Origin of the sequence: Salipiger pentaromativorans (assembly GCF_024721115.1) — a bacterium.
GTDB lineage: Bacteria > Pseudomonadota > Alphaproteobacteria > Rhodobacterales > Rhodobacteraceae > Salipiger > Salipiger pentaromativorans.
This window is the reverse complement of the sequence record NZ_JAMDHK010000016.1, coordinates 1-55806: the sequence shown is the minus strand read 5'-3', so window position 1 is coordinate 55806 and position 55806 is coordinate 1. Positions and strand designations below refer to the sequence as shown.

Sequence of the window (55806 nt, the reverse complement as noted above, 5' to 3'; positions counted from 1 at the left end):
TGGCGTCCATGACCCAGGTCCACTTGCGCGACGTGCCGTCGGCCAGCGTGTCGGTGTATTTGGAGGTCTCTTCACGGCTCTCGATGGGGCCGTCGGTGATCTCCATGCGGCGGATCCACTTGACCCACATATTGCCTTCCCAGCCGGGAACGACCAGACGCGCCGGATAGCCATGCTCCTTGCGGAGTGCCTCGCCGTTGGCCTTGATCGCGACCAGACAGTCGTCGAGCGCCTTTTCCAGCGGGATCGAGCGGCCGTTCGACGACGCATCGGCGCCCTCGACGTAAAGCCACTTGCCCTCGACCTCGCCGTTCCAGCCGGCTTCGGCCAGAAGCGTGCGGACCGGGATGCCCGAGTATTCCATGTTATGGATCATCCCGTGGGTGAACTGCGCGCCGTTTAGCTGCGCGCCCGCCCATTCCATGCCGGTGTTCGCCGCGCATTCGCAGAAATAGACGTGGTTCTCGCGCGGGAAGCGCTCCAGGTCCTCGTAGGAGAAGACCATCGGCGTCTCCACTAGGCCGTTGATCATCAGCCGGTAGTCTTCCTTCTTCAGCTCGATCGCGCCCGAGTGGTGCCGCTCGAAGGCGCAGCCGGTGGGGGTGATCGTGCCGTCCAGCGCGTGGATCGGCGTGAAGTTGATCGACGAGATCGTGTCGGCGGTCAGCCATTCCACGTTCCGGCGGATCACGTCATCTTCGTATTTGATCGGCAGGCCGTAGGGCGTGGCATCGACGCCGTCGCCAAAGCTGCTGGCCCAGTCCTGCACCTCGGTGATCAGCGGATCGGGCTCTGCCGCACGGGCCACCGTCGCCGCGACGGTCCCGGCGCCGATTGCCGCCGCGCCCGTCAGGAACTGACGGCGCGAGGCGGACATGCCGTTCTTTTCAGTCGTCATGGTTTCTCTCCTCTCGATGCGCGGGGGCTCAGGCGCCCACCACCTCGACACTCGTATTGGGCGCCACGGTCACGGTGCCCAGCTTCTTGACGTGGCTCTCCACCACATCCCAGATCTGCGGGCCCTCGGTGCCCTCGTTCACAGAGGCCCAGCCGGCGACCACATAGGTCTTGGCCGGGTCGATCGCCTCGCCGGACTTGAGCAGCGTCATATTGGAAATGCGCTCGCCCTGCGGCTTGGTGATGTCGATCCGGTAGCCCATGCCGCCGATGCGGACCATGTCCCCGCCCTGCTGGTAATAGGGATCGGGGTTGAAGATGTTGTCGGCCACGTCCTCGAGGATCACCTTGATGAACTCGCCGGTCATTTCCGAGCGGTAAGCCTGACCGTAGGTCATCGAGGTCACGTTGAAGATGTCCTCGCGGGTGATCGGATCGCCGGGCAGCAGCGACGGGCCCCAGCGCACGCCGGGCGACATGGCGATGTCGGCCTCGCGCTCGGACATGAGCGCGTCGCAGATCAGATCGTCCCAGGAGCCGTTGAAATTGCCCCGGCGATAGAGCAGATCGTCGGTCGTGCCGACCACCTCCTCCAGCTCGGCCTTGAAGGGCGCGCGCTGTTCGTCGATCAGCGCTGCCACATCGGCGTCGGGTTCGATCACGTCCGAGAAGATCGGGATCAGCTTGTGGCGGAAGCCCATCATGCGGCCGTCGCGCACATCCAGATCGACGCGGGAGACGAATTTGCCGTTGGAGCCGGAGGCGATGATGATCGTCTCGCCCACCAGCACCGGCTCGGGCAGCGCGTCATGGGTGTGGCCGGACAGGATCACGTCGATGCCGGTGACCTTGGTCGCCATCTGCTTGTCCACGTCGAAGCCGTTGTGTGACAGGCAGACCACCAGCTCGGCGCCCATGCCGCGCACCTCGTCGACCATCTCCTGCATATGCTCGTCACGGATGCCGAAGCTGTATTCCGGGAACATCCAGCGCGGGTTGGCGATGGGCATATAGGGGAAAGCCTGGCCGATCACCGCCACCTTCACCCCGCCCCGCTCGAAGAACTCATAGGGTTTGAACAGCTCGGCGGGCTCGTCCCACTCGGCGTCAAAGATGTTCTGGCCGAGCGCGGCGAAAGGCAGCCCCTCGACGATCTCCTGCACCCGCTCCGAGCCCAGCGTGAACTCCCAGTGGAAGGTCATCGCGTCGGGCTTGAGCGCGTTCATGACGTTGACCATGTCCTGGCCTTCGGTCTTGTAGCAGGTCATCGAGCCGTGCCAGGTGTCGCCGCCGTCGAGCAGGATCGCATCGGGGCGGTCGGCGCGGATGGCATTGATCACGGTGGCCACGCGATCGAGACCGCCGACCTTGCCATAGCCCTTCGCCAGCGACGAGAAGTCGTTGTAGGTCAACGCATAGGCGGAGGGAGAGCCGTCGTCGATCCCATAGAGCTTGCGGAAGTCGGCGCCGGTCACATGCGGCACCGCGCCCTTGTTGCCACCCACGCCGATGTTCACTTCCGGCTCGCGGAAGTAGATCGGTTTCAACTGCGCATGAATGTCGGTCACGTGGATCAGAGACACGTTGCCGAACGTGTCGAACTGAAGAAGCTGATCCTGCGTGAGGCTTTGCTGCGCGGCAAGCCGCGCCCAGTTGCCGAACCCGCTGGCCCCCACGAGGGCCGAGGCCGCCATGGAAACCTGGAGAAAATCGCGTCTTGAGATCATGGGAGGGATCTTTCTCTGGCTATTCTCAACACACATGCGCATGTGTGAATAAGTTGGAACGTGGACACCCCGCGCGTGAAAACGCACGGGGTGAACCGGTTAGTTGCGGACCGAGGGGCCTTCGACGTCAAGCCCGTTGCCGCGCGAGGCGACATAGAGCTCAAGCGCCACGAATTCCGGCGAGCCGGGGCTGAAGGTTTCCGCGCGCGTGTCGCGGATGCAGCCCTTGAAACGGCCATGGGTGCCGTTCAGCTTGGCGTTCTTCAGACGGTATGTCGGGAAGGCGTTGACCTGCCCTTGGGACAGGTGGTCGGCACGGATGTAGTTGCCGTAGTTCTGCTCGTGGCAGTTGGCGCAGGAAAGCTCCAGCATCCCGTAGCGGGTGTAGTAGATTTCCTTGCCCTTTTCCCAGGTCTCGGCGGCGGGGCCGTCGATGGCAACGTTGACCGGCATGCCGCGCGACACGGAGGACAAAAGCGCCTCCATGTAGATCGCGTCGTTGGCGTCGTATTTCCACTCCTCGGCGCCCATGCGCTCGGTGCGGCACGCGTTCATCTGCATTTGCAGGGTGCGGACCTCGCCGGCCTCTTCGTTCCACTTGGGATAGACGGCGCGCACGCCGGCCATTTCCTCGGGCTCGCCATGGCAGGAGGCGCAGGACTTGCCCTCGGAGCCTTCGACGGTGTTCCAGGTGTCGGTCGCGACATCCACGAAGATCATGCCGGGATTGTCGAAATCGTCCATCTCCATGGCCTGGGTGTCGTCGTCGCGGAAGTGCCAGCCCGACATGACCTCGTCGAGATGCCCTTCCAGATGCGGCGCCGCGGCAGCCTTGGTGGTGATCTCCAGATCACCGTTGATGACCAGTTCGTCGTCGTCAGCACCCCCGGCCGAAAGCATCGGGGCCGTCAGGGCCAGAGCGGCGACCATGGCCGTCATCGTCTTGAATTTCATATATGTTCCCTCCCTGAGACGACCCTGCCCCGGGGAACCGGGGCAGGGCTGCAACCGTTTAGCCGATTGCGATTTCTTTGGTGTCTTCGTAGACCGACCCGTCGTCGTCATACCAGGTGAACTTGAAGGCGCCGGCTTCGGGCACGGTCGCTTCGAATTCGATATACGGGTTGGTCGAGATCGCGGGCTCGAGCGTCACGTCGATCACGCTCTGGCCGTTGAACTCGCAGGTGAAGCGGTTGATGATCGACCGCGGGATCACATTGCCGCTGCTGTCCTTGCGCTGACCCGATTCCATCGGGTGGCTGATGAGCGTCTTGATCGTGACCGCTTCGCCGGCCGACGCTTTTTTCGGGACTTTGACGCGGGGCTTAACACCGTCTGCCATGTTGTATGTCTCCTAAACCTATCTTGTTGCCGATCAGCCGCCGCAGCCGCCGATGGTCACTTTCACGGTCTTGCTGGCCTTGGCGAAAGAGCCGTCGGCGAGCTTGGCCACAGCGACCACGTCCTGCGTGCCGGCGAGGCGGATGCGGGTCGAGGCGTATTGCGAGGCGGCCAGCGGACCGAAGGTGAACTTGGCCACGCCCGGGGTCGGGTTGCCGGCGGCAAGCACCAGGATCTCGGAGGCGCCGGGGGCGCTGACTTCGATCGGAACGGTGTTGCCGTTTTCGGCGATTTCCGGCGCGGTCAGGTCAATGCCCGCATCGGCCATTTCGGCACCGCCGGTGAATTCGGCGATCCATTCGTCCGTGGTGGCGGCGTAAGCGCCTTTCGGCAGCATGGCGACCAGCGCGGCGGCCCCGCCCACGGCAAGGGTTTCACGTCGTGTGAATTCCATGTTTCCGTTTCTCCTAAACAGTTTCAGGTCGCGTGCGTCAGTCTTTCAGCGTCATGAGGAACGCGACCACGTCCTCGACATCCTGGGCCGACAGGATCGGCTGGATCGGGTCTTTCGCCGCCTTGCCGGTGTAGTTGTCGCCCGGGCGGATGAACCCGCTGGTCTTGTAGAAGGCCGGCATCACCGTGCCATCGAAGGTCTTCTTCGCGTTGACCAGGATCCCGCGCAGTTCCTCGGGGGTCCGGTATTCGCCGATCCCGTCGAGCAGCGGGCCGACCTCGCCCTGGAAGGGCACGTCGGGCAGGGCGCCGACCTGATGGCACGACACGCAGTTGCCCAGCGATTTTTCGGAAAAGATCTCGCGCCCCTTGTCGACATCGCCCGGGGCACCGGTCAGCGAGGCCTCGACCTCACCATACTCCCCGAAGGTGACATCGTCGGGCGCCACGACATTGGCGAAAGCCGCACCCGCAACAAGCACGGCGGCCACAGTCAAACCAGTAAGCCTCATATTCCCTCCCTTGGCTCCTGCGGTCCTTGAGGACCTGTTCGTCTTAGCTGCGGCATACCGTAGTCGACCGCAGCCCGTTCACGCAACAACAAATTCACAGAAGTGAATTATTATCACCGTCGCCCCGGCTCAATCGGTCTTGCCGTTCGAGCGCTCCTGGATGCGGCGCGCGTGGTAGCGTTGGAAATCCTCCCCGTTATCAAGTTCGTAGCGCTTCTCGTTCACCCAGGTGAACATATCGAGCGTGGTCCCCTTGCCGAAGGCGCCGGGCATCACCGCGACGGCGGACTCGATGGCCGTGGCGCCCTCGGCGACCTCTTCGGGAAGGAAGATGATGTTGGGGGTGAAGAGCACTCGCCACTTCGCCGCGGCGTCCTTCTCGGACAGCGATTCTCCGTCGAAATCGGTGATCTCGGTGTCGCCGTGCAGGTTCACCTGAATGACAAAGAAATTCTCCTCGATATAGGCTGCCATATCGGGCTGCGAGAAGACCTCCTCATGCATCTTGTGGCAGTAGATGCAGCCGCGTTGCTCGACGAACAGCACCATCCGCTTGCCTTCGGCATTGGCCTCGCCCAGATCCTCGCGCAGATCCTTGAAGGTGTCGCGCATCCAGGGCTCTTTATACAGCCCGTCGTCACCCAGAGGCGCCACATCCGCCCAGACGGGCAGCGCCAGGGCGGCCGCAAAGGCGGCGCCGATCCATGCTTTCATAATTCCCTCCCTCTCAGCTCAGAGACGACCAGCTCGGAAACGTCTCGATCATCCACTGAGCGATGATGTTTACGCTATCAGTCGCGATGAGAACCGCAAAGAGGATCAGCATCGCGCCCATGACTTTCTCGACATATTGCAGCTTGCTCCGGTGCCGCGCGGTCCAGCGCAGGAACGGCCCCGAGAACAGCGCCGCAAGCACGAAGGGCGCGGTCATGCCGACGCCGTAGACGAACAGCAGCAGTCCGCCGCGCGACAGATCGCCCATGCCGGAAGCGATCATCAGGATCGAGGCCAGCGCCGGGCCGACGCAGGGCGTCCAGCCGAAGCCGAAGGCCAGCCCCATGACATAGGCGCCCAGCACCGACGTGGGTTCCGCCTTCGACTCCATCCGCGCCTCGCGGTAGAGCAGCGGCACCCGGATCACGCCGAGGAAATGCAGCCCGAAGATCAGCAGCACCGCCGCCGCCACATAGGAGAGCGGCTGCTTCCAGTCGGCAAAGGCCTGCCCCACCGCGGTGGCCCCCATGCCGAGCAGCACGAAGATCGTCGTGACGCCCGCCGCGAAGAACACCGCAGACAGCACCAGCCGCTTCTGCGCGCCGGGGGCCAGCCCCGAATCGTCGCGCAGTTCGGTCATGGAAATCCCGGCCATGTAGCAGAGGTAGAACGGTACCATCGGCAGAATGCAGGGCGTGAAAAAGCTGAGCAGTCCGGCCAATGCCGCACCTGCAAAGGAAATCTCCAGCACGGTGCCTCCCTCACCTTGAATAATTCATATATTCATATTAGGTTGACTGAACGGCATTCGTCAATCGGTGTGCAATGGTATTCATGAAATCCATCGCCGGGGCCGCGCTTTCAGTGCTGCTGCTGGCAGGGTCCGCGCTGGCGGACGTGCGTCTGGTCATGGTCGAGCAGGTGGGCTGTGCCTATTGCGCGATGTGGAACGCCGAGATTGCGCCGGCCTATCCCAATACAGCCGAAGGGCGTTTCGCGCCGCTTTTGCGTGCAGATTTGCGACAGGGTCCGCCTGAAGGTGTGTCATATAACCGTAAAGTCTTGTTCACTCCCACGTTCATTCTGATAGAAGACGGTGTGGAGCTTGCCCGGCTCGAGGGGTATCCGGGCGAGGATTTCTTTTGGCCATTGCTCTCGCAAATGCTTGAGCAGCACACAGAATTCGACCCGGCAGCGGTGATGGTAACGCCGGCGAATACTCTGGAGGGTGGGTGATGAACATGGCGCTTCCCGTGATCCACGACGATCTGAGCGAGGACGAGCTCGACCGCATCGTCGACAAGGCGACCACCGCGTCGGCCTTTCTGAAAGCGATCAGCCACGAAGGGCGGCTGATGATCCTCTGTCACCTGGTGACCGGGGAAAAATCCGTGACGGAACTCGAAGAGCTGCTGTCCGCCCGTCAGGCGGCCGTCTCGCAGCAGCTCTCCCGGCTGCGTCTCGAAGGTCTCGTGGTGCCCCGGCGCGACGGCAAGGCGATCTATTACCGGCTCGCCGACCACCGGCCCAGGCGCATGCTGGAATGCGTCTACGACCTGTTCTGCCGCGACGAGGACTGAGGCAAAGCCCCTCCGCGCCCCGCTGCTTCGCGCCCGCAGCATCGGCGAGATGTGATCGTCTGACGCTGCGCTTCCCCTTGAGAAACCCGGCCTGTCGCGACATAGTGCAAGGCCACGGCGCCTGGCCGCGTGAGGGAGAGGTCGCGCATGCTCGATATGCTGAGTGAACACCATCTGGTCGCCCTGATCGGGCTGGGCAGCGGCATTCTTCTGGGGCTTGCCGCGCGGCTCGGGCGCTTCTGCACCCTCGGCGCGATCGAAGACCTGCTCTACGGCGGGTCGGATATGCGGATGCGCATGTGGGGCATCGCCATCGGCACCGCAATCATCGGCAGCTTCTCCCTGATGGCCGCCGGGCTGTTCGACGGCGGGCACAGCTATTACCTCTCGATCCGCTGGATGCCCGTGGCCTCGGTCCTCGGCGGGTTGCTCTTCGGCTACGGCATGGCGCTGGCGGGCAATTGCGGCTACGGCGCCATCGCGCGGCTGGGCGGCGGCGATCTGCGCAGCTTCGTGATCGTGCTGGTGATGGGCGTCTCCACCTATGTGGTGCTCGCCGGGCCGCTGGCACCGCTGCGCGCCATGGTCTTCCCGCAGCAGGAGGTGATCTCCGCCACGCCCCCGGGCATCGCCCACCAGCTCGGCGCGCTGACCGGCGTCTCCGCCAATGCCATCGGCATCGCCCTCGGCCTGGCGCTGCTCGCCTTTTCGCTGGCCTCGAAACCGCTCTGGGCCAAACCGAAACATATCTTCTGGGCCGCCATGGTCGGGCTCGGCGTGATCCTCGCCTGGGCGGGCACCGCCTGGGTGGCCCGCACCGGTTTCGAAGGGCTGCCCGTGGTCTCGCACAGCTTCGCCGCCCCCCTGGGCGAAACCATCCTGTGGTGGATGACCGGTTCCGTGCGCCCGCTCTCCTTCGCCGTGGGCTCGGTCGCCGGCGTCTGGACCGGCGCCTTCCTCGGCTCGCTCCTCAAGGGGCATTTCCGCTGGGAGGCCTGCGAGGATCCGCGCGAGCTGCGCCGCCAGATCGTCGGCGCGGCACTGATGGGCGCGGGCGCGGTGCTCGCCATGGGCTGCACCATCGGCCAGGGGCTCTCCGCCTTCTCGGTGCTGGCCTTCTCCGCCCCGGTCACCATGGCGGCGATCTTCGCCGGCGCCGCCTTCGGCCTGCGCCAGCTCATCGTCGGCTTCCAGCCCGCCGAGTAACCAAGGCCGGGGGCTCAGACCTGCGCCCTGCCCTTCTTCTCTTTCCAAGTACGCAAAAAAGCAGCCGCGCCGCCCGCGCGCCGCTCAGGACATCTCCGCCAGCCGCGCCACATAGCGCGCCATGGTGTCGATCTCGAGATTGACCTTGTCGCCCACGGTCACCCCGCCCCAGGTGGTTACCTCCTTGGTATGCGGGATGAAGTTGACGCCAAAGACCCGGCCCTGCACCTCGTTCACCGTCAGCGAGGTGCCGTTCAGCGCCACCGAGCCCTTGGGCGCAATGAACCTGGCCAGCTCCTCGGGCGCGCGCAACTGCACCCGCGTGCTGTCGCCCTCGTCGGAAACCGAAAGCACCTCGGCAAGCCCGTCCACATGGCCCGAGACGATGTGCCCGCCCAGCTCGTCGCCCACTTTCAGCGCTCGCTCCAGATTGACCCGCCGACCCTCGGCCCAGGTCCCGAGATTGGTCTTCGACAGCGTCTCGGCGCTGATCTGCACCTCGAACCAGTCCTCGCCCAGATCCACGACCGTCAGGCAGACCCCGTCGCAGGCGATGGAGGCGCCCAGGTCGATTTCCGAGGTCTCGTAGGCGGTGCCGATCCGCGCCGTCAGGTCGCCCGCTTGCGTCAGGCTCCGAACCTCGCCCATATCCGTCACGATGCCGGTGAACATTCGCTACCTCCTGCCACGCCACGCTGGCCTTATTTTCGTCTAAAAAGCGGGATATGCATCCGCTGTCGAGTTATCCATTACCGGGGCGTTATGACCAAGGCAACCGCTTCCCCCCGCGTCTTCCTGTTCCTGCAGGGGCCGCACGGACCCTTCTTCCACCGGCTGGGCAGCATGCTGCGCAAGGCCGGGGCCGAGGTCTGGCGGGTGGGCTTCAACGCCGGCGACCGCGCCTTCTGGTTCCATTCCGACAGCTATATCCCCTTCACCGGCACTCCCGACGACTGGCCCGCCACCTTCGAGGCGCTGCTGGCCGAAAAGCGGGTGACCGACATCGTGCTCTATGGCGACACCCGCCGGATCCATGCCCATGCGGTTGAGGCCGCCCGGGCGCGGGGACTGACCGTGCATGTCTTCGAAGAAGGCTACATGCGGCCCTATTGGGTGACCTACGAGCGCGGCGGGTCGAATGGCCATTCCCGGCTCATGCAGATGAGCATCGACGACATGCGCGGCGCGCTCGCGCAATCGGATATGGAGGCCCCGCTGCCCCCGGGCCATTGGGGCGACATGCGCCAGCACATCTTCTATGGCGCGCTTTACCACTGGTTCGTGATGTTCCGGAACGGCGGCTACCGCAATTTCCGCCCGCATCGCGCGCTCTCGGTCGGGCAAGAGTTCCAGCTCTACCTCAAACGGCTGCTGCTGATGCCGCTGCACCGCGCCGAACGCCTGCTCGAAACCCTGCGCATCCGGCGCGGCGGCTTTCCCTATCACCTTGTGCTGATGCAGCTCGAACATGATGCGAGCTTTCGCGAACACTCGCCCTTCGGCTCGATGACCGAATTCCTGGAACTGGTGCTCGACGGTTTCGCCAGGGGCGCGCCGGGCCATCACCATCTGGTCTTCAAGGCTCATCCGCTCGAAGACGGCCGCGCCCCGGTGCGCCGCACCATCCGCGAGGCCGCCCGGCGACTGGGCATCGCCGACCGGGTGCATTTCGTGCGCGGCGGCAAGCTGGCCCAGCTTCTCAACGATGCCCGCACGGCGGTCACGGTGAACTCGACCGCCGGTCAGCAGGTGCTCTGGCGCGGGATTCCGCTGAAAGTCTTCGGCGACGCGGTCTATGCCAAGCCGGAATTCGTCTCCGATCAGCCGCTGCCCGATTTCTTCGGCCAGCCCGGACGCCCCGACAACCGCGCCTATCGCGATTACCGGCGGTATCTGCTTGAAACCAGCCAGGTTCCCGGCGGCTTCTATTCCGCCCGCGGACGCCGGCAATTGCTGCGCCTCGTGGTCGATATGATGCTGTCCCGCGACGATCCCTATGACGCGCTGAGCCTCGGAACCGCGGCGCCACGGCAACAGTTGCGCCTCGTCCACTGACCGTCTCTGCCCGCCGGACTGGCTTTTGCACCCGGATTTCGATAGGTTACCGAAAAAACCTGAGGCAGAACGAGAACAGGTCGAGGAGACCGAGCAGTGAAACACTCCCCCAACCGATGGGTGAAGTCCATCGCGATTCTGGCTGCGGTGTCGATTCTGGCATCCTGCGGCCTGCCGCGCATGGGCCCCAACAAGCGCGAAATCTTCGCGGGCTCGGTGATGCGCAAGGGCGATGCATTTGTCGTCTCCGTCAACGACCGCGTGACCCGCGCCACCGCCGTGGTCCCCGCCCTCGGCTTTTCCGACAATTTCAAGAATGCCGCCGTGCTGGGCTCGGACACGATCCGCGCCGGCGACACGCTGGGGCTGACGATCTGGGAAAACGTCGATGACGGCCTTCTGGCCGCCGAGACCGCCAATGCCACCGTACTCGAAGAGGTGCAGGTGGATGGCTCGGGCTATATCTTCGTCCCCTATGCCGGCCGCATCAAGGCCTCCGGCAACTCGCCCGAGGCGGTGCGCCGCATCATCACCGACAAGCTCTCCGACCAGACCCCAGACCCGCAGGTCGAGGTGCGCCGTCTCGCCGGCGACGGTTCGACCGTGAGCCTCGTGGGCGCCGTGGGCGGCCAGGGCGTCTATGCGATCGAGCGGCCCACCCGCACGCTCTCGGCGATGCTGGCGCGGGCCGGCGGCATCACCATCCAGCCCGAGATCGCGCAGGTTTCGGTCATTCGCGGCGCCCAGACCGAGACGATCTGGTTCCAGGATCTCTACGATTATCCGAAATTCGACATCGCCCTGCGCGGCGGCGACCGGATCCTCGTGGAAGAGGACAGCCGTTCGTTCACCTCGCTCGGCGCGACCGGCACCCAGGCACGGGTGCCCTTCGAGACCCAGACGCTTTCCGCGGTCGAGGCGATTGCCCAGGTCGGCGGGCTGGTGCCCACCGCCTCCGATCCGACCGGGGTCTTCGTGTTCCGCAACGAACCGGCGGAAATCGCCAACCAGGTGCTGGGCCGCAGCGATCTCGTGGGGGCCCAGCGCATGGTCTATGTGCTCGATCTCACCCAGCCCAACGGCATGTTCATGGCCCGCGATTTCGTCATCCGCGACCAGGACACGCTTTACGTGACCGAAGCGCCCTATGCGCAGTGGAGCAAGACGATCTCGGCGCTGACCGGGTCGCTCAGCGCGGTCAGCACGCTCGCCACAACCGCCACCGCAGTCAACGGAGGCTGACCCTGAACAACGAGGGACAGGGTGGCGCCGGGGGAGACAACCCCCGGCGCCTTTACGTTTTCAGCGCCGGTTTCCTGCGCCAGCGCCGGTTGCGGCGGATCCTGTCGCTGACCGGCTACCCCGTGTCGCTGGGGCTGCCCGGCCCGGGCGACATGGTCGGGGTCTGGGGCCAGTCCCCCTATGCCCATCGCGGCAAGGCCGTCGCCGCGCGGCGCGGCGCGCGTCTCTTGCGGGTCGAGGACGCTTTCCTCCGCTCGCTGCATCCGGGGCGCAGCGGCGAACCGCCGCTGGGCCTGCTGCTGGACCGAACCGGGGTGCATTTCGACGGGCGCGCGCCGTCGGATCTGGAGACGCTGCTCGCCACCCATCCGCTCGACGATCACGCCCTGCTCGACCGCGCGCGGGGCGCCATGGCGCGGATGCGCGCAGCGCATCTGTCGAAATACGCCGCCGTCGATCCCGCGACCCCCGCGCCCGAGCCCGGCTATGTTCTGGTGATCGACCAGACTGCTGGCGACGCATCGGTGCGCGCCTCCGGCGCCGATCGCAACCGCTTTCTCGAAATGCTCTACTGGGCGCAGGAGGAACATCCCGGCAAGCGCATCCTGCTGCGCACCCATCCCGAGACCCGCGCCGGGTTCCGCCCCGGCCATTTCACCAAGGCCGACGCGCAGGGCCGGATCGCGCTCTTCAGCGATCCGGTCTCGCCGCAGGCGCTGCTCGACGGGGCGGTGGCGGTCTACACGGTGTCGTCCCAGATGGGGTTCGAGGCGATCCTCGCGGGGCACAAGCCGCGCGTCTTCGGCCACCCGTTTTATGCCGGCTGGGGGCTGACCGAGGACGAAACGCCCCTGCCCCGCCGCCAGCGCCGCCTGACCCGCGCACAGCTCTTCGCGGCGGCGATGATCCTCTACCCGGTCTGGTACGACCCCTATCGCGACCGGCTCTGCGAGATCGAGGATGTGCTCGCCACGCTCGAAGCCCTCTCCCGCGCCTGGCGCGAGGACCGTCACGGCTGGGTCGCGGAGGGGATGCGGCTCTGGAAACGCCGCCCGCTGCAACGGTTTTTCGGCAGTGAACGGCCGATGGTCTTCGCGAACACCCCCGAGGAGGCCCGGAAACGGGCCGAGGAGGGGCGCCGCCGCATGGTCTGGGCCGGAAAGGCACAGGACGATGGCGCGCTGCGGGTCGAGGACGGCTTCCTGCGCTCGCGCGGCCTCGGCGCCGAGCTGGTGCCGCCGCTCTCTCTGGTCGCCGACGATCTCGGGATCTACTACGATCCCACCCGCCCCTCGCGGCTGGAACGGCTGATCGCCGCAGGCGCCCAGCCCCGCCCCGACCAGGAAGACCGCGCCCGGCGCCTGATCGCCCGGCTGGTCGCCGGCGGGCTCACGAAATACAACCTGCCGGGCGCCCTGCCCGATCTGCCCGACGGCCACCGGATCCTCATCCCCGGTCAGGTCGAAGACGACGCCTCGATCCTGCTCGGCAGCCCGCAGATCCAGAGCAACGCCGATCTGCTGGCCCGGGTGCGGGCGAACAACCCCGGCGCCGTGCTGATCTGGAAACCCCACCCCGATGTCGAGGCCGGGCTGCGCCCCGGCGCCGTGACCGCGCCGGACCGCTGGGCCGACCTCACGCTCTCCCAGGCCGACATGGGCGCGCTGCTGCCGCAGGTCGATGAGGTCTGGACCCTGACCTCGCTCACCGGTTTCGAGGCTCTGATGCGGGGCCGGAAAGTCACCGTTCTGGGGGCCCCGTTCTATGCCGGCTGGGGGTTGACCCGCGATCTCGGCCCGGTGCCCGCGCGCCGCCTCGCCGGACCCCGCCCGACACTCGAGGCGCTGGTCCACGCCACGCTCATCGCCTATCCGCGCTACCGCGACCCGGTGACCGGCCTGCCCTGCCCCGTCGAAATCGTGGCCGAGCGGCTCGAGACCGGCGCGATCCCGCATCCCGGGCCGGTCAACCGCGGGCTTTCGAAACTCCAGGGCCTGCTGGCAAGCCAGGCGCATCTGTGGCGGCGCTGATCCCTGCCCGGAAACACCTGCCCCGCCCCGGGCCGCGCACCCACTTGTCCATCGCCCGCGCGGCTGCGATAACATCGCCTGACCTCCGGGCCGCGATCCCCGCGCGCCCTTCAGACAGGAGAGACGTGATGCTGAAAGGTTTGGGCGGGCTTGGCGACATGGCCAAGATGATGAAGGCCGCGCAGGAAATGCAGGGCAAGATGACCCAGCTTCAGGACGATCTGAAGACCATCGAGGTCGTGGGCGAATCCGGCGCCGGGCTGGTCAAGGCCACCGCTTCGGCCAAGGGCGAGCTGCGGGCGCTCGACATTGACCCGTCGATCTTCAATTCCGACGACAAGGAAGTGGTCGAGGACCTCATTCTCGCCGCCATCAAGGATGCTCAATCCAAGGCGCAGGAGCGCTCCGAGGCCGAGATGCGCAAGCTCACCGAAGCCATGGGCCTGCCCGCCGACATGAAGCTGCCGTTCTGACGCATCCGCCAGCGGCATGGCGCCCGTCCGCGGCGCCGGAGTGATCCCGTGCCCGATCGTACCGAAATCGACGCGCTGATCGAGCTGATGGCCCGGCTTCCGGGCCTCGGCCCCCGCTCCGCGCGGCGCGCGGTGCTGCATCTCATCCGCAAGCGCGCGCTGCTGCTCACGCCGCTCGCCGATGCCATGCAGGCGGTGGCGGTCTCGGCCCGCGAATGCCTCAACTGCGGCAATGTCGGCACCTCCGACATCTGCCCGATCTGCGCCGACGAGAAACGCGCCAATGGCCAGCTCTGCGTGGTCGAGGATGTGGCCGACCTTTGGGCGATGGAGCGGTCGGGCGTCTACAAGGGGCGCTACCACGTTCTGGGCGGCACGCTCTCGGCGCTCGACTCGGTGGGGCCGGAAGATCTGCGCATCCCGCAGCTCGTCACCCGGCTCGACACCGAAAGCATCACCGAGGTGATCCTCGCCCTGAATGCCACCGTCGATGGCCAGACCACGGCGCATTACATCGCCGATCAGCTCGAAACCCGCGTCGAGCTGACCTCGCTCGCCCAGGGCGTGCCCATCGGCGGCGAGCTCGACTATCTCGACGACGGCACCATCACCGCCGCGCTGAACGCCCGAAAACGGGTCTGAGCCGCGCGTCCTAGATCAGTAGAGGCGCTTGCGCTCGTCCTCGCCGTGGTCCTCCTCGACCTCCGCAAGCGTCTGGTCGCGCTCGACGGTCGCGATCACCCAATCGGCCAGCGTCGGCGCGCTTTTCCGCGCGGGCCAGCCCTCCGGGTGCCAGAGCCGCGACCGGAGGAACGCCTTCGAGCAATGCATGAAGGCTTCCTCGACCTCCACCACCAGCGCCAGCAGGGGTGCCTTGCCGTTGACCGCAAGGCGGCGGCTGACCGCCTCGTCCCGGACGATCCGCGCCTTACCCGCCACCCGCAGCGTGTCGCCATGCCCCGGAACGATGAACAACACCGCCACATTCGGATCCTGCAGGATGTTCTGAAACCCGTCGACGCGGTGATTGCCCAGCCGGTCGGGGATGATCAGCGTCTTGTCGTCATAAACCTCGACAAAGCCCGCCGGATCGCCCTTGGGCGATACGTCGATCAGCCCGTCCGCGGCTTTCGTCGCCAGAATGATGATCGGCGATTTGGCGATAAAGTCCCGCGCCACATCGTTCAGCCGGTCGGAGACCTTGAGAAACGTGTTCACGAACCCCTCGGTCGGCATCAATTCGCGCAGCCGCGCCAGGCTGGTAATCTCTTCGTCCACGGCCATCATCCGCCTGTCCTCTCCTGCTTTGCTGCAACGCAGGGTACCTCAAATTGGCACCCGTTTGAATCGCGTGCCTCGGGCGCCAGGGCTCCGGCAAACTCCAGGTGCCGCTCCGGACCTGCCCGCCCCAGCCGCCACCGCGCGTTCCGGGCTTCTTCAGGGCATGAAAAAAGGCGCCCCGCTTTCACGGGCCGCCTTTTTGTCAAATCGCAAAGCGCCTCAGCGGCGGGGATCGTCGCTGTCGTCGTCCTCGTCGTCATCGCTACCCGCCGGCAGGTTGAAGAAGCTGTCCGCGTCCGAGAAATCGCTCGGCCCCTTGTCCTCCTCGTCATCGTCCCCGCGCGGATCGGAGAGCGAGAAGGTCTCCAGCCCCTCGATCGCCGAGGGCAGCCGCGGCTCGGTGTCCATGCCGAGGCTCTGCTCGGTCGACACCAGCTTGCGGCGCTCGTCATCGGTCATCACCTCGTCCATCTTCTTTGCGGCCTTGGCGACGGCGGCGTCCAGCTCGGACTGGCGGCAGAGCCCCAGCGCCACCGGGTCGATGGGCTGCATGTTCTGGATGTTCCAATGGGTGCGCTCGCGGATCGACTGGATGGTCGGCTTGGTGGTGCCCACCAGCTTCGAGATCTGCCCGTCGCTGAGCTCGGGGTGGAATTTCACCAGCCAGAGAATCGCGTTCGGGCGATCCTGACGCTTCGACAGCGGCGTGTAGCGCGGGCCCCGGCGCTTGTCCTCGTCCACGGCGGCGGCGTTGTATTTCAGCTTGAGCTTGAGCAGCGGGTTCTTTTCCGCCTTGTCGATCTCGGACTGCTCGAGCTGGTTGTTGCCCACGGGGTCGAACCCCTTCACCCCGGCGGCCACATCGCCATCGGCAATGCCCTGCACTTCCAGCTCGTGCATCCCGGTGAAATCGGCGATCTGCTTGAAGGTCAGCGTGGTGTTATCGACCAGCCAGACGGCGGTCGCCTTGGGGTGCAGCAGTTTGGCCATCGTTCCATCTCCTTGCAATGCTTCTTCCCCGCCCCCAGACCATTTTCTGGCCGGGAGGTCCCGGATCTGATCCGGGACGGGTTACCGTTGTCGGGGAACTTCGGGTCTATATAGTGGCGCGAGACCCAAGAGGAAAGAGAAAATGCGCTGGCTTCTGCTGCTGCTCGTCTCCGCCACGCTGGCCCGCGCCGATGGCGAGACCGCAGGCGAATTCGATTACTACGTGCTGTCGCTGAGCTGGTCGCCAACCTGGTGCGCGCTCGAAGGCGACGCCCGCCGCTCGCCGCAATGCGACACGGATCACGGCTGGATCCTGCACGGGCTCTGGCCGCAATACCATCGCGGCTACCCGTCTTATTGCCACAGCCCCCAGCGCGCACCGACCCGGGCGATGACCGCCGAAATGGCGGATATCATGGGCACGTCCGGGCTGGCCTGGCATCAGTGGAAAAAGCACGGCGCCTGTACCGGGCTCTCGGCAGAAGCCTATTACAGCCTCGCCCGCCGCGCCTATGAGGCGGTGCGCCGTCCCGCTGTCTTCCGCAAGCTGAAAGACCCGGTGACCTTGCCCGCAACCCTGGTGGAAGAGGCCTTCCTCAAGGAGAATCCAGGGCTCGAGCCGGACATGCTGACGATCACCTGCAAGTCGGGCCGCATCCAGGAGGCGCGGCTCTGTCTCTCCAAGGCCCTGGATCCGGTGCCCTGCGGCCAGGACGTGATCCGGGACTGCACCATGACAAACGCGCTGCTCGACCCGGTACGCTGACCCGCCACGCCCCTGCCCCAGACCTCGAAACCGTTTGTTAAGGTGAATGCCCGACACTGTCCCCACGGTACAGGCGGGGACGCCGATGACCGTGCCGATGGAAGCCCCGCGCTTCTCTCAGCCCGTCTCTTTGCGAGGCGGGCTGTTTCCCTTCGCGCCTGTGTTTCCATTGGCCCCAAATATCCCCGCCGGAGGCAGACCGCCCCTGCCGACCGCGCGCCGTTCCGGCGCGGCGCGCGCGCTAGCCGAAGGCATATCCGAACCGCGCGATGTCCTCGGCGCAAAACGCCGCCACCCGCGCCGCGCTCTCGTCGTCGTAATAGAGCCGGAAATCCGCGTCCCGCGCCGAGGCGTTCTTGCGACCGACCTCCAAGCGGAATCCCAGATGCGCCTCGACCGGCGCCAGATCCTCTTCCAGATGTTCCAGCCGCAGATAATACGAGGCCCGCTCCCGCCCCGTCACATCCCGCATATAGCTGGAAAACGGCGCGGCCCCAACACTCGCCACCGTCTGCGGATGGGCAAGAAACCCGGCAAAATCCAGGCGTTGCGCCAGCCCCACCGCCGGATGGGCAAAGCTCTGCGCCCGCAGCCAGTGGTAGTAGCTCACCATCCGGTCCCACGGGTTGCGCACCAGCGTGAAGGTCACCATTCGGCCGATCTCCTCGGGGCTCAGCACCCCGTCGATGTCGGCCAGCGTCGAGTGTTTCCACAACCGTCCCCGTGCGCTCAGCCGGCCGACCCGCCCCCGCCGCCTGCGCGCCTTCGGTGTGTCGCCGATCAGGATGTCGTCGCGATGCGCCCGCGCCTCCAGCGCGACGGCCAGCGAGGTGCCGCCGGTCTTGGGGATATGCACGAAGATATAGCCACGGCCCGGCGAGATGATCATGCCTGTCAGAATAACCCTGCGTTTCGAAGGTGAAAATCCCCGATTCGGGGCTTTTCCCTCCCCGCGCGACTGCGCATAGTCCCGCCAGGACATGCTGAGGGAGGAGATGCCATGGGCTGGCTCGCCAATGAAACCGGACTGGGGAAATGCGCCGCGAATTTCGTGCCGCTGACACCGCTGTCCTTCCTGATCCGCGCCAAACAGGTCTATCCCGATCACATGGCCGTGGTCTACGGACCCCACCGCAAGACCTATGCCGAGTATTACGAGCGCGTCACCCGGCTCGCCTCGGCGCTGACCAAAATCGGCGTGGCGCCCGGCGATGTGGTCGCCACCCTCCTGCCCAACATTCCCGCCCAGGCGGAGGCGCATTTCGGCGTGCCCGCCTGCGGCGCCGTGCTGAACACGATCAACACGCGGCTCGATATCGACACCATCGCCTATATCCTCGATCACGGCGAGGCCAAGGTGGTGCTCTGCGACCCGCAGTTCATCCCGCATCTGGCCGAAGCCATCGAACTGATGGAGACCGACGCCCCCACGGTGATCGAGGTCGCCGACCACCACGGCGGCGCGCCGCATCTGGGCGAATACATGGAATACGAGGAGTTCCTCACAACCGGCGATCCCGATTTCGCCTGGATCATGCCCGAGGACGAATGGGAAAGCCTCGCGCTCAACTACACCTCCGGCACCACCGGGCGGCCCAAGGGCGTGGTCTATCACCATCGCGGCGCCTATCTGAACGCCATGGGCCAGGTGCTGAGCTGGCGCATCGTGCTGCACCCGGTCTATCTGACCATCGTGCCGCTGTTTCACTGCAACGGCTGGTGCCACACCTGGATGATGCCCGCCGTGGGCGGCACCGTGGTCTGCTGCCGCGACATCACTCCAAAAGCGCTCTACAACGCCTTTGCCGACGAGGGCGTGACCCATTTCGGCGGCGCGCCCATCGTGCTCAATATGCTGGTGAACGCCAAGGACGAGGACAAGCGCGACTTCCCGCAAATCGTCGAGGTCTTTACCGCCGGCGCCCCGCCCGCCCCCGCCACGCTCGCCAAGATCGAGACCATGGGCTTCAACGTCACCCAGGTTTACGGGCTGACCGAGACCTACGGGCCGGATGTGGAATGCGCCTGGCAATCCGCCTGGGACGGCATCGAAGGCCCCGAGCGCGCGGCGCTCAAGGCGCGTCAGGGTGTGGCCATGCCCTTCATGGAACACATCACCGTCATGGACGAGAAAATGCAGGTGATCGCCGCCGATGGCGAGACCAAGGGCGAGATCATGCATCGCGGCAACGGCGTGATGAAGGGCTATCTCAAGGCCCCCAAGGCGACGCGCGAGGCGTTCGAGGGCGGCTATTTCCACTCCGGCGACATCGCCGTTCTGCATCCGGACAGCTATCTCCAGATCGCCGACCGCGCCAAGGACATCATTATTTCGGGCGGCGAGAACATCTCCTCGGTCGAGGTCGAGAACACGCTGATGGCGCATGAAGCGGTGCTGCTCTGCGCGGTGGTCGCCAAGCCCGACGAGAAATGGGGCGAGGTGCCCTGTGCCTTCGTCGAGCTGAAGCCGGGCCACGAGGCCAGCGAAGCCGAGCTGATCGCCTTTTCGCGCGAGCGGCTGGCCGGCTTCAAGACACCCAAGAAGGTGGTGTTCGAGGAACTGCCCAAGACCTCGACCGGCAAGATCCAGAAATTCCAGTTGCGGGCCCGCGCCAAGGCGCTGTGACGGCGGTCCGCGCCGTCACGCTCAGATCAGAACCGACCCGACGGGCCGGCGCGGCGAGAATGGCAGCGTCGGCCCATAGCCGAACCGCATGACAAGATCCGGGCGCTTCCCCGTCACACCGGCAATCGCGGCCAGCTCGGGACGCAGGGCAGCGACCTCGACAGGCTGGTTGACATAGGAACAGCGCAGCCCGCGCGCCGTAACCGCAAGGGCAAAGCGCAGCGATGCCTGTCCCACGGCGATCCAGTGCGCCTTGTCCTCCCGCTCTCCGGTGAAAACCGCAACGCCCGATGCGGTCTGCATCTGGCGCGCATAGCTCTCGCGCTCGGTCTCGGCCTTGAAGAACAGCTCATAGGCCACCCCTCCCAGGGCGGAGGGCAGCACCGGATTGCCGCTGGAGGCCGAAAACAGCCCGTCTCCGCGCGCCATAGCCTCGGCGGGGTTGAAGCGCAGCCAGTGCTTCAGTTCGGCCATGAATGCCGGATCGGCCATCTGCGTATCGTTCCCGGCAAGCACCAGATCGCGGACCCGGGCGATCTGCGATCGCTCGGTGAGCAGCGTCACACCGACTCCCGGAACCTGTGCCGCCGTTTCGAGCCCCCTCAGATCCGGCAGCGGGATCTCCCGCCCGTCGAATGGCGCCCGCGTCGACTGCCGCTGCGGGATGGCCTCGAACAAGACGTCCGGCCGAGCGGCCCCCGCCGCATAGACATAGCGCGGCGCCCCGGTCTCCGCGCCCTCCACCGTCCCCGGCCATCCGGTGGCCGCCGCCGCGATGCCAAGCGTTTCGACCGCCGATCCGAGACTGACATAGAGATGATGATCGTCGGGATCGACCGCCGGTGTGGCCCGGGACAGATCCGGTTCGATCCCGATCACGTTCTCGCCAAGCCTGAACCGCCAGGGCTGCGTGTTGTGGCCGTTCGGTGCGAGGGTCGCATAGCGCACAAGCTCTCGCGCCTCCGGTGACGGGCCCAGTTTCGCGCGCAGCGCCGCGCCATAGCTCTCGTAATCCCGCATGGAACCTGTCGCACGGCGCCATCCCCACGCGCCGGCGGCGCCCACCGCCGCAAGCCCCGCGGCCCCCTGAAGAAACCCTCGCCGCTTCATAATCGCCTCCCTTCGCTCAACTCCCCGTCAGGCTAGGCCGATGCAGGCGACATCGTCATGACGCATATCAAGCCGCGCCTGCGGCAAAGCCTCTCGGGGCGCAGCGTCACGATGTCGGGGGCGCATTGCCCCCCGCCGCTCAGCCATGCTACGTTGCATCGAAACGAGGCAGAGCAGCCCGAAATGACGGCACTCAAAGAGTATGAACGGCTGGAAGCCTCGGGCCTGTGGCGGCCCGAGCCCGACGCGCAGCGCCGCGAGGTGATCGTGTCGCTGGGCGATGCCACGCTGACCATCTCGGAGTTCTCCGGACGCGCGCTGGCGCATTGGTCCCTGGCCGCCGTGCGGCGCGCCAACAAGGGGCAGCTTCCCGCCATCTACCACCCCGATGGCGACCCCGGCGAGACGCTGGAACTCGCCGCCGACGAAACCGCCATGATCGACGCCATCGAGCGCCTCCTGCGTGTGATCGACCGGCGCCGGCCGCGCCCCGGCAAGCTGCGTCTGATCCTGATCGCCGCCTTCGCGCTGATCGTGCTGGGCGGCGCGGTGTTCTGGCTGCCGGGCGCGCTGCTGAGCCACACCCAGCGCGTGGTGCCCGTGGTCAAGCGGCAGGAGATCGGCGAGGCCTTACTGGCGCGGATCACCCGTGTCGCGGGTCAGCCCTGCATGACTGACGAGGCCCGCCAGCCGCTCCGCCATCTGGCGCTGCGGGTGCTGGGCGAGACCCGGCAGGACGATCTGGTCGTGCTGCCCGGTGGTGTGCGCGACACCGCGCATCTGCCCGGCGGGCTGATCGTGATGAACCGCGCATTGATCGAGGATCACGAAGACCCCGACATCGCGGCGGGCTATATCGTTGTCGAGGCACTGCGCGCGCGCCGCGCCGATCCGCTGGGCGACCTGCTGAACCATGCCGGGCTCTGGTCCGCGCTGCGCCTTCTGACCACCGGCAGCCTGCCCGAGCGCGCGCTCGATTCCTATACCGAAACCCTGCTGACCCGCGAGCCGCCCAGACTGCCCGAGGAAGCGCTTCTAAAGGCCTTCTCGGCGGCCCAGTTGCGCAGCACGCCCTACGCGTTCGCCGTGGATGTCACCGGCGAAAGCACCATCGGCCTGATCGAAGCCGACCCCCGGGCGGCAGAGGGCAGCCGTCTGGTGCTGTCCGATGCCGATTGGGTGCGCCTGCAAGGGATCTGCGGCGGCTGAGACCGCCGCATTGCCGTTTTCCCCTTCCCCGGAAACGAAAGACCCCGCCTTGAAAGGCGGGGCCGGATCTTTGATCGTCTGGTATGGGCGAGTGCCGCTCAGCGCAGATAGGCCTGCACATAGCCGGTGGCGCGCACCTGGCGCAGCGCACCGTTCAGCGCCTGCGGGCTGGCATAGGGCCCCACCATCACACGACGCATCTGCCCGGACATGCTGTAGCGCACCGGAAGGCCAGCGCCGCGCAGCCGCGCCGCTGCGGCATCCGCCTTGGCCTCGGTGGTGAAGAGGCCGATCTCCACATAGCGGGCCCCCGTCGTCGCGACCCGTTTCACCGGCGCCGAGCGGGTCGAGATCACCGGTGTCCGCTGCGCCACCGCCTGTGCCTGTGCCGCACTGCGGCCGCTGGTCGAGATCACCGGCGTGACGACGGGCGCCTCGGCACGGTACAGGATCACCGGGTTGCGGGCCGGGATGCGGCGCGCATAGGGCAGGTTCTGGCGCGGGACGGTGTTGGTCCAGCGCTTTTGCGTGGCGTAAAAGCCATCCACCGTCTGCCACGCGCGATAGGGGTTCAGACGATCGTCTTCCCAGGCCGGGCGGTAGCCCGCCGGCACCACCGGCGGCACTTCCGAACGGCTTTCCCAGACATGCTTGGGCACGATCCGGGTGCTGCCCTGGGTGCTGAGGCGGCTGTCCTCCCAGCTCCCGCGACCGTTGCCCTGGTTGTAATAGACGTTCTTGTTCTTGCTCGGCGCCTCGCCCCGGCGCACCTCCGTCACGAAGGGGCTCGACTGCGGCCCGCAGCGCACCTTCATGCCATTGCGCTCAATGGTGCCGGAAAAGCCCGCGGGGCAGGTCTGCCCCGGAGCAACCTTCACGACACGCTTGGCCTGCGGCGCGGGCGCGACCGGCTTGGGCACCGAGGTCACAACCGTCCTGGGCGGCGGGGCGGAGGGCGGCTTCGAAGCCGGCGCCTTGACCACCTTGCGCGGCGCCGGCGCCGAAGCGGCCGGTTTCGACGCAACCGTGGTCATCGGCTTGCGGGTGGTCGAGGTCACCCGCGTCGGCGCAGGTGCCGGGCTCGGCTTTGCCGCCTGCACGGGCGCCCGTTTCGGTGCCGGCGCCGGCTCGGGGGCCGCGGCGGTGCGGGTCTTGCCGAAGGTCGGCTGATAGCCACAGACCTGATCGCGGTCGCGGGTCACCCGGGGCACCCAGATCACCGCGCCGTCAAAGCCCGCGCGCACGAAGACGCAGCCCCGGCTGTCCACGAATTGTCGGCCCGAATAGCTCGCCGGCGGCAGCTCGGCGGGCGTGTCGATGGTGCTGATCCCCTGAGCCTGGGACGGTGCCGCCCCGAACCCGGCATAAACCGCCGAAACGGCAAGGATCGCCAATCTTTTCAATCGCATGACTGCCCCCACAGATAATAGGGCTCAGCATGCAACATCCCCTTGACGCTGTAAAGCGTTAGGACGGCTTATTTTGTGCCGAACATCCGGTCACCCGCATCCCCTAGTCCCGGAACGATATATCCCTTTTCGTTCAAGTGGCTATCGAGCGAAGCTGTCACGATCGGCACATCGGGGTGCGCCTCCTGCATCCGCGCCACCCCTTCGGGCGCCGCCAGAAGGCAGAGAAACCGAATATCCTTGGCCCCCGCCTCTTTCATCAGGTCGATGGCGGCAGCCGAGGAATTGCCCGTAGCCAACATCGGATCGACGACGATGACCGTGCGGTCTTCGAGATTCTTGGGGACCTTGAAATAATACTGCACGGGCTTCAGCGTCTCCTCGTCGCGGTAGAGCCCGACAAACCCCACCCGCGCGGCGGGCACCAGCTCGAGAATCCCGTCCAGAAGACCGTTCCCGGCCCGCAGGATCGAGACCAGCACCAGCTTCTTGCCCTCGATCACCGGCGCGTCCATGCCGCAGAGCGGCGTTTCGATATGCTTGGTGGTCACCGGCAGCTCGTGGGTGACCTCATAAGCCAGCAGCAGGCTGATCTCGCGCAGGAGCTGGCGGAAGGACGCGGTCGAGGTATCCTTTTCGCGCATCAGGGTCAGCTTGTGCTGCACCAGCGGATGATCGACGATGGTGAGATGTTTCATGGCCCCAGTGCTCCTTTCGCGTGCTGCGCCTTTCTCCTTAGCCCCCGCGCCCCGGCCCCGCAACGCCCGCAGCCCGCGCGGCAACGCACCGGACGCCATGACGCGTGGATCTGCGGAAAATAGCGGCGCGCTCAGCCCAGCCGCTTGAGCAGCGCCGCGCGGGTGTCCTCGTTGCAGAAGGCCGCCTCGACGGAGGTGCGGGCGATCTCGCCAAAGACCTCCTCGTCCCAGCCGAAGCTCCGCGCCAGCGCCTCGTATTCCTCCGCCATGGTTGAATGGAAGAACGGCGGATCGTCGGTCGAGACTGTGATCTTGACCCCGCGTTCGCGCAGCTTTTCAATCGGATGCGCCGAAAGCCTGGGGTAGACTCCCAAGGTCACGTTGGAACCGGGGCAAACTTCGAGAACAATTCCGTTCTCCACAAGATTGTCCACAAGCGCCAGATTCTCGATGGCACGCACTCCGTGGCCGATGCGTTCGACCCGCAGGTCGCGCAGCGCCTCGGCCACCTCTGCCGCGCCGCGCCATTCGCCGGCATGCGTGGTCAGCCGCAGCCCCGCCTCGCGCGCCATGTCGAAGGACCAGGCGAAATCCTTCTGCTTGCCCTTGTTCTCGTCTCCGCCCATGCCGAAGCCCACAAGCCAGTCATCGGCCGTTTCCGCGGCGCAAAGCGCGGCACGCTTCGCCGTTTCCGGCCCGAAATGGCGGATGCAGGTGACGATGCCGCGCAGCACGATCCCCATGCTCTTTTCCGCCGCCTCCGCCGCTTCGCGAATGGCGTGCAGATATTCCCGCCAGGCGCCCAGATCGCCGCCGCCGCAGAAATCCGGCGACAGGAAACATTCCGAATAGATCACGCCGCTTGCCGCGCTCTCCTCCAGCACCGCCGTGGTCAGCCGCGCATAATCCTCCGGAGTTTTCAACACCGAGGTCGCGGCCTCGTAGACCGACAGGAAATGCACGAAATCGCGGTAGGCATAGGCCCCGTCCTCGCCAAAGACCCCGTCCAGCCGCACCGATTTCTCCTGCGCCAGCCCACGGATGAATCCCGGCGGCGCCGCCCCTTCGAGATGCAGATGCAGCTCGATCTTGGGCAAGGCGCGGATCGCCTCGATACGCTCTTCGTCGATCATAGAAAACTGCTCCCGCACCCAACCGATTCCACCCCCAGATGCGCCGCGATGCTGGCGGCGACATCGGCAAACCCGACCTGACCGAGACCGCCCCGGCCGGTGCCCGCGACCAGCACCGGAACACGCTCGCGCGTGTGATCGGTGCCGTGCCAGCTCGGGTCGTTGCCGTGATCGGCGGTGATGACCAGCATGTCGCCATCGCGCAAGCGCGGCAGAAGCCGCCCGAGCGCCGCATCGAACCATTCCAGCGCCCGGGCATAGCCCGCAATGTTGCGCCTGTGGCCGTAAAGACTGTCGAACTCGACAAAATTCGCAAAGGTGAGCGATCCGTCCTCGGCCCCGTCTACCAGAGCGCCCAGATGCGCCATCAGCGCGGCATCGTCGCCTTTGTGCAACTCGTCGATCCCCTCCATCGAGAAGATGTCGCCGATCTTGCCCACCGCATAGACCCGCCGCCCGGCAGTCTGCACCCAGTTGGTCAGCACCGGTTCGGGCGGGCGGATAGCGTAGTCGTGCCGGTTGGCGGTGCGGGTGAAACTGCCCTCGCTCCCGACGAAAGGCCGCGCGATGACCCGCCCCACCTTCATCTCGTGCAGCACGGGCGCGATTCGCTCGCAGAGCGTCAGCAGCCGGTCGAGCCCGAAGCGTTCCTCATGCGCGGCGATCTGGAACACGCTGTCGGCGGAGGTGTAGCAGATCGGCCAGCCGCTGCGCAGATGCTCGGCCCCGAACCGGTCGAGCATCACCGTGCCCGAGCCATGGCAATTCGCAAGCGTCCCCTCGGTGCCGGCGATCTCGCAGACCCGAGCCATCAGCTCTGCCGGAAAGGCGGGCTGGGTGTCGGGGAAATAATGCCAGTCCCAAGGCACCGGCAGCCCGGCCAGTTCCCAATGGCCGGAGGGCGTGTCCTTGCCCTTTGACCGTTCCGTCGCGGCGCCCCAGCGCCCCTCGGGTTTGGCCCCCAGCCCCGGCGGCAGGGTGCCGCTCGCCAGTTTCACGGCGCGCCCCAGCCCCAGCGCATCGAGCACGGGCAGGTGCAGCGGGCCGCTCCGCCCGTCGTCGGCTGCGCCACGCGCGCAGGCTTCGGCGATATGCAGCACGGTATTGGCGCCGGTGTCGGGCCGCCCGTCGTTGAAAAAGGCGGCGGCATCCGGCGCGCCGCCGATGCCCACCGAATCCATCACAACCAGAAAGGCTCTCATCCGATGCGCTCCCGGATCAGCGGGCCCGGCTGCGCCGGATCGCCCAGCGCGACCGCCTTTTGCACCACACGGATCGCCTCTTCGGCCTGATCCTCGCGGGCCGCATGCACACGGGCGAGCGGGGCGCCCTTCTCGACCCGGGCGCCCAGCCGCACCACATCCGAAAGCCCCACGGCGGGGTCGATCATGTCGGTCTCGACCGTGCGCCCGCCCCCGAGCCGCACCACCGCGAGGCCCAGCGCCTCGCCGTCGATGGCCGCGACATGGCCCCCCTCGGGCGCCGGGATCTCGCGGATCACCGTCGCCTCGGGCAGATAGCGCCCCCAGTCCTCGACAAAGTTCCGCGGACCGCCCAGCCCGTAAACCATCCGCCCCATGCGCTCGGCGGCGGCGCCCGAGGACAGCGCCGTGCGCAGCTTCGCCTCGGGGTCGGTCGCGCCCGTGCCGCCCAGAAGCGCCCCGCCCAGCGCCAGCGTCAGCTCGTAAAGCGGGCCCTCGTCGCGCCCGGTCAGCACGCGCATCGCGGCATCCACCTCCAGCGCGTTGCCCAGCGCGGCGGCGATCGGCTGGTTCATGTCGGTGACAAAGGCCGTGGTCGGACAGCCCGCCGCGTTGGCGGTCGAGACCAGCGCCTGGGCCAGCGCCCGCGCATCCGCGTCGGTCTTCATGAAGGCGCCCGAGCCCACCTTGACGTCGAGCACCAGCCCCTCCAGCCCCGCCGCCAGCTTCTTGGCAAGGATCGAGGAGGTGATGAGGTCGAGGCTTTCCACCGTCGCGGTCACGTCGCGGATCGCATAGAGGCGGCGGTCGGCCGGGGCGATCTCGGCCGAGGCCGAGACGATGGCGCAGCCCGCCTCGCGCACCACATGGCGGAAGCGCGCCTCGTCGGGGTCGACGACATAGCCGGGGATCGCGTCGAGCTTGTCGAGCGTGCCGCCGGTATGGCCGAGGCCCCGACCCGAAATCATCGGTACATAGACCCCGCAGGCGGCCAGCGCCGGGGCCAGCACCAGCGACACGCAATCGCCCACACCGCCGGTGGAATGCTTGTCCACCACCGGCCCGTCGAGATCCCAGCGCATCACATGGCCACTGTCCCGCATCGCCAGCGTCAGCGCCACGCGGTTCTCTTCGGTCAGCCCGCGCAGACAGATCCCCATGGCGAAGGCACCGGCCTGGGCAGCACTGACCGAGCCATCGGCCAGCCCCTCGGCGAACCAGCGCAGCCCCTCGGTGGACGGCTCTTCACCGCGGCGCAGCGCGGCTATGACGGTCCGTGCATCCATCAGGCGCGGTCCATATGGGCCACGCCGAAGGCGCCCGGCAGCAGATCGGCCACCGTGGTCGCCAGCTCGGCGCCATCGAGCGTGGCCAGCGTCACCTTGACATCGCCCCGGGCGAACTCGGCCAGCTTCTGGCGGCAGCCGCCGCAGGGCGGCACCGGGTGGGCGCTGTCGGCGATCACATAGACCTCGGCGATCTCGGTCTCGCCGGCGGCAACCATGGCGGCGATGGCGCCGGCTTCGGCGCAGGTGCCTTCGGGATAGGCGACATTCTCGACGTTGCAGCCCACATGCACCGCTCCCGACGGGGTGCGCAGCGCCGCGCCCACCTTGAAGCGCGAATAGGGCACATAGGCGTTTTCACGCACCGCCCGCGCGGCTTTTGCAAGCTCCATTACCCGTCTCCTCGACCCGTTTTCGGGACCCCATGTTTGCGAGCCCTCCTCCGCGAATGCAAGCGGACAATCCGCCGCCGTAACGGCAGGGCCTCGTCCGTGCCGGGTGGGCCGCAAGGCCCCGAAGGTAGCGCCGCCCGCCGGCTCAGCTCGCGCCGCGCGGCGGCGGGGTCTTGGCCTTGTTGTAGGGGTGCCAATCCTCGATGTCGGGATACCAGGTCTGCCGCCAGGCGCGGACCTTGGGGTTCATGATCCGGCGCCACACCGGCGGCACCATCGCCGCCATGGTCATGATCGGATAGCCGTAGGGCAGTTGCGGCGCCTCGCTCTCTTCATAGGTCTGCAACAGCGGAAAGCGCCGGTCGGGCTTGTAGTGATGGTCGGAATGGCGCTGCAAATTGATCAGCAACCAGTTGGTCGCCGTATGGGCCGAGTTCCACGAGTGATGCGGCTTCACATGCTCGTATTTGCCATCGCCGAGATAGCGGCGGGTCAGCGCGTAATGTTCCACATAATTGGTCAACTCCAGTTGCCAGATCGCCACCCCGGCCTGGATCAGAAAGAACAGCAGCCCGGCCCATCCCGCCAGCAGAACCGACAGCAGCAGCATCGCGAGCTGGAGCGCAGCGTATTTCCAGAACGGGTTGCGCCGATGCCACCAGGGCAGCCCGCGCCGCCGCAGCAGCGCCGCCTCGGCGCGGAAGGCCGAGGCCGGGCATTCCTTCAGAACCCGCGGATAATAGCGGTGAAACCCTTCGTTGTAGCGCGCTGTCACCGGGTCGCGCGGAGTGCCCACATAGGTGTGGTGCACCAGCAGATGTTCGGAGCGGAAATGCGAATAGAGCACCATCGCCAGCAGCCAGTCGCCGAGATGACGCTCGAGCTTGTTGGACTGGTGCAGAAGCTCGTGCGAATAGACGATCCCCACCGTCCCCGTCATCACACCGGTTCCGAAGAACACGCCGAATGTCTCCAGCGCCGAAAGATGATCGCTATGGCCGACATACCAGATCAGCGAGAACAGCGTGACGAACTCCACCGGCGCCCAGGCCATCGTGCCTGCGCGATACCAGAACAGGTCCTTCTCCTGGGTCTGCGGATCGGCGTTTTCCTTGTTCAGCCCCAGTGCCACGTCCAGCGCCGAGAAGAGATACCATGTCGCCAGGGGCGGCAGCAGCACCCAGAACCCGCCCTGCACCGCCCCCAGCCACACCAGAGGCGGCAGGATATAGGTCAGCCAGAAGGGCATCGCCGCCGTGATGCGAGCGACCTTTTCCGAAGAGATCATGATCCGTCTCCGTTTCGCACGATCCTGAGCGCGTTCCGTGGCCAGCTTAGACCCGCCGCCACGGCGCGTCACGGGGCGATCCGCGCGTTATTCGACAAATTCTCTCGGAAACCCGCCGCTGCGGGTCAGGCACCGCGCGCCAGATCATAGGCCTTCCGCATGACCGTCGGCAGATCGGCGGGCCGGAACTCGGACAGCGCGACGAAATCGCCCCGGATCGGCGGGCGGTCCATCGGCACCAGCGCGGTCTTGACCGTCAGGCGCAGGTGGAAATGGGTAAAGGTATGGCGTGCCTCTCCGGCAAGCGTCTTCCACTCGGCGCGGATCGGCGGGTCTTCCTGCGGCGCCTCGCCCCAATCGCTGCCCGGCCAGCCCAGCATGCCGCCCAGAAGCCCCTTGTCCGGGCGCCGCTCGAGCAGCCAGGCGCCATCGACCCGGCGCGCGAGATAGGCGATGCCCAGCCGCGTGGGCTTGCGCTTTTTCGGCGCCTTCTTCGGCAGTTCCGCCGCCGTGCCCGCCTCCCAGGCGGCACAGGCGCGGCGCCAGGGACACAGCCCGCAGGCCGGGTTGCGGGGCGTGCAGATCGTCGCGCCCAGATCCATCACCGCCTGAGCGTAATCGCCCGGCCGCTCGACGGGTGTCAGCGCCGCCGCCAGCTCGGTCAGCACCGACTTGGCCTGCGGCAAGGGCATGTGTTCGTCATGCAGGCGCGCCATGACACGCTCGACATTGCCATCGACCACAATGGCCGGCAGATCGAAGGCGATCGCGGCGATGGCCCCCGCCGTATAGGGACCGACCCCCGGCAGCGTCAGCAGCGCTTCGTAGCTGCCGGGAAAGCGCCCGCCGAATTCCTCCGCCACCACCCGCGCGCATTTCAGCAGGTTGCGGGCCCGTGCGTAATAGCCCAGCCCCGCCCAGGCGGCCATGACATCGGCATCCGCCGCCGCCGCCAGATCCTCCACCCGCGGCCAGCGCGCGGTGAAGGTCTCGAAATAGGGTTTGACCGCGGGAACCGTGGTCTGTTGCAGCATGATCTCGGAGAGCCAGACGCGATAGGGATCCGGGCGCAGCCCCGCCGCGCCTGCGCGCGGGCCGACACGCCAGGGGAGATCGCGGGCGTGGCGATCGTACCAGTCCAGAAGATCCGTCGCGCGGGCGGCTTCACGCAAAGCTGACATTCCCTTGATCGTGGGTGATTCCGGGCTGGCGCCCGGATGCGCGCTCACTAGAATAGTGCCGTGGAGAGGGATTCAAGATGCAACGGCGCACCACAACCTATGGCTTCGCCCAGACCGGGGGGCTTCTGAAACAGAACATCCGCCGGGCCAGCGAAAGCCGCGGCTTTGCTCAGTCCCGCGTCCTGACCCACTGGGAAGAGATCGCCGGCGCCGATCTGGCGGCAATCTCGCGGCCGGTCGAGGTGAGCTATGGCCGCGGCGGCATGGGGGCGACGCTGACGCTGCTGACCACCGGCGCCAACGCCCCGCTGCTGGAGATGCGCAAGGAGGCGCTGCGCGAACGGGTCAATGCGATCTATGGCTACAACGCCATCTCGCGCATCCGCGTGACGCAGACCGCCGCCACCGGATTTTCCGAGGGGCGCGTCGCCTTTTCCCACCGCCCGGAACCGAAATCCGCCCCCGCGCCGGCGCCTGAGATCGCCGCCAAGGCGCATCGCGCCGCCGAGGGCATCGCCGACGACGGGCTGCGCCAGGCGCTTGAACGTCTGGCGGTGAACGTCATATCGAAGACCAATCGCTAAACCCCGCATCCCGGGGCCAGAGCAGGAAAAAGGAAGACATATGAAGCGTATCCTGACCACCGCCGCCCTCGCGGCCGTTCTTGCCGCCGGTGGCGGCTGGCTTCTGACGCCCGCCGGCACCGGCACGACCGGCGCCGCCAGCGCGCAGGAAGCGACGGTGACCGAAATGGCGCTCGGCGCGCCCGATGCGCCGGTCGAGGTGATCGAATACGCTTCCTTCACCTGCCCACATTGCGCCGCCTTCGAGGATGAGGTCTTTCCGCAGATCAAGGAAAACTACATCGACACCGGCAAGATCCGTTTCGTGCACCGCGAGGCCTATTTCAACAAGTTCGACATGTGGGCCTCGCTGATGGCGCGCTGCGGCGGCGAGATGAAATATTTCGGCATCATCGACATGGTCTACGGCACCCAGTCGGACTGGGCCCGCAAGGGCTCCGAGGCCGAGGTGGCCGACGCCATCCGCAAGATCGGCCGGCTCGCCGGCATCGACAAGGAGGCGCTGGACGTCTGCATGAGCGACGGCGCAAAGCTCAAGGCGCTGGTGGAATGGTATCAGGGCAATGTCGAGAAGGACGGGTTCAACTCGACCCCTTCCTTCGTCATCGACGGCGAGCTCTACAGCAACATGTCCTATTCGAAATTCGCCGAAATCCTCGACGAGCGGATCGACGCGGCGCAATGACGGCAGCACCGCGAGGCCCCCTGGAGGGGGTGAAAGTCGTCGAACTGGCGCGCATTCTGGCCGGCCCCTGGGCCGGCCAAGTGCTGGCGGATCTCGGCGCCGAGGTCATCAAGATCGAAGCCCCGCGCGGCGACGACACCCGCAAATGGGGCCCGCCCTTCATCGAGCGGGAAGACGATCATTCGGCGGCCTATTTCCATTGCTGCAACCGGGGCAAACATTCGGTCGTGGTGGATTTCACCACGCCGGAGGGCCAGCAGCAGATCCGCGACATGGTGCGCGACGCCGATATCCTGATCGAGAATTTCAAGGTCGGCGGGCTGGCGAAATACGGGCTCGACTATGCGTCGCTGTCGCAGGTCAATCCCGGCCTGGTCTATTGCTCGATCACCGGGTTCGGGCAGGACGGGCCCTATGCGCATCGCGCGGGCTATGACTATATCATCCAGGGCATGTCGGGGTTCATGTCGATCACCGGCAATCCGGACGGCCAGCCGCAGCGCACCGGGGTGGCGATCACCGATCTCTTCACCGGGCTTTATTCCGTTTCGGGCATCCTCGCGGCGCTGCACCAGAAGCAGCGGACCGGCAAGGGGCAGCATGTGGACATGGCGCTGCTCGACTGCGCGGTGGCGGCGACGGCGAACCAGGCGATGAACTATCTGGCCACCGGCGAGGCGCCGGGGCGCACCGGAAATTACCACCCGAACCTGACGCCCTATCAGGTCTTCGACTGCGCCGATGGCTATATCATCATCGCCACCGGCAACGATCCGCAATATCAGCGGCTCTGCCGTCTGCTCGGACTGGAGGCGCTGGCGGAGCATCCCGATTACCTCACCAATGCCGACCGCATCCGCAACCGCGATGCGCTGGAGGCGGCGCTGATGCCCGAGACGCGCAAATGGTCCAAGGCCGATCTGCTGGCGGGCTGCGAGCGCGAGGGGATTCCGGCGGGACCGATCAACGACCTGTCCGAAGTCATGGCCGATCCGCAGGTGCAGGCGCGCGGCATGCAGATCGCGCCGGAGGGCGTGCCGGGCGTGCGGTCGCCGTTCCGGTTTTCCGACGCCGCGCTTTGTCTCGACCGGGCCTCGCCGAAGCTCGGCCAGGGGTGAGCGGAGGCCGGGGGCGCTGCCCCCGGCGCCCCCGTGGCCAGTGGCCATCCCGCGCCCGGCCGGCCTGCGGCGGGCCCGGGGAGACGCGGATTTTGCGTATTTGGAAAGAGAAGAAGGGGGCACGTTGAGCGGGTCGGACGGCCATGCGCGGGGCGGCGGGCCCCGGGGGCGGCAATCCCGCCTTGATACCCCCCCGCCTCCCGCGATAAAGCAGGCGGCACAATCGTTCCCTGCGGAGCCCGCGTGACCCGTTTCCTCGCCCCCCTGCTGTTTGGCCTGATCGGTGCCGGCATTCTTGTCGGGCTGGGGATCTGGCAGATGCAGCGGCTGACCTGGAAAGAGGGCGTGCTGGCACGGATCGAGGCGCGGATCGGCGATGCGCCGGAACCGCTTCCGGTCATGGTCTCGCCCGATGCGCAGCGCTATCAGCCGGTGGCGCTGGCCGGTGAGATCCTGCCGGGCGAGATCCGTGTACTCGTGAGCCGCAAGCAGATCGGCGCCGGTTACCGCATCGTCTCGCCCTTTCGGACGGACGAGGGCCGCCTGGTTCTGCTCGACCGGGGCTTCACCGCAGACGCGAACAAGGACGCGGCGCGCCGGACCGGACCGGCGGAGGTGCAGGGCAACCTGCACTGGCCCGACGACCGCAACAGCGCCACGCCGGAGAACGATACCAAGGCCAACATCTGGTTCGCCCGCGACATCGGCCCGATGGCCGAGACGCTTGGCACCGAACCGCTGCTGGTCATCGCGCGGCGGATCACGCCGGGCGATCCGGATATCACCCCGCTGCCGGTCGATACCAGCGGCATCCCGAACGATCACCTGCAATATGCCATCACCTGGTTCTCGCTGGCCGTGGTGTGGCTGATCATGACCGCTTATTACATCCGGCGGCAGATGAAGACCGGAGACACCTGAATGCGCTATATCTCCACCCGCGGACAGGCGCCCGCGCTGAGCTTCGAAGAGGCGATGCTGTCGGGGCTGGCCCGCGACGGCGGGCTCTATGTGCCCGAGACCGTGCCCGTGATGTCGAGGGACGACATCCGCGCGCTGCACGGGCTGAGCTATGAAGAGACCGCGTTCCGCGTCATGCGCCCCTTCGTCGGCGACAGTTTCACCGACGAGACCTTCGGCGATCTGATCGCGAAAGCCTATGCCGGGTTCGGCCACGGCGCGCGGGCACCGCTGGTGCAGCTTGCGCCCGGGCATTTCCTGCTCGAGCTCTTCCACGGGCCGACGCTGGCCTTCAAGGATTTCGCCATGCAGCTCATCGGGCAGCTCTTCGAGGAGGCGCTGACCCGGCGCGGCGAGCATGTCACCATCGTGGGCGCCACCAGCGGCGACACCGGCTCGGCCGCCATCGAGGCGTTCAAGGGGCTCGATGCGGTGGATGTGTTCATCCTCTTCCCCCATGGCCGGGTGTCGGAGGTGCAGCGGCGCCAGATGACCACGCCCGGCGAGGCCAATGTGCACGCGCTGGCCGTCGACGGGCATTTCGACGATTGCCAGGCGCGGCTCAAGGACATGTTCAACGATTTCGCCTTCCGCGACGAGGTGCGGCTGGCGGGGGTGAACTCGATCAACTGGGCGCGGGTGCTGGCGCAGGTGGTCTATTACTTCTCCGCCGCCGTGTCGCTGGGCGCGCCGGACCGGACGGTCAGCTTCACCGTGCCCACGGGCAATTTCGGCGACATCTTCGCCGGCTATATCGCCAAGAAGATGGGGCTGCCCATCGACCGGCTGGTGATCGCCACCAACCAGAACGACATCCTGCACCGCTGCCTCTCATCGGGCGCTTACCGGAAGGGCGAGGTGATCCCCTCGATCAGCCCGTCCATGGATATCCAGATCAGCTCGAATTTCGAACGCGCCCTCTTCGACGCGTATGGGCGCGACGGCGGCGCCGTGGCGCAGCTCATGGAAGAGCTGAAGGAGGGCGGGTTCGGCGTCTCGCAAGGGGCCCTGCAAGCGCTGCGCGAGCATTTCGAGAGCGGCCGTGCCTCGGAAGAGGAAACGCTCGCCACCATCGCCAGGGCCCATGCCACCATGGGCGAGCTGCTCTGCCCGCATTCCGCCGTCGGCGTGAAAGTGGCCGACGAGCACCGCACCGCCGCCACTCCGATGATCACGCTGGCCACCGCCCATCCGGCGAAATTCCCCGATGCGGTGGAACAGGCCAGCGGCATCCGCCCGGCATTGCCCGAACGCATGGCCGGTCTCTTCGACCGCGAGGAACGGGTGACCCGGGTCGCGAACGACCTGACCGCGCTCGAAACCCTGATCCGGGAGCGGCTCGCAAAGTGAGTGTGGAACAGACAACCCTCAAGAACGGTCTGCGCATCGTCTCCGAACGCATGGACGGGCTGCAATCGGCCACGCTCGGCATCTGGGTGACCGCGGGCGGGCGCAACGAGCGCGTCGAGCAGAACGGCATCGCGCATTTCCTCGAACATATGGCGTTCAAGGGCACCAAGACCCGCAGCGCGCTGCAGATCGCCGAGGCCATCGAGGATGTGGGCGGCTATATCAACGCCTATACCTCGCGCGAGGTGACCGCCTATTACGCCCGCGTGCTGGAGAATGACACGAAGCTGGCGATGGATGTGATTTCGGACATCCTGCTGAACCCGGTTTTCGACGGCAGGGAAATCGAGACCGAACGCCATGTGATCCTCCAGGAGATCGGCCAGGCGCTGGACACACCCGACGACGTGATCTTCGACTGGCTGCAGGAGCGCGCCTATCAGAACCAGCCGCTGGGGCGCACCATTCTGGGCGAGGCCGCCAATGTGCGCCGCTTCGGGCGCGACGATCTGGAGACCTTCGTGGCGGAACATTACAGCCCCGACCAGATGATCCTCTCGGCGGCGGGCGCGGTGGATCACGCGGCGCTGGTGGAACAGGCCGAGGCGCTGTTCGGCGGGCTTGCCTCGCGCAAATCCCGCCCCCCCGAGCCGGCGCGTTTTACCGGCGGCGAAACCCGGCACGAGAAGGCGCTGGAGCAGGCGCATTTCGCGCTGGCCTTCGAGGGCCCCGGCTATCGCGACCCGGGATTCTACACCGCGCAGATCTATGCGATCGCGCTTGGCGGCGGCATGTCCTCGCGGCTGTTCCAGGAGATCCGCGAGAAACGCGGGCTGTGCTACACGATCTTTGCCCAGACCGGCGCCTATGAGGACACGGGGCTGACCACGATCTATGCCGGCACCAGCGGCGAGGAGCTGGGAGAACTCACGCGCCTCACCATCGACGAGATGAAACGCGCCGCCGAGGACATGAGCCCCGAAGAGGTCGCCCGGGCACGGGCGCAGATGAAGGCGGGGCTGCTGATGGGGCTGGAAAGCTCGTCCTCGCGGGCCGAGCGCATGGCGCGCATGGTGCAGATCTGGGGTGCGGTGCCACCGATCGAGGAGACGGTCGCGAAGATCGACAATGTCACCACCGGCGATGTCCGGCTGTTTGCCGAAGAGCTGGCGGGCCGCGCGCCCGCCGCGCTGGCGCTGTACGGGCCGGTCGCGGGCGCACCCGGGCTCGACGCGTTGCAGGCCCGCCGGACGGTGTGATGCTGGGGCGGCGGCGCAGGCTTCGGCTCGATACCGAGCGTCTGGTGCTGCGCGCGCCGCAGCACAACGATTTCAACGCATGGGTGGCGCTGCGGCTGGAAAGCCGCGCCTATCTCACCCCCTGGGAGCCGTCCTGGGCCGCCGATCACCTGACACGGCGCGCCTTCACCAACCGCGTCTACTGGGCCAACCGGTCCATCTCGGGCGGCACGGCCATCCCGCTGTTCATCTTCCGCCGCGAGGACGAGCAGCTTGTCGGCGCGATCACGCTCGACAATATCCGCCGCGGCCCGGCGCAATCCGGCGTGCTGGGCTACTGGACCGGCCAGCCCTACGCCCGCCAGGGCTTTATGCGCGAAACCATCGCCGCGCTGGTGCATCACGCCTTCGAACGGCTCGACCTGAGCCGGATCGAGGCCGCCTGCCTGCCGGAGAACGTCGCCTCGCGCGGGTTGCTGGAGCGCTCGGGCTTCAAATACGAGGGCGTGGCGCAGAGCTATCTCCAGATCAACGGCCGCTGGCGCACCCATGTGCTCTACGCCGCCCTGCGCGGCGACCGGCGCGGCAAGACCCAGGTCGGATAGAGCGAGACGGTCAGCGCGGCGGGACCGGGGCCTTTGCTGCCGCCCTGCGCCGGCGGGCGCCATGGGCCAGCGCCGTGCGCATCAGGCGGCGGAAACTCGGGCATTCGAGATGGCTGGGCGCGGTGCATTGCGCCGTGTGCCGCAGCCCGTCGCGCAGCGCCGTCAGCTCGCGGATGCGCAGGTCGAGCGCATCGGCCTTTGCCAGCAGACGCTCGCGCGCGATCACCGGCGCCTCTTGATCGCGCAGGATCTCGGCGATTTCCGCCAGCGAGAACCCCGCGATCTGCCCCAGGGAAATCAGCGAGAGCCGGGTCAGCACATCCGATTCATAGACCCGCCGCAGCCCCCGGCGCCCGACGGAGCGGATCAGCCCCTGATCCTCGTAATAGCGCAGCGCCGATGCGGGAACGCCGCTTCTGCGCGCGACCTCGGCAATGTCCAGCATGTCCCTTGACCTCAAGCCGACTTGAAGTGGCATATCACCGGGCATCGCCTGATTCTGCAAGGAGCCCGACACGATGCTTACCCCCGCCCCCGGCCTTATCCCCCTGCTCTGCTCCGCTCTTCTGCTGGGCACCGGCGCAACCCTGGTCATGGATCTGACCGCCCTCTTCCGGCGGCGCGTGCTGGGGGTGTCCGGCCTCGACTATGCGCTTCTGGGACGCTGGCTGGGCCATCTGCCCCGTGGCCGGCTGATCCACCGCCCCATCGCGGCAAGCCCGAAGATCCCCGGAGAGCGGGCCCTGGGCTGGGCCCTGCATTATCTGACCGGCATCGTCTTCGCGGCGCTGTTCCTGTGGATCGTGGCGCCCGGCTGGCTTGCGGCGCCGACGCCGCTCCCGGCGCTCGGCTTCGGGCTTCTGACACTGGCGGCGCCGTTTCTCGTGCTTCAGCCCTGCCTTGGTGCCGGGCTCGCAGCGCGCAACACGCCCAACCCCTGGCGCGCGCGCCGCGGCAGCGCGGTCAGCCATCTGTCCTTCGGGCTCGGGCTCTGGCTCACCGGCCTTGCCATGACCTCGCTCGGCTGACCCCGGCAACGCCCGTTCGAGGAGCTTCTGCCTTTCATCTTTCCGAAAAATACTCCCCCTGCGGCGCAGAGCGCCGCACCAACGCAAATGTCAGATGCGCGGCGCGGTTTCCCTGCTAGGCTGACCTCACGCAACAAGGAGACCCGCCCATGCTGCGCCTCGGCCTTGCCCTGAGCCTTCTGCTGACCGCCGCCCTGCCCGCCGCCGCACAGGAACAGCGGCGCCCCTCGCATTGCATCGCCATCGCCGATGCCGCGCCGGGGCTGCGCTATCTGCACAAGGCCGCCTGGACCGACCCGGTGCCCGAATATTCCGTCCGCCTGCATTACATCTCCCATGCCAGCTTCCTGATCCAGACCCGTGGCGGGCTCGAGGCGGTCACCGATTTCACCGGCTTCATCGGCAATGCCGATCTGATCCCCGATGTGGTCACCATGAACCATGCCCACGACACCCATTGGACGGCCAATCCCGACCCGGCAATTCCCCATGTGCTGCCGGGCTGGGGAGCGTTCGGCGAGGGGATCGAGCACCATCTCGACCTCGGCGAAATGCTGGTGCGCAATGTCTCGACCGACATCCGCTCGCCCATGGGCGGGACGGAGGAGAAGGGCAACTCGATCTTCGTCTTCGAGGTCGAGGGGCTGTGCATCGGCCATCTCGGCCATCTGCATCACGAACCCAACGATGCGCAATATGCGGCGCTGGGCCGGCTCGATGTGCTGATGGTGCCGGTGGACGGCGGCTATACGATGGGGCTCGACGCCATGGTGCGGGTGGTGGACCGGCTGAAAAGCTCGGTCATCCTCCCCATGCACTGGTTCTCCGGCGCCTCGCTCAACCGGTTTCTCGACGATGTCTCCGACCGCTTCGTCATCGACCGGCGCGACGGCCCCGAGCTGGTGATCGGCCTGCGCGATCTGCCGTCGCGCCCGACGGTGATCGTTCTGCAACCCACCTGGCTGCGGGACTGAGCCGGCGACACAAGAAAGGCCCGGAGATCGGCGCCGCAAGCTCTTGGCTTCCCGACGAAACCGGACCAATCTGCCGGCCGAAAGGAACCCCCGATGACCCTGACTGCCGCCGACGACACTTTCGCTGAAACCCTCTCCCGCGACCTGCCCGAGAACACCCTGCGCCGCGCCGAGCCGCGCTATCTCGAAGAGCCGCGCGGGCGCTGGCAAGGATGCTCGGGCTGGGTCGCCCTGCCCCGCAGCACCGAAGAGGCCGCGCAGATCGTGCGCGCCTGCCACGCGGCACGGGTCGGCATCGTCCCCTTCGGCGGCGGCACCGGACTCGTGGGCGGGCAGGTCGCGCCCGAGGGTCCGGCGCCGTTGCTGATCTCGCTGGAACGCATGACCGCGATCCGCGCGGTCTATCCGCAGGAAAACGTGGCGCTGGCCGAGGCCGGCGCGGTGCTGGCCGATGTCCAGGCCGCGGCGCAGGAGGCCGGGCGGCTGTTCCCGCTCTCGCTGGCCTCCGAAGGCACCGCCCGGATCGGCGGGCTGCTGGCAACCAATGCCGGCGGCGTCAACGTGCTGCGCTACGGCAACGCCCGCGATCAGGTTCTTGGGCTCGAGGCCGTGCTGCCCGACGGCTCGATCTGGCACGGGCTCAAGCGGCTGCGGAAGGACAATACCGGCTATGATCTGCGCCACCTGCTGATCGGCGCCGAGGGCACGCTGGGGCTGATCACCGCCGCGGCGCTGAAACTTTCCCCGATTCCCGCCGCCACCGGCACCGCGCTGTTCACGGTCGAAAGCCCCGCCGCCGCGCTCGATCTTTTGGCCATCGCCCGCGACCAGCTTGGCGAAGGCATCAGCGCCTTCGAACTGATCTCGCGCCAGGGGCTGGACTTCCTCTCCGAGAAACTGCCCGAGCTGCGCCAGCCCTGGCCCACGCCCCCCGAATGGTGCGTGCTGGTCGAGCTGGGTCTGGCCCGCGGGCTCGATCCCGCCGAAGCGCTGGAGACCCTCTTTGCCGCGGCGATGGAGGCCGAGCTGGTCTCGGACGGGGCGGTCGCGCAGTCCGAGCAGCAGCGCGCCGATTTCTGGGCGATCCGCGAGCGCATCCCAGAGGCGAACCGCGCGATCGGGGCAATCTCGTCGCATGACATCTCGGTGCCACTGGGCTCGGTCCCCGAATTCATCGAACGCGGCGCACCGGTTCTGGCGAAGATCGGGACGTTCCGGATCAACTGCTTCGGCCATCTGGGCGACGGCAACCTGCATTACAACGTCTTTCCCGCCCCCGGAAAGCAGCGCGAAGACCATGTGAACCAGCGCGACGAGATCAAACACGCGGTGCACGATCTGGTCCACGAGCTGGGTGGCTCGGTCAGCGCCGAGCACGGAATCGGGCGGCTGAAGGTCGAGGATCTGGAACGCTACGGCGATCCGGCGAAGCTGGCCGCCATGCGTGCGATCAAGGCAGCGCTCGATCCCGCCGGCATCATGAACCCGGGCGCCGTTCTGCGCGGCTAAGCGCGTATCCGGCCTGGCCGGCCCTGCCCGGTGTCCCTCGATAAACCGGGGACCGGGCCATATGCCCCCCTGCTGGGCGCTCTCTTAGTTAGAGGCCACCCGGAACACGCAGCCATCCGAAATCAGTTGCGGCGGCGTGAGGCACAGCCCCCGTGCCACGCTGAAGGCCGCCAGCACCTTGGGCACGTAATCGCGGGTCTCGGCATAGGGCGGCACGCCATCGTGCTTGGGAATCGAGTTCTCGCCCGCGTTGTATCCCGCCAGCACCAGAATCGGATCGCCGTCGAAGGTCTGCATCAGGAAATCCAGGAAGGCGACGCCGCCGCGGATATTGTCCGCCGGGTTCATCGCGTCGCCGACGCCGAAGCGTTCGGCGGTTGCCGGCATAAGCTGCATGAGCCCCTGGGCGCCCGCCCCGCTCACCGCATCCGCACGGCCGCCCGATTCCACCGACATCACCGCGAGCGCCAGCGCCGGCGACACCCGCGTACCCACCGTGGCCTTCAGCAGCTCGACCCCGTGGGTGGCAGCAAGGCTTTGCAAATCCTGGAGCCGCGGCGCCGCGACGCCGTGGCCCTGCGGCGGGGTCGAGAGCTTGATCAGCGCCGGTTCCAGCCGCCCGGGGCCGCTGTCCGCCAGCGCCGGAGACACCGCATCCCAGAACCAGCCATAGGCGCCCGCGCCCGCAGCCCGCCCGGCAGGCGCCTTGCCGCCGGAAACCGGCGCCGGAGCCCTTGGCGCGACCGGGGTCGCCACGATCTGCACGGTGATCCGCTTCTTTGTGCCCGGTTTCGGCGGCTTGACCCGCTTGGACACAACCTCCGGAAACGGCGCAGGCGACTCGGCCAACAGCGCGCCGGCGCAGAAAACGGCCAGGAGGGCCGTCAAACCCAACTTGCGGAACATCGCTCGACCTGCCTCTGGTCTCTATTGTTTGGCGATACTCTGTCATAAACACCGGTTTTGGCCAATATCGTCGCCGCAATGTGCATGAAACCGTGCCATTTTCGCCGGGAATCGCACGGTCCAAGCCACCTCCGAAAGAAAAACACAAAGATTAACCGTTCCTTTTCAGGGGATTAGAGACAGATTCCTGCAATTCTTCTCAAACTACAAAAACAAACCAATTGTGCCCAATTCTTGCCTGATTCCGGGGGCTATATCTCCTCATACCGCAGCGGGACGGGGCAATGAGAGAGGCCCACAACGCTCCGGAGCGGTGACGTGAGCAACAAACTAGACTTTATATCTACGGAGAGAGACATGCTGAACTTCATCAAAAACTTCCGCAACGACGAAGACGGTGCTGTGACGGTTGACTGGGTCGTGCTGACCGCTGCCGTGGTCGCCATGGCGATCGGCGCCTACACCACCATCGAAACCAACGCTGATGCCCTGATCGGCGCCGCCGGCACCGCAGTGGGCAACCAGGAAGGCATCCTGTTCCCGGAATAATCGGACCTGACATTTGCCGCCGGATCGGTCCAAACCGATCCGGCGGGCGATGTCCGAGGCAAGGTCTAACGGAATGGATATGAAAATGTTTCGATTTTTGAAGACCTTTCTTCGCAACGACTCCGGCGCCGTGTCCGTCGATTGGGTGATCTTGACCGCCTCTGTCGTCTTCATGTCCGCCGTGTCGTTCTTCCAGATCCGCGACAACAGCGCGAACCTGGAAGCTGCGGCCGGAGGGGCGCTTGCCGAAGAGCAGCAGGCCCTGTTCCCCGAATAGAGGGACCGCCAGACAGGCACACGCAAAAGGGACCGCTTCGTTCTCGAAGCGGCCCTTTTTCGTTCTGAGAGACAGGATGGCGCAGCCCCTCGCCCGGCTAAGGGCTGCGGCCTCAAAAGCGCTAAGCAATGGGCCAGAATTGGCCACAATCTTTGGTTACCCACGAATTTGAAGGCGCCCGAGCAACGAGAGGCGCTTCCGAGGTGAAACCCCGAGAGGAAAGAGTAATGCGACTGGTATTCGGAATCGTCCTGATCGCTGGCCTGGGCCTGGCCGGCTTTGCCGTTCACCTGGCCCAGAAGCAGTTCGGCGCCTATCAGAACGCGCTGCAGCAAGAGCGCGCCAAGGCCGTCAAGGCCGTGCCGACGCAGATGATCTACGTCACCCAGCGCGCCATCAACCACGGCGAGGTGCTGACGGCGGAAGACGTGAAGCTCGCGCCCTGGCCCAAGGAAATCCTGCCCGAAGGCGTGTTCGACGAAGCGACGCCGCTTTTCGTCGCCGGCGAGCCCGCCCGCGTCGTCGTGCGCGCCATGGACAAGTTCGAAGCCGTGCTGACCACCAAGGTCAGCGAACCCGGCGGCGATGCCGGCCTGACCTCGCGCCTCGAACGCGGCCAGCGCGCCTTTGCCATCAAGGTCGACGTGTCCTCGGGCGTGTCCGGCTTCCTGCGCCCGGGCGACCGGGTCGATATCTACTGGACGGGCCGCGTGCCCGGCAACGATCCCAATCTGCCGCAGGGCGATGTCACCAAGCTGATCGAGACCGGGATCAAGCTGATCGCCATCGACCAGACCGCAGAGGTGGACAGCAACGACCCCACGATCGCGCGCACCGTGACCGTCGCCATCAGCCCGCAACAGGTGGCGGGGCTGGCCCAGGCACAAAGCACCGGGCGTCTGTCGCTGTCGCTGATGGCCGCGAATGACGAGACGGTGGCCGAGGCGATCGAGGTCGATCAGCGCGCGCTGCTCGGGATCGCCAAGCGGGAACGGCAGGCAGAAAAGAAAGCCCTGGAAGTCTGCACAACCCGCGTGCGCCGCGGCTCCGAGGTGGTCGAAATCCCGATCCCCTGCACGAACTGAGCGAATTCAAGAGCTTGATCATGGGGCGCCGACTGGCGCCCCTTTTGCCATCGCCCCGGCGAAAACCCGGGATGTTGCCCGTTATCCACATAAATATTGCCGCGGAAGCCGTTGATTCTTGCAAAAAAACCGAAACTGACGCAAAGTCCGTTCAAATGCAGGCAGCAAAGACCTGCTCCCGAGGCGTGATCGAGAGGCAGGTCACATGACAATTGACAAGTTTATCAAGGCAGCCCTTGTCGGGCTCACCCTGGGCGTCAGCCCGCTGGCCCTGACCGCTCAGGCCGAAAACCTGCGCGTGGTCCGGACCGGCACGGAAAGCGTGCTGAACGTGCCGATGAACCGCGCGGTTGTGGTGGAAAGCGACGTTCCCTTTGCCGAACTGTCCATCGCCAACGCCGCCATCGCCGACATCTCCTCGCTCTCGGATCGCACGATCTATGTGCTGGGCAAGACCCCGGGCACCACGACCCTGACCATTCTCGACGGCAATGGCCGCCTCATCACCAATGTCGATGTGCGCGTGGCCGCCGACGTCACCGAATTCAAGGAACGCCTGCGCCAGATTCTTCCCAACGAGAAGATCGAGGTGCGTACCGCCAATGACGGCATCGTTCTGTCCGGCACCGTTTCCAGCGCGCAGAAACTTCAGCGCGCGCTCGACCTTGCCCAGCGCTACGCGCCCGAGCGCGTCTCCAACCTGATGGTGGTGGGCGGCGTGCAGCAGGTGATGCTCAAGGTGCGTTTTGCCGAAATGCAACGCTCGGTGGCCAAGACGCTGCGGTCCTCGCTGGCCCTCGGCGGCACCATCTTCGACGACGGCGCAAGGCTCAGCACCGAGACGGGCACCTGGCTGAACGGAAACAACGCGCTGGGATCCGACGTCGAAATCAACGGCGACGCCCAGGGCGCGCTGCTGCTCGGGTTCAACTCTGGCGGGCTCGAGGTCGGGCTGCTGCTGGAAGCGCTCGAGAACAAGGGGGTGTCGCGCACCCTGGCAGAGCCGAATCTGACCGCGCTGTCGGGACAGGAGGCCACTTTCCTCGCCGGCGGCGAATATCCGATCCCGGTCTCGCAGGGCGACGGGAAGATCACGATCGAATACAAGCCTTTCGGCGTCGAGCTGAACTTCACGCCGCGCGTGGTCGATGGCGACCTGATCAATCTCGAACTGAACGCGGCGGTCTCCTCGATCGACAGCGCCAACGGCATCACGCTGGATGCGCTTTCGGTCGATGCGTTCCGCAAGCGGCAGACCTCGACCACGGTCGAGATGCGCGACGGCGAGAGCTTTGCCATCGCCGGTCTGCTTCAGGACGATTTCCGCGATCTCAACGGTCAGGTGCCGTGGCTGGGCGACATTCCCGTGCTGGGGGCGCTGTTCCGCAGTGCCGAATACGAACGCGAACAATCCGAGCTTGTCATTATCGTGACCCCTCATCTGGTGACCCCGACGCGGGGCGAGGCGCTTGCGCTGCCGACCGATCGCGTCCGGCCGCCCTCGGAAAAAGACCTGTTCCTCTTCGGCCGGACCGCCTCGGACGGCGCACCGCCGAAGACCGGCGGCGCGGCTGAGGTTGCAAAGCAGGACTTCACCGGCTCTTATGGCTATGTGATGGACTAATACGATGCAGGGGCGCAGCAGAATGATCAGGATCAGCGTGGCCGGCCTTGGTCTTGGCCTTCTTGCCGCCTGCGGCGGATACCCCGGTGATCCGGTTCGCGACCAATTCTATCGGGAGGCGGGATCGATCGTCGATAACGGCGATTTCGGCAATGCCACGATGAACAACACCCAGATCATGAACGGCGACAAGGCCTATGTCTTCGATCTGGGCCGGCGATTCGCGCAGGAAGTGCCGGCGATGGTGAACTTCGCCTTCAACAGCGCCCAGCTCGATGCAGGCGCGCGCGACACGCTGCGCGAACAGGCCAACTGGATCCGCCAGTTCCCCGAGGTGCGGTTCCGCGTCTATGGCCATACCGATCTTGTCGGATCGGAAAGCTACAACAAGCGGCTCGGCATGGCCCGCGCCCAGGCCGTGGTCGCCTATCTTGCAAGCCAGGGCATCTCGCGGTCGCGACTCGAGGCGGTGGTCTCTTACGGTGAAACCCAGCCGCTGATCGTGACCGAGGGCCAGGAGCGCCGCAACCGCCGCACCGTGACCGAGGTCTCGGGCTTTGTGAAAGGCCATCCCACGGTGCTCGACGGCAAATATGCCGAGGTGATCTATCGCGAATACGTGCGGAGCGCCTCGCCCATGTCGACGCTTTCGGGCGTCTCGGGGATGGGAGAGTCGTCCGGTCAATAACCGGACGCGCCCCGGCATCGTCCGGCAATACCGTACAATTACGGTTTTTCGGCCCAAATGTTGCCCACATTTTGAGTGATCTTATCCGCAAAGGGACAGTTGCGCCGGGACGACTCGGCGCACGGGGCCCGGAACGCGGGTAAATGTGCCATCAAACGCCTTTGCCTTTGCCGCCCGGGACCCTCCCCAATAGGTAAAGGATGAGAGGCAATGACGAGTACGACCGCTCTGCACACTCCCCCCAGTCCGATCGTGGCCTGCACGATCAGCCGGAACGTGCAGAATTTCGATCTTCTCATCGAAGACATGGAAGACCTCCTCGGCGAAGGCTGGGGAGACCTGGGGTTTGGCGAGGCGCTGGCCTTTCTGAATCAGCCGGACGCCCAGAAACTCGAATTCGTCGCCGTCGCCATCGACGAAGAGGATGAAGACGATCTTGGTCTGCTCGCCGAGATCATCGCCGCTGCCAAGGCGCGGAACGTCAAGGTGGTGCTGATCGCCGAAGACGTGACCCCGGCGGCGCTTCATCAGCTTCTGCGTGGCGGCGCCGACGAATTCGTGCCCTACCCGCTGCCCGAGAAAGAACTGGCCGCCGCGGTCGAGCGGCTGCGCCGCCGGCCCGCCCCGGCATCGGCGCCCCAATCGCAGTCCAAAGGCGTGCAGCTTTCGGGCGGCGGCGACGGCGTGCTGATCGCGGTGCAGGGCATGTGCGGCGGCTGCGGCGCGACGACCTTTGCGGTCAACCTCGCCTGGGAACTGGCGACGGTCAGCAAGGAGCACGCCCCGCGGGTGTGCCTGATGGACTTCGGACTGCAATTCGGATCGGTCGCCACCTATCTCGACCTGCCCCGCCGCGATGCGGTTCTTGAACTGCTCAGCGAACTCGAGGCGATGGACGGCGACAGCTTCGGCCAGGCCCTGGTGACCTTCGGCGAGAAACTGCAGGTGCTGACCTCGCCCGCAGACGTGATCCCGCTGGACATGATCTCGCCCGAAGACGTGAAATCGCTTCTGAACGTGGCACGCGAGCATTTCGATTACGTGGTGGTCGATATGCCCTCGACGCTGGTGCAGTGGAGCGAGACGGTCCTGGTCGAAGCGCAGGTCTATTTCGCGCTGCTCGAACTCGACATGCGCTCGGCCCAGAACACCCTGCGCCTGAAACGCGCCCTGCAAGCCGAGGAACTGCCCTTCGACAAGCTGCGGTTCGCGATGAACCGGGCGCCGAAATTCACCGACCTGCAAGGCAAGAGCCGGGTTCGCCGCATGGCCGAAAGCCTCGGGATCAACCTGGGGCTACAGCTTTCCGACGGTGGCAAGGCGGTGACCATGGCCGGCGATCACGGCGAGCCGCTTGCCGCCCACGCCGCCAAGAACCCGCTGCGCAAGGATATCGCCAAACTGGCGGCAGAGCTTCACGCCATCGGTCAGACCGATGCGGAAGCCGCCTGAGAAGGAGCCTGAGACATGTTCTCCCGCTACAAGAAGACCCCGGTGAAAGAGGCGGCTCCGGTCGCTCCCGCCACCGCAGCGCCCGTTCAGACCGCCGCGCCCAAACCGGCCAGCATGCGCAAGCCGCTGCCCAAGAAGGTGGCCGAGGCCGCGCCGCAGGATCGCGAGAAGCGCCGCAAGGAACGTCTGGGCGACGTCAAGCTCGAGCTGCACCGTGCGCTTCTCGACAACCTCAACCTCGCCGCCATCGACCATGCGAGCGAGCGCGAGCTGCGCGAGGAGATCGGCGCCATCGTCGCCGAGACGTTGCAGGAAAAGGGCATCGTCCTGAACCGCGAAGAGCGCACGACGCTCAACCAGGAGCTTTACGACGAGGTCAAGGGCCTCGGCCCGCTCGAGACGCTGCTCAAGGACGACACGGTGTCCGACATCCTGGTGAACGGCCCGCACCAGATCTTTGTGGAACGCTCGGGCAAGCTGCAGCTTTCGGATGTGGTGTTCAAGGACGAACGCCACCTGATGCGGATCATCGACAAGATCGTCTCCGCCGTGGGCCGCCGGGTCGATGAATCGAACCCCTATGTGGACGCCCGTCTGGCCGACGGCTCGCGTTTCAACGCCATGGTGCCGCCCATCGCGGTCGATGGCTCGCTGGTCTCGATCCGGAAATTCAAGAAGGACAAGCTGGCCATCGACGACCTGATCCAGTTCGGCGCCTTCACCGAGGAGATGGCCGTCTATCTTCAGGCCGCCGTCGCCACCCGGCTCAACATCATCGTGTCCGGCGGGACCGGCTCGGGCAAGACCACCACGCTCAACGCGCTCTCGTCCTTTATCGACGATGCCGAGCGGATCCTGACCATCGAGGATACGGCGGAACTTCAGCTCCAGCAGACCCATGTGGGCCGGATGGAAAGCCGCCCGCCCAACGTCGAGGGGCGGGGTGCCGTCACCCCGCGCGACTGTCTGAAAAACGCGCTGCGGATGCGCCCCGACCGCATCATCGTCGGCGAAACGCGCGGCGAAGAGGTCATCGACATGCTTCAGGCCATGAACACCGGCCACGACGGTTCGATGACCACGATCCACGCCAACAACCCGCGCGACGGCATCAGCCGGATGGAAAACATGATCGCCATGTCCGGCGTGGAAATGCCGCTGAAAGCCATGCGGTCGCAGATCTCTTCGGCGGTCAACCTCATCGTGCAGGCCTCGCGGCTTCAGGACGGCTCGCGCCGGATGACCTCGATCACCGAGATCACCGGCATGGAGGGCGACGTGATCTCCATGCAGGAACTGTTCCGCTTCCAGCGTGTGGGCCTGACGCCCGACAACAAGATCATCGGCCATTTCACCGCCACCGGCGTGCGCAGCCACTATTCGGAGCGCTTCAAGATGTGGGGCTTCGACATCCCGCCGTCGATCTACGAACCCTTCCGCCCGGAGTAACCCATGCTTTCCGCTGAACTGATCATCTACGGTCTGATCTTCGTCGGCGTCCTCATTCTGGTCGAGGGCGTCTATCTGGTGGCCTTCGGGCGCTCGATCAGCCTCAACCGGCGGGTGAACCGCCGGCTGGAGATGCTGGACAAGAACGTCAATCGCGAAGAGGTTCTCGCCAAGCTCCGCAAGGAGATGGACCAGCACCTCGAAAGCCGGGGCATCCCGCTTTATTCGCTGCTGGCGGACCGGGCGCAGAAGGCGGCAATCGCCTTTACCCCCAACCAGCTCATGATGATGATGGTCGGGGTCAGCGTGCTGGCCTTCCTCGCCCTCACGATGGGCACAGAGGCAACCCTGCCGGTGCGCATCGTGCTGGGCATCGGCATGGGGGTCGGCGGCGTCTTCATGTGGGTGAGCAGCAAGGCCAAGAAGCGCTTGGCCCTGATCGAAGAGCAGCTTCCGGACGCGGTGGAACTGATGGTGCGCTCGCTGCGGGTCGGACACCCGTTCAGCTCCGCCATCGCGGTCGTCTCGCGCGAGATCAAGGACCCGCTGGCCACCGAATTCGGGATCATCTCGGATGAATCCACCTATGGCCGCGACATCGGCGAAAGCCTGAAACACATGGCCGAGCGGCTCGACATGCAAGACCTTCGCTTCCTCGCGGTGGCGGTGTCGATCCAGCAGCAATCGGGCGGCAACCTCGCCGAGATCCTCGAAGGGCTCGCCAAGGTGATCCGCGCGCGGTTCCGCCTGTTCCGCCGGGTCAAGGCGATCACCGCCGAGGCGCAATGGTCGGGCAAGTTCCTCTCGGGGTTCCCGGTGGCGGTGCTGCTCGTCATCCAGGTGACCGACCCGCATTACTACGACGAGGTTCTGGACCACCCCTGGTTCATCCCCGCCTGTTTCGTCGTTGCCATCTTCCTGATCGCGAACCTGCTGGTCATGCGGATGCTCGTGAATATCAAAGTCTGATAAGGGACACGACCCATGTTCGAGACGCTCAATACGATGGTCACCGAGACGCTGGGCCCCGCGGGACCGCTGATGGTGGTGGCCGGGCTCGCCTTCCTGCTGATCATCGCCGCCATTCCGCTGATGCTGAACCAGCGGCCCGATCCGATGGACAAGCTCCGCAAGGACGGCCGCGCCAAGATGGATGCGGAAACCAAGGCGATCCTGCGCGACACGCGCCGCAACGCCAAGCTGAACAAATACGCCCAGTATCTCGAACCGCAAAGCGCCGAGGAGCTGGGGCAGATGCGCCTCAAGCTGCTGCAGGCCGGCTATCGCACCCGTGACGCGGTGCGGCTCTACTACCTGTCGCAGATGGTTCTGGGCCTCGGCCTGCTCGCCGTCGGCACGGTCTATTACTATCTCTTCAAGGACGGCCCGGACGCAACGCTGCAAACCAAGCTGATGTATATCATCGGCCCCGGCGCCGTCGGCTATATGGCGCCCAAGTACTGGGTCACCAAGCGGGTGGAAGAGCGCAAGAAACAGATCGAGGAAGGGTTCCCCGATGCGCTCGACATGATGCTGGTCTGCGTCGAGGCGGGCCAGTCCCTGGACCAGTCCATCGTGCGGGTCGCGAAAGAGCTGCATGCCTCCTACCCGGCGCTCGCCGATGAGTTCGAGATCATCAGCCACGAGATGAAGGCCGGCAAGGACAAGAGCAACGTGCTGAACGACATGGGCGAGCGCTGCGGCGTGCAGGACGTCTCCTCCTTCGTGACCGTGCTGAACCAGGCGGCCAGCTTCGGCACCTCGATTGCCGACGCGCTGCGGATCTATGCCTCGGAAATGCGTGACAAAAGGGTCATGCGCGCCGAAGAAAAGGCAAACAAGCTGCCGACAAAGATGACGCTGTCGACTATGATGCTGACGGTTCCGCCGCTGCTGATCATCCTCGTGGGTCCGTCGGTGGTGAGCGTGAGCGAGCTCGGGAACATCGCCTTCAAGTGACGACATGAACAAAGGCCTCATCGCCTGTCTGATACCTCTGCTGCTGGCCGCCTGTTCATCGGGCGGCCCGTTTGCGTCCAAGACCGGAGAGCAGACCTATGCCCCGGCGCTCGATCCGCGCGGCACCGCCGTGGACGGGCTGGTCGTGGGGCACCGGCTGATGGCCGCCGGGCAGTACGAGCTGGCGCTCGATGCCTATACCCGCGCCGCCGGCGAGCACGGGCTCACCGCCGAGGTGCTGACCTCGCTCGGCTCGGCCAACCTCGCCCTCGGGCGGCTCAACCAGTCCGAACCGTTGCTGCGCCGTGCCGTGGATACGGAACCGCTCTGGGCCGAAGCCTGGAACAATCTGGGCGTCGTGCTGATCGAGCGCGGCAAGACCGCCGAGGCGGCCGAAGTGTTCCGGCGGGCCTATGCGCTCGACAATGGCGAAAGTGACGCAATCCGCGACAATCTGCGCTTGGCGCTCGCAAAATTGGATAATCCGGACTATGGTGAGGGCGGACAACAAGAATACAAGCTGGTGCGACGGGGCAGCGGGAGCTATCTGATCCGCCGCGCTTACTGAGGCAAGAGCAGTAAAAGGACGCAACAAATGCGCCACCCCATCCTTGTGACCCTCTGCGCCGCAGGGGTCCTCGCCCTGTCAGCATGTGAAAAAGGCATCGACAAGGACGCGGTTGACCGCGAATTCGCTGGTGTGAACGCCATCGACGGCTCCGGTCTGAACGATGTGATGCTCTCCGCGGGCGACCCGAACGAGGCGGTTGCCTATTTCCAGCGCGCCGACAAGATCGAGCCGGGCCGGATTGATCTGATGCGGGGTCTGGCCAAATCCCTGGTCCGCGCCAAGCGCAACCAGGAAGCCTCGATTGCCTGGGCCCGGGTCGTCGATCACGACGAGGCCACGGATGACGACCGTGTGGCGCTGGCCGATGCGCTGATCCGCAACAACGATTGGGACAAGGCCGAGCAGGTGCTGGATTCCATCCCGCCGACCTACGAGACCTATCAGCGCTACCGGCTGGAGGCGATGATCGCCGACGGTCACAAGGAATGGAAAAAGGCCGACAGCTTCTACGAGATCGCGGTGGGTCTGACGACCAAGCCGGCTTCGGTGCTGAACAACTGGGGCTATTCCAAGCTGAGCCGCGGCGATTATGCCGGCGCCGAGAAGATGTTCTTCGAAACGCTCCGCCACGATCCCAGCCTGTTCACAGCCAAGAACAACCTCGTGCTCGCGCGCGGGGCGCAGGGCAACTACACCCTGCCCGTGATGCAGATGACCCAAGTCGAACGCGCCGAGCTGCTGCACACGCTGGGCCTGGCCGCGATCAAGCGCGGCGACGTGGAGATCGGCAAGGGGCTGCTGCGCGACGCGATCGAAACGCATCCGCAACATTTCGAGGCGGCCGCACGGTCGCTTGCGGCTCTGGAAACCAGCGTCGCGAACTGACCGATGCTGTCGATTTCCGCCTCCGCCGCGATCTGGTTCGCGCCTTTTGTGCTGCCGGTCTGCCTCTATGTCTGTTTCACCGACATGCGCGAATTGCGGATCACCAATCAGGCCGTCGCCACGCTCTTTGCGATCTTTGCCATTGTCGGGCTGATCGCCCTGCCCTTCGACGATTACCTTTGGAGATACACCCATCTTGCGGCGGTGCTGGTCGCCGGGATCGCGCTGAACGCGGGCGGGGTGATGGGCGCGGGCGATGCGAAATTCGCCGCCGCCGCCGCCCCCTTCATCCATCTCGGCGATCTGCGCTTCCTGCTGGCGCTCTTCGCCGCGAATCTTCTCGCGGCCTTCCTCAGCCATCGCGTGGCCCGGATGACGCCGCTGCGCCGGCTGGCACCGGACTGGAAGAGCTGGGACAGCGGCAAGCGGTTCCCCATGGGGATGGCGCTGGGCGGCACCCTGGCGCTCTACCTCGTGCTCGGGATCTGCTACGGAAGCTGACCTCCGGCAAGGTCCCCGCCGCCGCTTTTCCCAAGCCCGGCCCATCTCTCGCCACAAAGCTGTTGTTTCCTAACACGCAACAGAACCCAATGGGGCATAGCAGAGATGAACATGGAACCCTGCGCCGTGATGGCGCCGCCTCCGCCCAAGCGACTGGAAGACCTGAAGCTGCCGGCGGTCTTCATGCGCGACATCGCGCTGAAGACCATCTTCCGCAAGAACGCCGGCACGGTCACCTATCTGGCGAAGGCGATCTGCCTGCCGATCGGCATCACGCAGGAGCTGATCGACCTGGCCCGCTCGCAGGGGCTGCTCGAGGCGATGGGCACGCTCAATGCCAATTCCGGCAACGAGATGAGCTATCAGCTCACCGACGCGGGCAAGGCCCGCGCGCTCGACGCGCTGTCCCAATCCGAATATTTCGGCCCGATGCCGGTGCCGCTGCATATCTACAGCGAGCAGGTCAAGCGCCAGTCGATCCGCAACGTCCAGATCACCCGCGAACAGCTTCTGGCCGCCATGGGCCACCTGGTCCTGCCCGAAGAGCTGATCTCGCATCTCGGTCCGGCCGTCGGCGCCGGCCGCTCGATCCTGATGTACGGCCCCCCGGGCAACGGCAAATCCTCGATCTCCAACGGCATCCGCGATGCGATGGGCGACAAGATCTATGTGCCGCGCGCCATCGAATATTCCGGTCAGGTGATCTCGGTCTACGACCCGATCGTGCATTCCGCCGCCGAAAGCGCCGAAGACGATCCCACCCGCCTGCGCCGCACCAACCGCTTCGACACCCGCTATGTACTGTGCGAGCGGCCGACGGTGATCACCGGCGGCGAGCTGTCTCTCAATATGCTGGATCTGGTCTACAATCCCACGGCGCGGACCTATCAGGCGCCGCTGCAACTCAAGGCGACCGGCGGCATCTTCATCGTCGATGACCTTGGCCGTCAGGCGGAACCGCCGCAGAAGCTGGTGAACCGCTGGATCGTGCCGCTGGAGGAGAACAAGGATATCCTGGCGCTGCAATCGGGCGAGAAATTCGAGGTGCCCTTCGACACGCTGGTGATCTTCTCGACCAACTTCCACCCGAACGAGATCTTCGACCAGGCGGCGCTGCGCCGGATCTTCTTCAAGATCAAGATCGACGGGCCGAACCAGGAGGACTTCCTGAAGATCTTCGCGCTGGTGGCCCGCAAGAAGAAGCTCCAGCTCGACGAAGCCTCGCTGGTCTATCTGCTCAAGACCAAATACCCGACGATCAAGAACATCTATGCGAACTACCAGCCGGTGTTCCTGATCGACCAGATGATCTCCGTCTGCGATTTCGAGGGCTGGCCCTACAAGATGACGCCCGAGCTGGTGGACCGCGCCTGGGCGAATATGTTCGTCAAGGACGAGGTCATCGTGAAGTAAGGTTGGGGCGGGGATGCCCCGCCTCCGCCCTCAGGCGCATCACTGGATCGACAGATCCAGGCCGAAGGGCACGGTCTTGCCGGAATCCTCGTCGTTCCCCATCAGATAGACGCGGATCGTATAGGTGCCCTTTTCCGGCAATGTGACGGTGGTGCTGTTGCCGTTGATCGCGCTGTTGTAGATGGCAACCCCGTCGCTGCCCGGAGGCAGGATGTTGAAATAGGCCGATCCGCCGCTGTCAAGCTCGACGAACATCTCCTGCCCCTTGCCCGCGCCCAGGCGGTAGTCGTGATAGGCGTGACCGGTCACCTTCCCCTCGACATATGTGCCGTAGTCGCCCTTGCGGAACTGCACATCGCTGACCGTCTGCGCCGCCGCGAGCCCGGGCAGCCCGGCGGCCAGCAACAGGCCCATCGCGTGATACCTGACTTTGCGTTTCATCGGGTCCTCCTCCGACCAAGTAACGAGGCTTCAGCCTACACCTTGCCGGGCGTCCCGGAAGACCCTATTTTCGCCTTGCGATCGGGATGTTGCGGCCCGCGCTGTCTTGATGTGAAAACCTGCATTTTTCAGCTTGACGCTTCGCGCTCGCTATCATACCCACCACTCCACGGTTTGGCGGAGTAGCTCAGTTGGTTAGAGCAGCGGAATCATAATCCGCGTGTCGGGGGTTCAAGTCCCTCCTCCGCTACCAAATCCCTCCAAAAGCACGAAATGTCCCGCTGCTGTCACAAGGCGCTATATGGCTGTGGAGTGACGACGCTGTGCATCGCGGAATAGTTGCACAGAGAACCCCATCTGACATAGCGACTGCCCAACTACGACGCGCAGATCCTGGATAGTGTTCCTCCCTGATCGGTCGGTAGACTCCACTGACCAGGTAGCGCGTTGTGCTTTGCGTCCTCATTTGCTCGAGCAGATCAATGACCTCACAGCTCGTGTCACTCAGGCATAATCCGCGTGTCTTGGCCTCGTATACCAACTGCGAAAGACGATGACCGAAGGACAGCCGCGAGAGGTCTTCATCGGAGAGGCCTGCCGCATGCAGATAGGCTTTCGGGTAGAGTTCACTCGCGTGAACCGTTGAAACAGGATCGGTGCGTCCGGATGGGTTCTGCGCAGTTGCGCATCTCGAAGCGCCAAAGCTGTCTTTCGGAAGGATTCTGCATCGTCGAAGGGACCCGCAGGTTGGTAACTCACCTGTCACTCCGTCGATACGGCTGCTGCAACAAGCGAAGCCTACCATGTTTGCCGTGGATGAGATCTCCGCGCGCTGAGGTATTTCGATCTCTCCGTCTTGATATCCCGCCCCCTACCAAGTGTTCAGGAGCCCAGATTCCAAGGCGATCTTCAAAACAGAAGCACGGACGCGCAATGGACTCCCCGATCGCCCCCTTTGTGTCATGCATCGTTGCGATGACCGGCAAGCTGAACGTTCTGCGGCCATGCGGATCTCTGACCCGACTGAGCCGCAAATACGCGCGTTACCGGCATGGCAACTGGCCTGTGCGATATTTTTTTGCGTTATGAAGTTTGGAGATTTATCGTATTGAGAGATATATTTTGGTTTTTACTAGGTTTGGCGGTGACCTACT

At 65.8% G+C, this 55806-nt stretch carries 58 protein-coding genes and 1 tRNA gene (1 of these 59 only partly in view); 35 read left to right on the top strand and 24 right to left on the bottom strand.

The annotated features are described in order from the left end of the window. The 8 genes from soxC to M4578_RS20020 form a co-directional block, all read right to left on the bottom strand. Positions 1–898: the 5' portion of a sulfite dehydrogenase gene (gene soxC, locus M4578_RS20055; protein ID WP_258095004.1), read on the bottom strand. It extends 380 nt beyond the left edge of the window; 898 of the gene's 1278 nt are visible here — the first part of the coding sequence; the start codon lies at positions 896–898; the stop codon falls past the left edge of the window. A 28-nt stretch (positions 899–926) separates the two neighbouring features. Next, positions 927–2624: a thiosulfohydrolase SoxB gene (gene soxB, locus M4578_RS20050; RefSeq protein ID WP_258095003.1), complete on the bottom strand. Its 1698-nt coding sequence runs from the start codon at positions 2622–2624 to the stop codon at positions 927–929. A gap of 99 nt (positions 2625–2723) precedes the next feature. After that, entirely contained in the window at positions 2724–3578 is an 855-nt protein-coding gene (soxA, locus tag M4578_RS20045; protein ID WP_258095002.1) for a sulfur oxidation c-type cytochrome SoxA, read from the bottom strand. A gap of 58 nt (positions 3579–3636) precedes the next feature. Next, on the bottom strand, positions 3637–3966 hold the full coding sequence (gene soxZ, locus M4578_RS20040; RefSeq protein WP_258095001.1) for a thiosulfate oxidation carrier complex protein SoxZ: 330 nt from the start codon (positions 3964–3966) through the stop codon (positions 3637–3639). Positions 3967–3999: 33 nt separating this feature from the next. After that, on the bottom strand, positions 4000–4419 hold the full coding sequence (gene soxY, locus M4578_RS20035) for a thiosulfate oxidation carrier protein SoxY (RefSeq protein WP_258095000.1): 420 nt from the start codon (positions 4417–4419) through the stop codon (positions 4000–4002). A 37-nt stretch (positions 4420–4456) separates the two neighbouring features. Beyond that, the gene (gene soxX, locus M4578_RS20030) at positions 4457–4930 is read right to left on the bottom strand and encodes a sulfur oxidation c-type cytochrome SoxX (protein WP_258094999.1); all 474 of its coding nucleotides are present in this window, start codon (positions 4928–4930) and stop codon (positions 4457–4459) included. A 129-nt stretch (positions 4931–5059) separates the two neighbouring features. Further along, positions 5060–5644 (bottom strand): thioredoxin family protein, encoded by a 585-nt coding sequence (locus M4578_RS20025; protein WP_258094998.1) that lies wholly within the window; start codon positions 5642–5644, stop codon positions 5060–5062. Positions 5645–5657: 13 nt separating this feature from the next. Continuing rightward, on the bottom strand, positions 5658–6395 hold the full coding sequence (locus tag M4578_RS20020; RefSeq protein WP_258094997.1) for a cytochrome c biogenesis CcdA family protein: 738 nt from the start codon (positions 6393–6395) through the stop codon (positions 5658–5660). A 74-nt stretch (positions 6396–6469) separates the two neighbouring features. On the opposite strand from M4578_RS20020, the gene M4578_RS20015 reads away from it, so the two are divergent. From M4578_RS20015 to M4578_RS20005, 3 genes are all read left to right on the top strand, one after another. After that, entirely contained in the window at positions 6470–6880 is a 411-nt protein-coding gene (locus tag M4578_RS20015; RefSeq protein WP_420854824.1) for a thioredoxin family protein, read from the top strand. Then, positions 6880–7224: an ArsR/SmtB family transcription factor gene (locus tag M4578_RS20010; RefSeq protein WP_420854823.1), complete on the top strand. Its 345-nt coding sequence runs from the start codon at positions 6880–6882 to the stop codon at positions 7222–7224. The genes M4578_RS20015 and M4578_RS20010 overlap by 1 nt, the downstream gene beginning before the upstream one ends. 147 nt (positions 7225–7371) lie before the next feature. After that, positions 7372–8430, top strand: a complete 1059-nt coding sequence (locus M4578_RS20005; RefSeq protein ID WP_258094995.1) for a YeeE/YedE family protein — start codon at positions 7372–7374, stop codon at positions 8428–8430. Positions 8431–8514: 84 nt separating this feature from the next. On the opposite strand, the gene M4578_RS20000 is transcribed toward M4578_RS20005, so the two are convergent. Then, entirely contained in the window at positions 8515–9102 is a 588-nt protein-coding gene (locus M4578_RS20000) for a riboflavin synthase (protein ID WP_258094994.1), read from the bottom strand. 90 nt (positions 9103–9192) lie between these two features. On the opposite strand from M4578_RS20000, the gene M4578_RS19995 reads away from it, so the two are divergent. The 5 genes from M4578_RS19995 to recR all read left to right on the top strand — a co-directional run bounded on the left by M4578_RS19995 (position 9193) and on the right by recR (position 14872). Further along, positions 9193–10485, top strand: a complete 1293-nt coding sequence (locus tag M4578_RS19995) for a capsule biosynthesis protein (RefSeq protein ID WP_258094993.1) — start codon at positions 9193–9195, stop codon at positions 10483–10485. Between the two features lie 96 nt (positions 10486–10581). Continuing rightward, entirely contained in the window at positions 10582–11727 is a 1146-nt protein-coding gene (locus M4578_RS19990; RefSeq protein WP_258094992.1) for a polysaccharide biosynthesis/export family protein, read from the top strand. After that, on the top strand, positions 11724–13757 hold the full coding sequence (locus M4578_RS19985) for a capsular polysaccharide biosynthesis protein (RefSeq protein WP_420854825.1): 2034 nt from the start codon (positions 11724–11726) through the stop codon (positions 13755–13757). The genes M4578_RS19990 and M4578_RS19985 overlap by 4 nt, the downstream gene beginning before the upstream one ends. Positions 13758–13885: 128 nt before the next feature. Next, positions 13886–14230, top strand: coding sequence for a YbaB/EbfC family nucleoid-associated protein (locus tag M4578_RS19980; protein ID WP_258094991.1), 345 nt, complete (start codon positions 13886–13888; stop codon positions 14228–14230). Between the two features lie 48 nt (positions 14231–14278). Beyond that, entirely contained in the window at positions 14279–14872 is a 594-nt protein-coding gene (recR, locus tag M4578_RS19975) for a recombination mediator RecR (RefSeq protein ID WP_258094990.1), read from the top strand. Between the two features lie 15 nt (positions 14873–14887). Here recR and M4578_RS19970 read toward each other — a convergent pair whose 3' ends face one another. After that, the gene (locus M4578_RS19970; protein ID WP_258094989.1) at positions 14888–15517 is read right to left on the bottom strand and encodes an MSMEG_1061 family FMN-dependent PPOX-type flavoprotein; all 630 of its coding nucleotides are present in this window, start codon (positions 15515–15517) and stop codon (positions 14888–14890) included. A gap of 213 nt (positions 15518–15730) precedes the next feature. Continuing rightward, positions 15731–16501, bottom strand: a complete 771-nt coding sequence (locus M4578_RS19965) for a DUF1013 domain-containing protein (protein WP_258094988.1) — start codon at positions 16499–16501, stop codon at positions 15731–15733. A gap of 142 nt (positions 16502–16643) precedes the next feature. On the opposite strand from M4578_RS19965, the gene M4578_RS19960 reads away from it, so the two are divergent. After that, positions 16644–17267: a ribonuclease T2 family protein gene (locus M4578_RS19960; RefSeq protein ID WP_258094987.1), complete on the top strand. Its 624-nt coding sequence runs from the start codon at positions 16644–16646 to the stop codon at positions 17265–17267. A 241-nt stretch (positions 17268–17508) separates the two neighbouring features. Here the strand turns inward: M4578_RS19960 and M4578_RS19955 are convergent, their stop codons facing one another. Further along, positions 17509–18156, bottom strand: a complete 648-nt coding sequence (locus M4578_RS19955) for a sulfotransferase family protein (protein WP_258094986.1) — start codon at positions 18154–18156, stop codon at positions 17509–17511. 111 nt (positions 18157–18267) lie between these two features. Between M4578_RS19955 and M4578_RS19950 the strand changes: the two genes are divergently transcribed. Further along, positions 18268–19893 (top strand): AMP-binding protein, encoded by a 1626-nt coding sequence (locus tag M4578_RS19950; RefSeq protein ID WP_258094985.1) that lies wholly within the window; start codon positions 18268–18270, stop codon positions 19891–19893. 21 nt (positions 19894–19914) lie between these two features. Here M4578_RS19950 and M4578_RS19945 read toward each other — a convergent pair whose 3' ends face one another. Further along, positions 19915–21003 carry an Acg family FMN-binding oxidoreductase gene (locus tag M4578_RS19945; protein ID WP_258094984.1) on the bottom strand — a complete coding sequence of 363 codons (1089 nt, stop codon included), beginning with the start codon at positions 21001–21003 and terminating at the stop codon, positions 19915–19917. Between the two features lie 183 nt (positions 21004–21186). Between M4578_RS19945 and M4578_RS19940 the strand changes: the two genes are divergently transcribed. After that, positions 21187–22212, top strand: a complete 1026-nt coding sequence (locus M4578_RS19940) for a hypothetical protein (RefSeq protein WP_258095149.1) — start codon at positions 21187–21189, stop codon at positions 22210–22212. Positions 22213–22310: 98 nt separating this feature from the next. Here M4578_RS19940 and M4578_RS19935 read toward each other — a convergent pair whose 3' ends face one another. The 8 genes from M4578_RS19935 to mutY form a co-directional block, all read right to left on the bottom strand. Then, positions 22311–23621 (bottom strand): SPOR domain-containing protein, encoded by a 1311-nt coding sequence (locus tag M4578_RS19935; RefSeq protein WP_258094983.1) that lies wholly within the window; start codon positions 23619–23621, stop codon positions 22311–22313. Positions 23622–23689: 68 nt separating this feature from the next. After that, positions 23690–24319 carry a uracil phosphoribosyltransferase gene (gene upp, locus M4578_RS19930; RefSeq protein ID WP_258094982.1) on the bottom strand — a complete coding sequence of 210 codons (630 nt, stop codon included), beginning with the start codon at positions 24317–24319 and terminating at the stop codon, positions 23690–23692. A 131-nt stretch (positions 24320–24450) separates the two neighbouring features. Beyond that, positions 24451–25452, bottom strand: coding sequence for an adenosine deaminase (locus tag M4578_RS19925; RefSeq protein WP_258094981.1), 1002 nt, complete (start codon positions 25450–25452; stop codon positions 24451–24453). Beyond that, entirely contained in the window at positions 25449–26654 is a 1206-nt protein-coding gene (locus M4578_RS19920) for a phosphopentomutase (RefSeq protein ID WP_258094980.1), read from the bottom strand. Before M4578_RS19920 ends, M4578_RS19925 begins: the two co-directional genes overlap by 4 nt. Next, the gene (locus M4578_RS19915) at positions 26651–27940 is read right to left on the bottom strand and encodes a thymidine phosphorylase (protein ID WP_258094979.1); all 1290 of its coding nucleotides are present in this window, start codon (positions 27938–27940) and stop codon (positions 26651–26653) included. The genes M4578_RS19920 and M4578_RS19915 overlap by 4 nt, the downstream gene beginning before the upstream one ends. Continuing rightward, a complete protein-coding gene (locus M4578_RS19910; protein ID WP_258094978.1) occupies positions 27940–28332 on the bottom strand; it encodes a cytidine deaminase in 393 nt (130 codons plus the stop codon). Before M4578_RS19910 ends, M4578_RS19915 begins: the two co-directional genes overlap by 1 nt. A 145-nt stretch (positions 28333–28477) precedes the next feature. Continuing rightward, complete coding sequence (locus tag M4578_RS19905; RefSeq protein ID WP_258094977.1) at positions 28478–29620, bottom strand: alkane 1-monooxygenase; 1143 nt, start codon at positions 29618–29620, stop codon at positions 28478–28480. A 125-nt stretch (positions 29621–29745) separates the two neighbouring features. Then, positions 29746–30792 carry an A/G-specific adenine glycosylase gene (mutY, locus tag M4578_RS19900; protein ID WP_258095148.1) on the bottom strand — a complete coding sequence of 349 codons (1047 nt, stop codon included), beginning with the start codon at positions 30790–30792 and terminating at the stop codon, positions 29746–29748. A gap of 86 nt (positions 30793–30878) precedes the next feature. On the opposite strand from mutY, the gene M4578_RS19895 reads away from it, so the two are divergent. The 7 genes from M4578_RS19895 to M4578_RS19865 all read left to right on the top strand — a co-directional run bounded on the left by M4578_RS19895 (position 30879) and on the right by M4578_RS19865 (position 37341). Next, positions 30879–31385 (top strand): DUF721 domain-containing protein, encoded by a 507-nt coding sequence (locus M4578_RS19895; protein ID WP_258094976.1) that lies wholly within the window; start codon positions 30879–30881, stop codon positions 31383–31385. Positions 31386–31425: 40 nt separating this feature from the next. Further along, positions 31426–32070 carry a DsbA family protein gene (locus M4578_RS19890; protein ID WP_258094975.1) on the top strand — a complete coding sequence of 215 codons (645 nt, stop codon included), beginning with the start codon at positions 31426–31428 and terminating at the stop codon, positions 32068–32070. Next, on the top strand, positions 32067–33188 hold the full coding sequence (locus M4578_RS19885) for a CaiB/BaiF CoA transferase family protein (protein WP_258094974.1): 1122 nt from the start codon (positions 32067–32069) through the stop codon (positions 33186–33188). Before M4578_RS19890 ends, M4578_RS19885 begins: the two co-directional genes overlap by 4 nt. A gap of 243 nt (positions 33189–33431) precedes the next feature. After that, complete coding sequence (locus M4578_RS19880; protein WP_258094973.1) at positions 33432–34109, top strand: SURF1 family protein; 678 nt, start codon at positions 33432–33434, stop codon at positions 34107–34109. Continuing rightward, the gene (thrC, locus tag M4578_RS19875) at positions 34110–35498 is read left to right on the top strand and encodes a threonine synthase (RefSeq protein ID WP_258094972.1); all 1389 of its coding nucleotides are present in this window, start codon (positions 34110–34112) and stop codon (positions 35496–35498) included. Beyond that, positions 35495–36757, top strand: coding sequence for a M16 family metallopeptidase (locus M4578_RS19870; protein WP_258094971.1), 1263 nt, complete (start codon positions 35495–35497; stop codon positions 36755–36757). The genes thrC and M4578_RS19870 overlap by 4 nt, the downstream gene beginning before the upstream one ends. Beyond that, positions 36757–37341, top strand: coding sequence for a GNAT family N-acetyltransferase (locus M4578_RS19865; RefSeq protein WP_258094970.1), 585 nt, complete (start codon positions 36757–36759; stop codon positions 37339–37341). Before M4578_RS19870 ends, M4578_RS19865 begins: the two co-directional genes overlap by 1 nt. 10 nt (positions 37342–37351) lie before the next feature. Here the strand turns inward: M4578_RS19865 and M4578_RS19860 are convergent, their stop codons facing one another. After that, positions 37352–37786, bottom strand: coding sequence for a helix-turn-helix domain-containing protein (locus M4578_RS19860; protein ID WP_258094969.1), 435 nt, complete (start codon positions 37784–37786; stop codon positions 37352–37354). Between the two features lie 73 nt (positions 37787–37859). On the opposite strand from M4578_RS19860, the gene M4578_RS19855 reads away from it, so the two are divergent. The 3 genes from M4578_RS19855 to M4578_RS19845 all read left to right on the top strand — a co-directional run bounded on the left by M4578_RS19855 (position 37860) and on the right by M4578_RS19845 (position 40852). Then, positions 37860–38369, top strand: a complete 510-nt coding sequence (locus M4578_RS19855; protein ID WP_258094968.1) for a DUF2938 domain-containing protein — start codon at positions 37860–37862, stop codon at positions 38367–38369. Between the two features lie 149 nt (positions 38370–38518). Beyond that, positions 38519–39343 (top strand): MBL fold metallo-hydrolase, encoded by an 825-nt coding sequence (locus M4578_RS19850; protein WP_258094967.1) that lies wholly within the window; start codon positions 38519–38521, stop codon positions 39341–39343. 93 nt (positions 39344–39436) lie between these two features. Next, positions 39437–40852 (top strand): FAD-binding oxidoreductase, encoded by a 1416-nt coding sequence (locus tag M4578_RS19845; protein WP_258094966.1) that lies wholly within the window; start codon positions 39437–39439, stop codon positions 40850–40852. Between the two features lie 84 nt (positions 40853–40936). Here M4578_RS19845 and M4578_RS19840 read toward each other — a convergent pair whose 3' ends face one another. Then, positions 40937–41758 carry a lytic transglycosylase domain-containing protein gene (locus tag M4578_RS19840; RefSeq protein WP_258094965.1) on the bottom strand — a complete coding sequence of 274 codons (822 nt, stop codon included), beginning with the start codon at positions 41756–41758 and terminating at the stop codon, positions 40937–40939. A gap of 357 nt (positions 41759–42115) precedes the next feature. Here M4578_RS19840 and M4578_RS19835 point away from each other — a divergent pair, with 357 nt between their 5' ends. The 13 genes from M4578_RS19835 (at position 42116) to M4578_RS19775 (ending at position 54211) form a co-directional block, all read left to right on the top strand. Beyond that, positions 42116–42307, top strand: a complete 192-nt coding sequence (locus tag M4578_RS19835; RefSeq protein WP_258094964.1) for a Flp family type IVb pilin — start codon at positions 42116–42118, stop codon at positions 42305–42307. A gap of 73 nt (positions 42308–42380) precedes the next feature. After that, entirely contained in the window at positions 42381–42584 is a 204-nt protein-coding gene (locus tag M4578_RS19830; RefSeq protein WP_258094963.1) for a Flp family type IVb pilin, read from the top strand. A gap of 227 nt (positions 42585–42811) precedes the next feature. Beyond that, positions 42812–43669, top strand: coding sequence for a Flp pilus assembly protein CpaB (cpaB, locus tag M4578_RS19825; protein ID WP_258094962.1), 858 nt, complete (start codon positions 42812–42814; stop codon positions 43667–43669). 205 nt (positions 43670–43874) lie between these two features. After that, the gene (locus M4578_RS19820) at positions 43875–45293 is read left to right on the top strand and encodes a type II and III secretion system protein family protein (RefSeq protein WP_258094961.1); all 1419 of its coding nucleotides are present in this window, start codon (positions 43875–43877) and stop codon (positions 45291–45293) included. A gap of 4 nt (positions 45294–45297) precedes the next feature. Beyond that, positions 45298–45981 carry an OmpA family protein gene (locus M4578_RS19815; RefSeq protein WP_420854822.1) on the top strand — a complete coding sequence of 228 codons (684 nt, stop codon included), beginning with the start codon at positions 45298–45300 and terminating at the stop codon, positions 45979–45981. Between the two features lie 210 nt (positions 45982–46191). Continuing rightward, a complete protein-coding gene (locus M4578_RS19810) occupies positions 46192–47433 on the top strand; it encodes a CpaE/TadZ family protein (protein ID WP_258094959.1) in 1242 nt (413 codons plus the stop codon). 15 nt (positions 47434–47448) lie between these two features. Then, entirely contained in the window at positions 47449–48882 is a 1434-nt protein-coding gene (locus tag M4578_RS19805; protein WP_258094958.1) for a TadA family conjugal transfer-associated ATPase, read from the top strand. Between the two features lie 3 nt (positions 48883–48885). Then, on the top strand, positions 48886–49851 hold the full coding sequence (locus M4578_RS19800) for a type II secretion system F family protein (protein ID WP_258094957.1): 966 nt from the start codon (positions 48886–48888) through the stop codon (positions 49849–49851). A 15-nt stretch (positions 49852–49866) separates the two neighbouring features. Next, complete coding sequence (locus M4578_RS19795) at positions 49867–50841, top strand: type II secretion system F family protein (protein ID WP_258094956.1); 975 nt, start codon at positions 49867–49869, stop codon at positions 50839–50841. 4 nt (positions 50842–50845) lie between these two features. Next, positions 50846–51409: a tetratricopeptide repeat protein gene (locus tag M4578_RS19790; protein WP_258094955.1), complete on the top strand. Its 564-nt coding sequence runs from the start codon at positions 50846–50848 to the stop codon at positions 51407–51409. Between the two features lie 27 nt (positions 51410–51436). Then, a complete protein-coding gene (locus tag M4578_RS19785) occupies positions 51437–52297 on the top strand; it encodes a tetratricopeptide repeat protein (RefSeq protein WP_258094954.1) in 861 nt (286 codons plus the stop codon). Positions 52298–52300: 3 nt separating this feature from the next. Then, complete coding sequence (locus tag M4578_RS19780; RefSeq protein WP_258094953.1) at positions 52301–52798, top strand: prepilin peptidase; 498 nt, start codon at positions 52301–52303, stop codon at positions 52796–52798. 105 nt (positions 52799–52903) lie between these two features. After that, the gene (locus M4578_RS19775; protein WP_258094952.1) at positions 52904–54211 is read left to right on the top strand and encodes an ATPase; all 1308 of its coding nucleotides are present in this window, start codon (positions 52904–52906) and stop codon (positions 54209–54211) included. A 39-nt stretch (positions 54212–54250) separates the two neighbouring features. Here the strand turns inward: M4578_RS19775 and M4578_RS19770 are convergent, their stop codons facing one another. Continuing rightward, positions 54251–54652, bottom strand: a complete 402-nt coding sequence (locus M4578_RS19770) for a hypothetical protein (RefSeq protein WP_258094951.1) — start codon at positions 54650–54652, stop codon at positions 54251–54253. A 176-nt stretch (positions 54653–54828) separates the two neighbouring features. Between M4578_RS19770 and M4578_RS19765 the strand changes: the two genes are divergently transcribed. Continuing rightward, positions 54829–54905 (top strand) — tRNA-Met (locus M4578_RS19765). The last annotated feature ends 901 nt before the right edge of the window (positions 54906–55806 follow it).

Coding starts and splice junctions, on each gene's coding strand:
- soxB (WP_258095003.1), bottom strand. CDS start 2,624: ATGATCTCAAGACGCGATTTTCTCCAGGTTTCCATGGCGGCCTCGGCC.
- soxA (WP_258095002.1), bottom strand. CDS start 3,578: ATGAAATTCAAGACGATGACGGCCATGGTCGCCGCTCTGGCCCTGACG.
- soxZ (WP_258095001.1), bottom strand. CDS start 3,966: ATGGCAGACGGTGTTAAGCCCCGCGTCAAAGTCCCGAAAAAAGCGTCG.
- soxY (WP_258095000.1), bottom strand. CDS start 4,419: ATGGAATTCACACGACGTGAAACCCTTGCCGTGGGCGGGGCCGCCGCG.
- soxX (WP_258094999.1), bottom strand. CDS start 4,930: ATGAGGCTTACTGGTTTGACTGTGGCCGCCGTGCTTGTTGCGGGTGCG.
- M4578_RS20025 (WP_258094998.1), bottom strand. CDS start 5,644: ATGAAAGCATGGATCGGCGCCGCCTTTGCGGCCGCCCTGGCGCTGCCC.
- M4578_RS20015 (WP_420854824.1), top strand. CDS start 6,470: ATGGTATTCATGAAATCCATCGCCGGGGCCGCGCTTTCAGTGCTGCTG.
- M4578_RS20010 (WP_420854823.1), top strand. CDS start 6,880: ATGAACATGGCGCTTCCCGTGATCCACGACGATCTGAGCGAGGACGAG.
- M4578_RS20005 (WP_258094995.1), top strand. CDS start 7,372: ATGCTCGATATGCTGAGTGAACACCATCTGGTCGCCCTGATCGGGCTG.
- M4578_RS20000 (WP_258094994.1), bottom strand. CDS start 9,102: ATGTTCACCGGCATCGTGACGGATATGGGCGAGGTTCGGAGCCTGACG.
- M4578_RS19995 (WP_258094993.1), top strand. CDS start 9,193: ATGACCAAGGCAACCGCTTCCCCCCGCGTCTTCCTGTTCCTGCAGGGG.
- M4578_RS19980 (WP_258094991.1), top strand. CDS start 13,886: ATGCTGAAAGGTTTGGGCGGGCTTGGCGACATGGCCAAGATGATGAAG.
- M4578_RS19970 (WP_258094989.1), bottom strand. CDS start 15,517: ATGATGGCCGTGGACGAAGAGATTACCAGCCTGGCGCGGCTGCGCGAA.
- M4578_RS19965 (WP_258094988.1), bottom strand. CDS start 16,501: ATGGCCAAACTGCTGCACCCCAAGGCGACCGCCGTCTGGCTGGTCGAT.
- M4578_RS19960 (WP_258094987.1), top strand. CDS start 16,644: ATGCGCTGGCTTCTGCTGCTGCTCGTCTCCGCCACGCTGGCCCGCGCC.
- M4578_RS19955 (WP_258094986.1), bottom strand. CDS start 18,156: ATGATCATCTCGCCGGGCCGTGGCTATATCTTCGTGCATATCCCCAAG.
- M4578_RS19950 (WP_258094985.1), top strand. CDS start 18,268: ATGGGCTGGCTCGCCAATGAAACCGGACTGGGGAAATGCGCCGCGAAT.
- M4578_RS19945 (WP_258094984.1), bottom strand. CDS start 21,003: ATGAAGCGGCGAGGGTTTCTTCAGGGGGCCGCGGGGCTTGCGGCGGTG.
- M4578_RS19940 (WP_258095149.1), top strand. CDS start 21,187: ATGACGGCACTCAAAGAGTATGAACGGCTGGAAGCCTCGGGCCTGTGG.
- M4578_RS19935 (WP_258094983.1), bottom strand. CDS start 23,621: ATGCGATTGAAAAGATTGGCGATCCTTGCCGTTTCGGCGGTTTATGCC.
- upp (WP_258094982.1), bottom strand. CDS start 24,319: ATGAAACATCTCACCATCGTCGATCATCCGCTGGTGCAGCACAAGCTG.
- M4578_RS19925 (WP_258094981.1), bottom strand. CDS start 25,452: ATGATCGACGAAGAGCGTATCGAGGCGATCCGCGCCTTGCCCAAGATC.
- M4578_RS19920 (WP_258094980.1), bottom strand. CDS start 26,654: ATGAGAGCCTTTCTGGTTGTGATGGATTCGGTGGGCATCGGCGGCGCG.
- M4578_RS19915 (WP_258094979.1), bottom strand. CDS start 27,940: ATGGATGCACGGACCGTCATAGCCGCGCTGCGCCGCGGTGAAGAGCCG.
- M4578_RS19910 (WP_258094978.1), bottom strand. CDS start 28,332: ATGGAGCTTGCAAAAGCCGCGCGGGCGGTGCGTGAAAACGCCTATGTG.
- M4578_RS19905 (WP_258094977.1), bottom strand. CDS start 29,620: ATGATCTCTTCGGAAAAGGTCGCTCGCATCACGGCGGCGATGCCCTTC.
- M4578_RS19895 (WP_258094976.1), top strand. CDS start 30,879: ATGCAACGGCGCACCACAACCTATGGCTTCGCCCAGACCGGGGGGCTT.
- M4578_RS19890 (WP_258094975.1), top strand. CDS start 31,426: ATGAAGCGTATCCTGACCACCGCCGCCCTCGCGGCCGTTCTTGCCGCC.
- M4578_RS19885 (WP_258094974.1), top strand. CDS start 32,067: ATGACGGCAGCACCGCGAGGCCCCCTGGAGGGGGTGAAAGTCGTCGAA.
- thrC (WP_258094972.1), top strand. CDS start 34,110: ATGCGCTATATCTCCACCCGCGGACAGGCGCCCGCGCTGAGCTTCGAA.
- M4578_RS19865 (WP_258094970.1), top strand. CDS start 36,757: ATGCTGGGGCGGCGGCGCAGGCTTCGGCTCGATACCGAGCGTCTGGTG.
- M4578_RS19860 (WP_258094969.1), bottom strand. CDS start 37,786: ATGCTGGACATTGCCGAGGTCGCGCGCAGAAGCGGCGTTCCCGCATCG.
- M4578_RS19855 (WP_258094968.1), top strand. CDS start 37,860: ATGCTTACCCCCGCCCCCGGCCTTATCCCCCTGCTCTGCTCCGCTCTT.
- M4578_RS19850 (WP_258094967.1), top strand. CDS start 38,519: ATGCTGCGCCTCGGCCTTGCCCTGAGCCTTCTGCTGACCGCCGCCCTG.
- M4578_RS19845 (WP_258094966.1), top strand. CDS start 39,437: ATGACCCTGACTGCCGCCGACGACACTTTCGCTGAAACCCTCTCCCGC.
- M4578_RS19840 (WP_258094965.1), bottom strand. CDS start 41,758: ATGTTCCGCAAGTTGGGTTTGACGGCCCTCCTGGCCGTTTTCTGCGCC.
- M4578_RS19835 (WP_258094964.1), top strand. CDS start 42,116: ATGCTGAACTTCATCAAAAACTTCCGCAACGACGAAGACGGTGCTGTG.
- M4578_RS19830 (WP_258094963.1), top strand. CDS start 42,381: ATGGATATGAAAATGTTTCGATTTTTGAAGACCTTTCTTCGCAACGAC.
- cpaB (WP_258094962.1), top strand. CDS start 42,812: ATGCGACTGGTATTCGGAATCGTCCTGATCGCTGGCCTGGGCCTGGCC.
- M4578_RS19820 (WP_258094961.1), top strand. CDS start 43,875: ATGACAATTGACAAGTTTATCAAGGCAGCCCTTGTCGGGCTCACCCTG.
- M4578_RS19815 (WP_420854822.1), top strand. CDS start 45,298: ATGCAGGGGCGCAGCAGAATGATCAGGATCAGCGTGGCCGGCCTTGGT.
- M4578_RS19810 (WP_258094959.1), top strand. CDS start 46,192: ATGACGAGTACGACCGCTCTGCACACTCCCCCCAGTCCGATCGTGGCC.
- M4578_RS19805 (WP_258094958.1), top strand. CDS start 47,449: ATGTTCTCCCGCTACAAGAAGACCCCGGTGAAAGAGGCGGCTCCGGTC.
- M4578_RS19800 (WP_258094957.1), top strand. CDS start 48,886: ATGCTTTCCGCTGAACTGATCATCTACGGTCTGATCTTCGTCGGCGTC.
- M4578_RS19795 (WP_258094956.1), top strand. CDS start 49,867: ATGTTCGAGACGCTCAATACGATGGTCACCGAGACGCTGGGCCCCGCG.
- M4578_RS19790 (WP_258094955.1), top strand. CDS start 50,846: ATGAACAAAGGCCTCATCGCCTGTCTGATACCTCTGCTGCTGGCCGCC.
- M4578_RS19785 (WP_258094954.1), top strand. CDS start 51,437: ATGCGCCACCCCATCCTTGTGACCCTCTGCGCCGCAGGGGTCCTCGCC.
- M4578_RS19780 (WP_258094953.1), top strand. CDS start 52,301: ATGCTGTCGATTTCCGCCTCCGCCGCGATCTGGTTCGCGCCTTTTGTG.
- M4578_RS19775 (WP_258094952.1), top strand. CDS start 52,904: ATGAACATGGAACCCTGCGCCGTGATGGCGCCGCCTCCGCCCAAGCGA.
- M4578_RS19770 (WP_258094951.1), bottom strand. CDS start 54,652: ATGAAACGCAAAGTCAGGTATCACGCGATGGGCCTGTTGCTGGCCGCC.